The sequence below is a fragment of the Neptuniibacter sp. 1_MG-2023 genome (assembly GCF_030547185.1).
Classification (GTDB): Bacteria; Pseudomonadota; Gammaproteobacteria; order Pseudomonadales; family Balneatricaceae; genus Neptuniibacter.
This window is the reverse complement of record NZ_JAUOQR010000010.1, coordinates 1-56,164: the sequence shown is the minus strand read 5'-3', so window position 1 is coordinate 56,164 and position 56,164 is coordinate 1. Positions and strand designations below refer to the sequence as shown.

Annotated in this window: 56 protein-coding genes, 4 tRNA genes and 1 other RNA gene (1 of these 61 cut by a window edge); 39 read left to right on the top strand and 22 right to left on the bottom strand. The window is 44.1% G+C overall.

Annotated elements, in window-relative coordinates:
- The 3 genes from Q4492_RS11900 to Q4492_RS11890 all read left to right on the top strand — a co-directional run.
- Positions 1–1,221: the 3' portion of a TRAP transporter large permease gene (locus tag Q4492_RS11900; protein ID WP_303418176.1), read on the top strand. 177 nt of this gene lie to the left of the window's left edge; 1,221 of the gene's 1,398 nt are visible here — the last part of the coding sequence; its start codon lies off the left edge, out of view; its stop codon occupies positions 1,219–1,221.
- A gap of 190 nt (positions 1,222–1,411) precedes the next feature.
- On the top strand, positions 1,412–1,912 hold the full coding sequence (locus Q4492_RS11895; protein ID WP_303418174.1) for a hypothetical protein: 501 nt from the start codon (positions 1,412–1,414) through the stop codon (positions 1,910–1,912).
- Between the two features lie 8 nt (positions 1,913–1,920).
- Positions 1,921–2,856, top strand: a complete 936-nt coding sequence (locus Q4492_RS11890) for an RluA family pseudouridine synthase (protein WP_303418171.1) — start codon at positions 1,921–1,923, stop codon at positions 2,854–2,856.
- Between the two features lie 14 nt (positions 2,857–2,870).
- Here Q4492_RS11890 and ilvA read toward each other — a convergent pair whose 3' ends face one another.
- The gene (ilvA, locus tag Q4492_RS11885; RefSeq protein WP_303418169.1) at positions 2,871–4,388 is read right to left on the bottom strand and encodes a threonine ammonia-lyase, biosynthetic; all 1,518 of its coding nucleotides are present in this window, start codon (positions 4,386–4,388) and stop codon (positions 2,871–2,873) included.
- Positions 4,389–4,550: 162 nt separating this feature from the next.
- On the opposite strand from ilvA, the gene rpiA reads away from it, so the two are divergent.
- Positions 4,551–5,222, top strand: coding sequence for a ribose-5-phosphate isomerase RpiA (gene rpiA / locus Q4492_RS11880; protein ID WP_067863047.1), 672 nt, complete (start codon positions 4,551–4,553; stop codon positions 5,220–5,222).
- Positions 5,223–5,284: 62 nt separating this feature from the next.
- Here the strand turns inward: rpiA and Q4492_RS11875 are convergent, their stop codons facing one another.
- Together Q4492_RS11875 and Q4492_RS11870 are read right to left on the bottom strand one after the other, a co-directional pair.
- Positions 5,285–5,575, bottom strand: coding sequence for a hypothetical protein (locus Q4492_RS11875; protein ID WP_303418167.1), 291 nt, complete (start codon positions 5,573–5,575; stop codon positions 5,285–5,287).
- A gap of 259 nt (positions 5,576–5,834) precedes the next feature.
- Positions 5,835–5,957 (bottom strand): hypothetical protein, encoded by a 123-nt coding sequence (locus Q4492_RS11870; RefSeq protein ID WP_303418166.1) that lies wholly within the window; start codon positions 5,955–5,957, stop codon positions 5,835–5,837.
- A gap of 414 nt (positions 5,958–6,371) precedes the next feature.
- On the opposite strand from Q4492_RS11870, the gene Q4492_RS11865 reads away from it, so the two are divergent.
- Positions 6,372–9,101 (top strand): DUF748 domain-containing protein, encoded by a 2,730-nt coding sequence (locus tag Q4492_RS11865; protein ID WP_303418165.1) that lies wholly within the window; start codon positions 6,372–6,374, stop codon positions 9,099–9,101.
- An 81-nt stretch (positions 9,102–9,182) separates the two neighbouring features.
- Here the strand turns inward: Q4492_RS11865 and Q4492_RS11860 are convergent, their stop codons facing one another.
- On the bottom strand, positions 9,183–11,675 hold the full coding sequence (locus tag Q4492_RS11860; RefSeq protein ID WP_303418164.1) for an ABC transporter permease: 2,493 nt from the start codon (positions 11,673–11,675) through the stop codon (positions 9,183–9,185).
- On the bottom strand, positions 11,672–12,361 hold the full coding sequence (locus Q4492_RS11855) for an ABC transporter ATP-binding protein (protein ID WP_303418163.1): 690 nt from the start codon (positions 12,359–12,361) through the stop codon (positions 11,672–11,674). Before Q4492_RS11855 ends, Q4492_RS11860 begins: the two co-directional genes overlap by 4 nt.
- A gap of 11 nt (positions 12,362–12,372) precedes the next feature.
- Between Q4492_RS11855 and Q4492_RS11850 the strand changes: the two genes are divergently transcribed.
- Positions 12,373–12,993, top strand: a complete 621-nt coding sequence (locus tag Q4492_RS11850) for an arylesterase (RefSeq protein ID WP_231867924.1) — start codon at positions 12,373–12,375, stop codon at positions 12,991–12,993.
- A gap of 90 nt (positions 12,994–13,083) precedes the next feature.
- Here Q4492_RS11850 and Q4492_RS11845 read toward each other — a convergent pair whose 3' ends face one another.
- A complete protein-coding gene (locus Q4492_RS11845; protein WP_067863030.1) occupies positions 13,084–13,665 on the bottom strand; it encodes a superoxide dismutase in 582 nt (193 codons plus the stop codon).
- A gap of 290 nt (positions 13,666–13,955) precedes the next feature.
- On the opposite strand from Q4492_RS11845, the gene Q4492_RS11840 reads away from it, so the two are divergent.
- Complete coding sequence (locus Q4492_RS11840) at positions 13,956–14,237, top strand: hypothetical protein (RefSeq protein WP_303418158.1); 282 nt, start codon at positions 13,956–13,958, stop codon at positions 14,235–14,237.
- A gap of 137 nt (positions 14,238–14,374) precedes the next feature.
- On the opposite strand, the gene cysQ is transcribed toward Q4492_RS11840, so the two are convergent.
- Together cysQ and nudE are read right to left on the bottom strand one after the other, a co-directional pair.
- Positions 14,375–15,208, bottom strand: coding sequence for a 3'(2'),5'-bisphosphate nucleotidase CysQ (gene cysQ, locus Q4492_RS11835; protein ID WP_303418156.1), 834 nt, complete (start codon positions 15,206–15,208; stop codon positions 14,375–14,377).
- Positions 15,209–15,262: 54 nt separating this feature from the next.
- Positions 15,263–15,823 (bottom strand): ADP compounds hydrolase NudE, encoded by a 561-nt coding sequence (nudE, locus tag Q4492_RS11830; RefSeq protein WP_303418153.1) that lies wholly within the window; start codon positions 15,821–15,823, stop codon positions 15,263–15,265.
- Positions 15,824–15,855: 32 nt separating this feature from the next.
- Between nudE and yrfG the strand changes: the two genes are divergently transcribed.
- Positions 15,856–16,509: a GMP/IMP nucleotidase gene (gene yrfG, locus Q4492_RS11825; RefSeq protein WP_303418151.1), complete on the top strand. Its 654-nt coding sequence runs from the start codon at positions 15,856–15,858 to the stop codon at positions 16,507–16,509.
- Positions 16,510–16,520: 11 nt separating this feature from the next.
- The gene (gene hslR / locus Q4492_RS11820; RefSeq protein WP_303418149.1) at positions 16,521–16,928 is read left to right on the top strand and encodes a ribosome-associated heat shock protein Hsp15; all 408 of its coding nucleotides are present in this window, start codon (positions 16,521–16,523) and stop codon (positions 16,926–16,928) included.
- A gap of 66 nt (positions 16,929–16,994) precedes the next feature.
- On the opposite strand, the gene Q4492_RS11815 is transcribed toward hslR, so the two are convergent.
- Complete coding sequence (locus tag Q4492_RS11815) at positions 16,995–17,783, bottom strand: phosphatase PAP2 family protein (protein WP_303418147.1); 789 nt, start codon at positions 17,781–17,783, stop codon at positions 16,995–16,997.
- 123 nt (positions 17,784–17,906) lie between these two features.
- Here Q4492_RS11815 and hslO point away from each other — a divergent pair, with 123 nt between their 5' ends.
- Together hslO and Q4492_RS11805 are read left to right on the top strand one after the other, a co-directional pair.
- On the top strand, positions 17,907–18,779 hold the full coding sequence (gene hslO / locus Q4492_RS11810) for an Hsp33 family molecular chaperone HslO (protein ID WP_303418145.1): 873 nt from the start codon (positions 17,907–17,909) through the stop codon (positions 18,777–18,779).
- Between the two features lie 171 nt (positions 18,780–18,950).
- The gene (locus Q4492_RS11805) at positions 18,951–20,498 is read left to right on the top strand and encodes a phosphoenolpyruvate carboxykinase (protein ID WP_303418143.1); all 1,548 of its coding nucleotides are present in this window, start codon (positions 18,951–18,953) and stop codon (positions 20,496–20,498) included.
- An 80-nt stretch (positions 20,499–20,578) separates the two neighbouring features.
- On the opposite strand, the gene ppx is transcribed toward Q4492_RS11805, so the two are convergent.
- On the bottom strand, positions 20,579–22,093 hold the full coding sequence (ppx, locus tag Q4492_RS11800; protein ID WP_303418140.1) for an exopolyphosphatase: 1,515 nt from the start codon (positions 22,091–22,093) through the stop codon (positions 20,579–20,581).
- A gap of 259 nt (positions 22,094–22,352) precedes the next feature.
- On the opposite strand from ppx, the gene trxA reads away from it, so the two are divergent.
- The 4 genes from trxA to Q4492_RS11780 all read left to right on the top strand — a co-directional run bounded on the left by trxA (position 22,353) and on the right by Q4492_RS11780 (position 26,754).
- Positions 22,353–22,679: a thioredoxin TrxA gene (trxA, locus tag Q4492_RS11795; protein WP_067863000.1), complete on the top strand. Its 327-nt coding sequence runs from the start codon at positions 22,353–22,355 to the stop codon at positions 22,677–22,679.
- 228 nt (positions 22,680–22,907) lie between these two features.
- Positions 22,908–24,167 carry a transcription termination factor Rho gene (gene rho / locus Q4492_RS11790; RefSeq protein ID WP_067862996.1) on the top strand — a complete coding sequence of 420 codons (1,260 nt, stop codon included), beginning with the start codon at positions 22,908–22,910 and terminating at the stop codon, positions 24,165–24,167.
- A gap of 64 nt (positions 24,168–24,231) precedes the next feature.
- The gene (ubiD, locus tag Q4492_RS11785; protein WP_303418137.1) at positions 24,232–25,710 is read left to right on the top strand and encodes a 4-hydroxy-3-polyprenylbenzoate decarboxylase; all 1,479 of its coding nucleotides are present in this window, start codon (positions 24,232–24,234) and stop codon (positions 25,708–25,710) included.
- Positions 25,711–25,713: 3 nt separating this feature from the next.
- The gene (locus tag Q4492_RS11780) at positions 25,714–26,754 is read left to right on the top strand and encodes an FAD-binding oxidoreductase (RefSeq protein WP_303418135.1); all 1,041 of its coding nucleotides are present in this window, start codon (positions 25,714–25,716) and stop codon (positions 26,752–26,754) included.
- A gap of 81 nt (positions 26,755–26,835) precedes the next feature.
- On the opposite strand, the gene Q4492_RS11775 is transcribed toward Q4492_RS11780, so the two are convergent.
- From Q4492_RS11775 to hemC, 4 genes are read right to left on the bottom strand one after another with little or no spacing between them, the layout of a single operon-like run.
- The gene (locus tag Q4492_RS11775; protein ID WP_303418134.1) at positions 26,836–28,083 is read right to left on the bottom strand and encodes a heme biosynthesis HemY N-terminal domain-containing protein; all 1,248 of its coding nucleotides are present in this window, start codon (positions 28,081–28,083) and stop codon (positions 26,836–26,838) included.
- Positions 28,083–29,399, bottom strand: coding sequence for a uroporphyrinogen-III C-methyltransferase (locus tag Q4492_RS11770; RefSeq protein ID WP_303418133.1), 1,317 nt, complete (start codon positions 29,397–29,399; stop codon positions 28,083–28,085). The genes Q4492_RS11775 and Q4492_RS11770 overlap by 1 nt, the downstream gene beginning before the upstream one ends.
- Before the next feature lie 23 nt (positions 29,400–29,422).
- Positions 29,423–30,208 carry a uroporphyrinogen-III synthase gene (locus Q4492_RS11765; protein WP_303418132.1) on the bottom strand — a complete coding sequence of 262 codons (786 nt, stop codon included), beginning with the start codon at positions 30,206–30,208 and terminating at the stop codon, positions 29,423–29,425.
- Between the two features lie 3 nt (positions 30,209–30,211).
- Positions 30,212–31,153, bottom strand: coding sequence for a hydroxymethylbilane synthase (gene hemC, locus Q4492_RS11760; RefSeq protein ID WP_303418131.1), 942 nt, complete (start codon positions 31,151–31,153; stop codon positions 30,212–30,214).
- A gap of 167 nt (positions 31,154–31,320) precedes the next feature.
- Here hemC and argH point away from each other — a divergent pair, with 167 nt between their 5' ends.
- Positions 31,321–32,715, top strand: a complete 1,395-nt coding sequence (gene argH, locus Q4492_RS11755; protein WP_303418130.1) for an argininosuccinate lyase — start codon at positions 31,321–31,323, stop codon at positions 32,713–32,715.
- Between the two features lie 148 nt (positions 32,716–32,863).
- Here the strand turns inward: argH and Q4492_RS11750 are convergent, their stop codons facing one another.
- Entirely contained in the window at positions 32,864–33,382 is a 519-nt protein-coding gene (locus tag Q4492_RS11750) for a glycine cleavage system protein R (protein ID WP_303418129.1), read from the bottom strand.
- A 54-nt stretch (positions 33,383–33,436) separates the two neighbouring features.
- On the opposite strand from Q4492_RS11750, the gene Q4492_RS11745 reads away from it, so the two are divergent.
- Positions 33,437–34,366, top strand: coding sequence for an AEC family transporter (locus tag Q4492_RS11745; protein WP_303418128.1), 930 nt, complete (start codon positions 33,437–33,439; stop codon positions 34,364–34,366).
- Between the two features lie 316 nt (positions 34,367–34,682).
- Here the strand turns inward: Q4492_RS11745 and Q4492_RS11740 are convergent, their stop codons facing one another.
- From Q4492_RS11740 to Q4492_RS11725, 4 genes are all read right to left on the bottom strand, one after another.
- Positions 34,683–35,267, bottom strand: coding sequence for a 5-formyltetrahydrofolate cyclo-ligase (locus Q4492_RS11740; RefSeq protein WP_303418297.1), 585 nt, complete (start codon positions 35,265–35,267; stop codon positions 34,683–34,685).
- A gap of 12 nt (positions 35,268–35,279) precedes the next feature.
- A non-coding RNA gene (gene ssrS, locus Q4492_RS11735) (6S RNA) lies at positions 35,280–35,460 on the bottom strand.
- A gap of 132 nt (positions 35,461–35,592) precedes the next feature.
- A complete protein-coding gene (locus tag Q4492_RS11730) occupies positions 35,593–35,916 on the bottom strand; it encodes a cell division protein ZapA (RefSeq protein WP_303418126.1) in 324 nt (107 codons plus the stop codon).
- Positions 35,913–36,122, bottom strand: coding sequence for a TIGR02449 family protein (locus Q4492_RS11725; protein ID WP_303418124.1), 210 nt, complete (start codon positions 36,120–36,122; stop codon positions 35,913–35,915). The genes Q4492_RS11730 and Q4492_RS11725 overlap by 4 nt, the downstream gene beginning before the upstream one ends.
- A gap of 187 nt (positions 36,123–36,309) precedes the next feature.
- On the opposite strand from Q4492_RS11725, the gene Q4492_RS11720 reads away from it, so the two are divergent.
- The 9 genes from Q4492_RS11720 (at position 36,310) to Q4492_RS11680 (ending at position 45,420) form a co-directional block, all read left to right on the top strand.
- Positions 36,310–36,921, top strand: a complete 612-nt coding sequence (locus Q4492_RS11720) for a UPF0149 family protein (RefSeq protein WP_303418122.1) — start codon at positions 36,310–36,312, stop codon at positions 36,919–36,921.
- Entirely contained in the window at positions 36,922–38,238 is a 1,317-nt protein-coding gene (gene pepP, locus Q4492_RS11715; RefSeq protein ID WP_303418120.1) for a Xaa-Pro aminopeptidase, read from the top strand.
- On the top strand, positions 38,235–39,482 hold the full coding sequence (ubiH, locus tag Q4492_RS11710) for a 2-octaprenyl-6-methoxyphenyl hydroxylase (RefSeq protein ID WP_303418118.1): 1,248 nt from the start codon (positions 38,235–38,237) through the stop codon (positions 39,480–39,482). Before pepP ends, ubiH begins: the two co-directional genes overlap by 4 nt.
- A 10-nt stretch (positions 39,483–39,492) precedes the next feature.
- Positions 39,493–40,755, top strand: a complete 1,263-nt coding sequence (locus tag Q4492_RS11705; RefSeq protein WP_303418116.1) for a UbiH/UbiF/VisC/COQ6 family ubiquinone biosynthesis hydroxylase — start codon at positions 39,493–39,495, stop codon at positions 40,753–40,755.
- A gap of 240 nt (positions 40,756–40,995) precedes the next feature.
- Entirely contained in the window at positions 40,996–42,102 is a 1,107-nt protein-coding gene (gene gcvT / locus Q4492_RS11700) for a glycine cleavage system aminomethyltransferase GcvT (protein ID WP_303418114.1), read from the top strand.
- 42 nt (positions 42,103–42,144) lie between these two features.
- A complete protein-coding gene (gcvH, locus tag Q4492_RS11695) occupies positions 42,145–42,537 on the top strand; it encodes a glycine cleavage system protein GcvH (protein ID WP_067862951.1) in 393 nt (130 codons plus the stop codon).
- A gap of 113 nt (positions 42,538–42,650) precedes the next feature.
- Complete coding sequence (locus Q4492_RS11690; RefSeq protein WP_303418111.1) at positions 42,651–43,847, top strand: class I SAM-dependent rRNA methyltransferase; 1,197 nt, start codon at positions 42,651–42,653, stop codon at positions 43,845–43,847.
- Positions 43,848–43,865: 18 nt separating this feature from the next.
- Positions 43,866–44,903 (top strand): NADP(H)-dependent aldo-keto reductase, encoded by a 1,038-nt coding sequence (locus Q4492_RS11685; RefSeq protein ID WP_303418108.1) that lies wholly within the window; start codon positions 43,866–43,868, stop codon positions 44,901–44,903.
- Positions 44,904–45,012: 109 nt separating this feature from the next.
- Positions 45,013–45,420 (top strand): CBS domain-containing protein, encoded by a 408-nt coding sequence (locus Q4492_RS11680; RefSeq protein WP_303418106.1) that lies wholly within the window; start codon positions 45,013–45,015, stop codon positions 45,418–45,420.
- Between the two features lie 55 nt (positions 45,421–45,475).
- Here the strand turns inward: Q4492_RS11680 and Q4492_RS11675 are convergent, their stop codons facing one another.
- Complete coding sequence (locus Q4492_RS11675; protein WP_303418104.1) at positions 45,476–46,129, bottom strand: HAD family phosphatase; 654 nt, start codon at positions 46,127–46,129, stop codon at positions 45,476–45,478.
- Positions 46,130–46,373: 244 nt separating this feature from the next.
- On the opposite strand from Q4492_RS11675, the gene Q4492_RS11670 reads away from it, so the two are divergent.
- Both Q4492_RS11670 and ptsP read left to right on the top strand, forming a co-directional pair.
- Complete coding sequence (locus tag Q4492_RS11670) at positions 46,374–46,865, top strand: RNA pyrophosphohydrolase (protein WP_067862931.1); 492 nt, start codon at positions 46,374–46,376, stop codon at positions 46,863–46,865.
- A gap of 13 nt (positions 46,866–46,878) precedes the next feature.
- On the top strand, positions 46,879–49,152 hold the full coding sequence (ptsP, locus tag Q4492_RS11665) for a phosphoenolpyruvate--protein phosphotransferase (protein ID WP_303418100.1): 2,274 nt from the start codon (positions 46,879–46,881) through the stop codon (positions 49,150–49,152).
- A 7-nt stretch (positions 49,153–49,159) separates the two neighbouring features.
- On the opposite strand, the gene Q4492_RS11660 is transcribed toward ptsP, so the two are convergent.
- Positions 49,160–49,933, bottom strand: a complete 774-nt coding sequence (locus Q4492_RS11660; RefSeq protein WP_303418098.1) for an NRDE family protein — start codon at positions 49,931–49,933, stop codon at positions 49,160–49,162.
- 110 nt (positions 49,934–50,043) lie between these two features.
- Here Q4492_RS11660 and Q4492_RS11655 point away from each other — a divergent pair, with 110 nt between their 5' ends.
- Positions 50,044–50,844: a sulfite exporter TauE/SafE family protein gene (locus Q4492_RS11655; RefSeq protein ID WP_303418097.1), complete on the top strand. Its 801-nt coding sequence runs from the start codon at positions 50,044–50,046 to the stop codon at positions 50,842–50,844.
- A gap of 10 nt (positions 50,845–50,854) precedes the next feature.
- The gene (lgt, locus tag Q4492_RS11650) at positions 50,855–51,652 is read left to right on the top strand and encodes a prolipoprotein diacylglyceryl transferase (RefSeq protein ID WP_303418095.1); all 798 of its coding nucleotides are present in this window, start codon (positions 50,855–50,857) and stop codon (positions 51,650–51,652) included.
- Positions 51,653–51,753: 101 nt separating this feature from the next.
- Here lgt and Q4492_RS11645 read toward each other — a convergent pair whose 3' ends face one another.
- Positions 51,754–52,605 (bottom strand): thymidylate synthase, encoded by an 852-nt coding sequence (locus Q4492_RS11645; protein ID WP_303418093.1) that lies wholly within the window; start codon positions 52,603–52,605, stop codon positions 51,754–51,756.
- A gap of 103 nt (positions 52,606–52,708) precedes the next feature.
- Between Q4492_RS11645 and Q4492_RS11640 the strand changes: the two genes are divergently transcribed.
- The 9 genes from Q4492_RS11640 to Q4492_RS11600 all read left to right on the top strand — a co-directional run.
- On the top strand, positions 52,709–53,212 hold the full coding sequence (locus Q4492_RS11640; RefSeq protein ID WP_303418091.1) for a dihydrofolate reductase: 504 nt from the start codon (positions 52,709–52,711) through the stop codon (positions 53,210–53,212).
- A 20-nt stretch (positions 53,213–53,232) separates the two neighbouring features.
- Positions 53,233–54,207, top strand: coding sequence for a bifunctional biotin--[acetyl-CoA-carboxylase] ligase/biotin operon repressor BirA (gene birA / locus Q4492_RS11635; protein WP_303418089.1), 975 nt, complete (start codon positions 53,233–53,235; stop codon positions 54,205–54,207).
- Positions 54,204–54,929, top strand: a complete 726-nt coding sequence (locus Q4492_RS11630; protein WP_303418087.1) for a type III pantothenate kinase — start codon at positions 54,204–54,206, stop codon at positions 54,927–54,929. The genes birA and Q4492_RS11630 overlap by 4 nt, the downstream gene beginning before the upstream one ends.
- Positions 54,929–55,591: a hypothetical protein gene (locus tag Q4492_RS11625; protein ID WP_303418085.1), complete on the top strand. Its 663-nt coding sequence runs from the start codon at positions 54,929–54,931 to the stop codon at positions 55,589–55,591. Before Q4492_RS11630 ends, Q4492_RS11625 begins: the two co-directional genes overlap by 1 nt.
- 26 nt (positions 55,592–55,617) lie before the next feature.
- Positions 55,618–55,693, top strand: a tRNA-Thr gene (locus tag Q4492_RS11620).
- Between the two features lie 30 nt (positions 55,694–55,723).
- A tRNA-Tyr gene (locus Q4492_RS11615) sits at positions 55,724–55,807 on the top strand.
- 11 nt (positions 55,808–55,818) lie between these two features.
- Positions 55,819–55,893: transfer RNA gene (locus Q4492_RS11610), tRNA-Gly, on the top strand.
- A 10-nt stretch (positions 55,894–55,903) separates the two neighbouring features.
- Positions 55,904–55,978: transfer RNA gene (locus Q4492_RS11605), tRNA-Thr, on the top strand.
- A gap of 85 nt (positions 55,979–56,063) precedes the next feature.
- On the top strand, positions 56,064–56,164 hold a 101-nt coding region (locus Q4492_RS11600; RefSeq protein WP_303418295.1), incomplete at its 3' end, for a GTP-binding protein.

The following is a 56,164-nucleotide window of genomic DNA, read 5'->3' as shown; positions in this document are numbered from 1 at the left end:
ATACCTTTCTTTATTTTGTCCTCATCCTTCCTATCAACGGGTGGTGTTGCTAAACGATTGATTAACTTTGCAGTTGATACTGTTGGTCATATTCGAGGCGGCTTAGCGATGGCATCGGTTATGGCTTGTATGCTGTTTGCAGCCGTATCAGGTTCATCGCCTGCCACTGTGGCGGCTATAGGTACTATCTGTATCGCAGGCATGGTGCGTTCCGGCTATCCAAAAGCATTTGCTGCGGGCGTTATTGCCAATGCGGGTACTTTAGGTATTTTGATACCGCCTTCGATTGTGATGCTGGTTTATGCTGCAGCTACAGAAGTATCTGCATCGCGCATGTTTATGGCGGGCTTTCTTCCAGGTTTGATGATGGGTCTTATTTTGATGATCGCTATCTATATTGTAGCGAGAGTTAAAGGGTTGCCTTCTCAGCCTTTCCCTGGTTTTAAAGCGCTGGCTAAATCGGGTTTGATTGCTTTAGGCGGCTTAATGCTGATTATCATCGTATTAGGTTCTATATACGGTGGTGTGGCATCGCCAACTGAAGCTGCGGCTGTTGCGGCGGTTTATGGCTATTTTATTGCTGTGATGGGGTACCGAGATATAGGTCCTATGAAAGGCATTCCTTGGCTGAAGTCGGGAGAGAATATCATTGCTGCAGCGGTACGTAACTCTGTGCAGATGATTATTGCCATTCCTAAGTCCATCAGTGATCCAGAAGTGCGTAAAGTGCTGCTGGATGCGTCTAAAGTGTCAATGATGCTGCTATTTATCATTGCCAACGCAATGCTGTTTGCTCATGTACTGACGACAGAACGTATTCCTCATACTATTGCTGAGCAAATTATTGCTTGGGGCTTACCTGCTTGGGGCTTCCTCATCGTAGTCAATATCTTGTTATTGATTGCCGGTAACTTTATGGAGCCTTCAGCAATCTTGTTGATTATGGCGCCTATCTTGTTCCCGATTGCTATGAAGCTGGGTATCGATCCTATCCATTTAGGCATCATTATGGTGGTGAATATGGAGATAGGGATGCTGACCCCGCCGGTGGGGCTCAATCTCTTTGTCACAGCCGGGATAACCGGGGAAAACATGATATGGGTTATCAAGGCGTGCCTACCTTGGTTGTGTTTGCTCTTAGGTTTCTTGATGCTGATTACTTATGTTCCTCAGATATCATTATTCCTGCCAGAATATATCGACCAATTAAATGGTTATTAATTAATCTCGTCCCTGGGAGGTTTCCCTTAAAACTTCCCATTTCTAATCTGTTGATTAGTGCATTTAACCACCGCTTGCGGTGGTTTTTTTTGTTTAGTGCTACTTTGTTATTTAGCACTATTGGGCAGTTCGTGTTGCAACAGGTATAATCCGCCGTTCAAACTATTTACGGCAGAAAAGAGATACTAGGGTGTTAGGTTATTTAGCAGCGCTGTGGGGTATTACCGGCATCAGTTTATTGTTAGGCAGTGCGATTTATCGGTTAAGTTCGATAGGTTGGCAAACCTTTGCATATGAGCTGAATTGGTATCATTGGTTGGCGATGGCCGTTTGTATTGCTTTTATGGGGTTTGCTGAAGGTTATCGTGGATTCCAAAAAGCTTGGGCTCCGCGGGTGGCTGCACGTATTTTATACCTTTCTCAGAACGTCTCTCCCTTGAGAGTGTTCTTAGCACCGTTGTTTTGTATGGGCTTTTTCTCCATTGTGCGTAAAAGAATGATAGTGACCTATTGCTTGACGTTAGGGATTGTCGGGATGGTTCTTCTTGTTCATCAGCTCGAACAGCCTTGGCGAGGGATTATCGATTTAGGCGTTGTTACCGGTTTAGTTTGGGGCGTGACATCGTTATTTCTGTTTACCTTACAAGCTTTTTTTGGGCAGAGTTTTGAGCACTCGCCTGAGATGCCTTAACGGCAAATATGATTCCTGAATCTGATGAGTTTTCCTTAACCTTCAGGGTGTTTTCTGCGCAGCGTTCAGTTTTCCAGTTTTTGCGTCACCGCTTAGTTGATGCTCACGGTGCACAGTTAGCCGATCTGTTTAGTTCTCATCGTATTCTTATTGATAATCAACCGGCTTCTTTAAATCAAGCTTTAGATGCTGGGCAAAAGGTGACAGTTTTCCTGCCAGAGCATCAGGAGGAGGTTGTCGATACTCGCTGGAAACTACTATGGGAAAATACAGAGCTACTTGCTCTTTATAAGCCTCACCTTTTACCTGTAAGTCGTACCACGCGCAACCTTTACCACACACTTATCTCTTTGGTTCGGCGTGAAACAGTCTACGATCAGTGCCAATTACTACATCGCTTGGATACGGAAACAGCGGGGGTGATTCTGCTTGCTAAAGATCGGGCTGCTGATCGAAAGTGGAAGCCTAAACTTAATCAGTTGATGCTAAAAAAAATTTATCATGCGTGGGTAAGTGGTGAACCAAGCTGGGATGTTCATCGGTTTGAGTGTGAGTTATCAGAAAAAGAGGGTAGCTTAATTCGTAGTCAGGTATACGTTGTTGAACCAGATAGTGCTGATTTTTTTAAAAAGCCTAAATACAGTAAGACAATATTTACAGTGCTGCAGCGTAAAGCAGGCTATACGCTGATTGAGTGTGAATTATGTACTGGGCGTAAACATCAAATTAGAGCTCAATTAGCCTACTTAGGTCATCCCATTTTGGGTGATAAAATATATGCTCATCAAGGGCGGTATTATCTTCAGCGATTAACAGAGGGGCTTTCAGCATTGGATTATCAATGTCTAAGCAGTCCCTATCAGCGATTAGAAGCGGTTAAGGTTGTTCTGTCACTACCAGACGAAAAGGTGGAAATTACTACAGATGCCTATTCGCACCTGTAGTTAATTCTCCTGATTTAGCCAAGGAATAGTTTGTAAGCAGTGTTGTCCGTTTCTTCCCAGTAGTTGTAACCAATTTTAGATAGGAATTTACCCACTTGGTCGCGTTCAGCGTTGGGTACTTGCATGCCAACTAAGACGCGTCCGTAAGCTGCGCCATGGTTACGGTAATGGAACATGGATATATTCCATTTACCGCCTAGTTTGCTAAGGAAATTCATCAGTGCTCCAGGACGTTCCGGGAACTCAAATCGATAAATAACCTCGTCATTAAGGCTGTCAGGTGAGTGCCCACCGACCATATAACGAACGTGGAGTTTGGCGATCTCGTTATCTGTTAGATCTTCAACTTCATAAGCTTGCTCACGGAGCTCAGTGAGGAGTTCAGTACGGTCATTGCTGTTGGGTGTTAGCTGCACTCCTGCGAAAACAATCGCATTGCTATCATCGCTATAGCGGTAGTTGAATTCGGTGATATTACGTTTACCTAAGGCTGAACAGAACTTTTTAAAACTTCCTGCTTGCTCAGGGATACGGGCGGCAATAATCGCCTCACGTTTTTCGCCCAGTTCAGAACGTTCTGCAATATGACGTAAACGATCAAAGTTAACATTCGCACCAGAATCTATAGCGATCAGTGTTTTATCTGAACATTGCTCTCGGTTAACATATTTCTTCATACCCGCGACACCTAAGGCGCCTGCCGGCTCGCAGATAGAGCGGGTGTCATCATAGATATCTTTAATCGCTGCGCAAATTTCATCGGTCGATACAGTGATTACTTCATCGACATACTTTTTGGCAACCTCAAAGGTATTTTCACCAATGATGGCAACAGCAACGCCGTCAGCAAAAATGCCCACTTGGTCGAGGGTCACTCGCTTACCTGCATCTAGTGCGGCTTTTAGGCACGCGGAATCTTCTGATTCGACACCGATCACTTTAGTCTCGGGGCGAAGGTACTTAACGTAGGCAGCGATACCTGCGATTAAACCGCCCCCGCCTACAGGAACAAAGATCGCATCTATAGGGCCTGATTCTTGACGCAGAATCTCCATTGCCACGGTGCCTTGGCCCGCGATCACATCAGGGTCATCAAAAGGATGGACGTAGGTCATTCCCTTCTCTTTGACGAGTTTCTGGGCATAGCTGGCCGCATCGTCGTATGCATCTCCGTGCAGAACTACTTTGCCACCTAAGCGACGTACATTATTTACTTTTACGTCGGGTGTGGTTTTTGGCATGACGATGGTTGCTTTAACACCGAGGTATTTAGCTGACATTGCCAAGCCTTGCGCATGATTGCCCGCGGAGGCGGCAACAACACCGCATGCTTTTTGTTTCTCAGAGAGCTGGGCCATTTTGTTGTAAGCGCCACGAATCTTAAATGAGAAAACGGGTTGCTTATCTTCACGCTTAAGTAGAATTCGATTTTCCAGACGTTCAGAGAGCCCTTTGGCTTCATCCAATGGGGTTTCTATAGCTACATCGTAGACGCGGGCTTCTAAAATTTTCTTTATATAACGGTCTGGCATAGGGGTAACTTCATCTGAAAAACCAAATAGGGTAGAAATGGTAAAGGCAAAGCGGTATTGCGTCTACACGATGGAGGCGATGCAGCGTATAATTTACGCAGAAATTAACATTTATTAGCAAATACGGGTGTTTTAACTGCCCGTTAAGCACAGGTGCCAATCATGACGCAGGATGAGATGAAAAAAGCAGTTGCCGATGCTGCTGTAGAATACATCAAACCTAAACTAAGCAAAGAGAGTATTGTTGGTGTAGGTACAGGCTCTACTGCAAATTTCTTTATTGATGCACTCGCTGAAATAAAGCATATGTTTGATGGCGCTGTTGCAAGCTCAGAAGCGACAGCTGAACGCCTAAAAGGACATGGTATTGAGGTGTTTGATCTTAATTCTGTTTCTGAAATGGACGTTTATGTTGATGGTGCGGATGAATTTGACTCCGGTTTAAACCTTGTTAAAGGTGGTGGTGGCGCATTAACTCGCGAGAAGATTGTTGCTGCTGTGGCGAAAGAGTTTGTTTGTATTGTTGATGGTACGAAGAAGGTGGGAGTGCTCGGTGCTTTTCCGTTGCCGGTAGAAGTTATCCCTATGGCGCGTTCTTATGTGGCACGTGAAATCGTGAAATTAGATGGTATGCCTGAGTGGCGGGAAGGTTTTGTTACTGATAACGGTAACTTGATTTTGGATGTCCATGATATGGAAATTATGCATGCCAAAGAACTAGAGACGCAGCTAAATAACATTGTTGGCGTAGTGACCAACGGGTTGTTTGCGAATCGTGGTGCTGATGTCGTCTTGATGGGCACAGAGACGGGTGTAGAGACAATTACTCTATAACTCGCTGGCACTCTTATATAGCTCAAAGCCTCGCATCTGCGGGGCTTTTTGTTATGGATAACTTATTCTGATCGGCTTGCCTTTTTTACTCTATCGGTACAGCGCCAACCACCCATAATCGCAAGTCCTGCAAAAAGAAATAGGGTCATTGCTAGGCTGTTATTTATCAGCATCAGTTTTTCGTGATAGATGCTTGATATGCCTAAGACTAGCCCCGCACTGATAACGCAGGTAATCGCTCCTATGGCAAAAGCAACGTAAGTTGGTTGTTCTTTTTTTACGCACCATTTTGCCAATAGGCCAATGGTCAGCCAGTAACTCAGTAAAATGGCAATAGGGGTTATATTTTCCATGGGGCTCCAAAGTGCTCGGTTCAATCTATAGTTAAGGTCGATAAACCGGTTACAGATGATATTAAGATTTTATTACGGTGAGGTTAAATAGGACTTACTGTTGGCTGCTTTTAAGCAAACTATCCGTCTCTTTTAGTGTTGAGATACTAAGGGCATACAGAGAGCTGTGGAGCTTAGAAGGATATATAAGCGAAGGCGGGAATATTAGGCTGCTTTCTTAAAAGCAGCCTAATGCTTTTTTATCAGTTGCTTATAATGCTTAGAACGTCATTCGGCTAATAGCAATGCTTGCTGGCATAGTAACCCAAGCCATAGCTATTAAGTTAATAATGATCCAAGAGAAGCCAGAGGAGTCGCGGAAATCTTCGTTATGTTCTGCCATGATAGTCACCCCTAATTTAAGATATAACGATGCCAGCCTGTTCTGTGAAGTAAATCAATAGAGATTACTTCAACCCATTTTAAGCCTGAGCCCTTAAGGGCCTCTTTTGGCAGGGTGTAGAGAACGGCTAAAACCGTGTTAATGTGCATAGAACTGTCTTGGTGGTCTGTAGATTCGCCAATTGCGCGGGATTTTAACAGGATTGTTTAAAATTTAATAGGTTATTTATATTGGTGTATTAGCACTTAATAGTGGTGCTATATCATTACTTTTTGTAAGGTCTTTGCGTTAGCTGACAAGATCTGATCTGTTAGTGATTAATATATTGATTTTTTTATAGAACGTTAGGCTCCTATTCATAAAATTCTATTATGATGAATAGACTAGCGTTAGATTAATGAGTGAAAAATAATTATGTTGCGTTTCTTTCTTATCTCCATTGTTACTCTTGCTTTACTGTTTCACAGTGTGCCTTATCTTGTTAGAGATCAGGTTGTTGTTTGGTTGTTAAATAATGGCGCAGAGCAAGCGGAATTAAAGGCAATTAAAGTTAACTGGTTTACCGGTCATATCCTTATTGATGGACTTAAAGCATCAGCGCCAGATAAACCGGCGTTAGTGGTTGATCAGCTCAGCGTTGATTTAGATTACTCGCAATTAAAAGATGAAAAGATAGTATTAACGGCTGTTGAGCTAATGGGTATTAATCTAGGTCTTCGTGAGCAGGGTGAAAGTCTGTGGTTGGGCCCTATTGATCTTAATGGATTAACGCAGAGCGATAGTCCTGCAGAGCCTGAAGAGGAAACCGATGATGAACCATCTAATTGGAGCTTTGGTTTAGCTGAATTGCACTTAAGTGATATTAAGTGGTCTGCTGATATAGCAGGTCAGAAGCATCAGCTGCAATTAAACACGGGTCGTGTTGCTGACTTTTATCTATGGGATCAGAATCAGCTCGTTTCTATTGATCTAGATGGTAAGTTAAACAATGCACCAATAACTCTCTCTTCTAGTTCTTTACCTTTACCTGAAGAGAAGAGCTCAGAGCTTAAAGTTAAATTAGAAAACTTCCCATTGCACAGTGTTACAGGGGTCTTTTTACCGACACTTCGTGCCCATATAGACCTTGATTTAAATATTAAAGCGCAGAGTAATATAGGCAGCCATTTAACTAATGTTGTGCAGAATGGCTCTATACGGGTACGTAACCTCGCCTTTGAGCAAGACGATTTAAAGATCAATGAGCAAAGTTTAACGTGGAGCGGTAGCGTTAATCTGGCGTTACTGAAAAGCGAATTAAAGTCCTTAAATACTAAGGGAAAACTAGCACTTAAAGGGGTAAATTTAACTCAGGCTGGAAGTCAGTTGTCATTAGATGACCTGCAGTTAAATTCAGCGATTAACCTGCAGGGTTTAAAACAACTTAACGTCTCTGATTTAGCCCTTAACCTGAGTAAATTAAAGCTTTCGCAAGCGGATCAGGCTGTAAATATAGATGCTCTAGATCTTACTGCCAGTGCTGAAACAGCAGATATGGATGTTTGGAAAGTGTCTGTACCCAGCTTAAATTTAACGGATGTTGGTTTATCTGCGGCAGATGCTTTGATCTCGATTAAAGGTGTCGCGCTAGCATCGGCATCATTGCAGCATAAACTTGGATCTGAAGCTGAAAACTTACCTGAGTTGCAACTATCTGTACCTAAACTGGATGTAACAGATGTTGACCTATCAGTATCCGGTGACTCGCTTGTTTCAGTAAAAGGGTTAACTCTGGCGTCAGCTTCTTTACAGGGTTTAGATCAGATGACATTAGCTGAACTGAACACTGAACAGTTAAAAGTGGCTGGGGATGGAGGGGTGTTCACTCAGTGGAAGGGTATTCGTGCGAAAAAAATCCAGCTAAACCAATTACAGACCCTTAGTATTAATCAGCTCCTTTTAAATGATAGTCAAACCCGCTTACATTTAACGTCTACGCGTAGCTTGTCGGATCTAGATTGGTTGTTGGCTCATGTCCCATCAAGCAAAGGGGATTCCGAGTCTAAAAGTACAGCAGCGGGTGGCAAACCTTTTCGCGTTAAACTTAATCAAGTATTACTCTCCGGCAACAATCAGGTCAGTGTTGTTGATCAGGGTGTAAAACCCGCTTTTAAAACAAAACTTGATATTAGCAAAATTAATCTGCGGTCTTTAGATACAGGGTCGAAAGGTGAAACGAGTTTTGAGTTAGCAGCCAAAAGCAAGTTTTCTACGATTACTGCAAAAGGGGCGATGGAGCTCTTTAGTGGCAATTACGGTGGTCATTGGGATGCGGTGATTAAAGGGCTTGAGTTACCAGAAGTTAGCCCTTATTCGTTAGAATATACCGGTTATTATTTACAAAGTGGTCAACTAACATTGACCACTAAAGGCTCAATTAAAGATCGGAAGTTAGATGGAGATTCAGATATCCGTCTAAACAAGCTTGAGGTGGAAGCACGTAACAATAAACGTAGCGGAGAGTTCGATAAAAAAGTATCTATGCCTTTAGGCACCGCCATCATGATTCTTCAAGATAATGATAATAATATTGATCTACAAATACCTTTAGATGGCTCTTTGGATGATCCTAAATTTGGTTATCAGACGGTTATTAATAAGCTGGCAGGAAAAGGGCTTAAAAATGCAGCTATGGGTTATCTAACTAAAGCACTTCAACCTTTTGGCGCGTTGATTTCTATTAGCCAGATGGTGATGGATGCTCAAGATAAAGGTTCATTTATTAAGCTGCAGCCTGTCTTTTTCTCCCCTGCGCAAACGACGCTATCATCCGAATCAAAACTTTATATGGCTAAATTGGCTGAGATGATGAATGAGCGTAAAGGGATGCGTATGAATATTTGCGGTTTAGCTGTTATTGCGGATAAGCCTGCAATATGGGAGCAGTTACAGGCTGAGAATAAAGAACGGGATAAGCCTGTAGATGAGGAGATCTTGTTACTTGAGTTAGAACCCGCTTTGCAAGCTTTAGCGCAGGAGCGTAGCGATGCGGTTAAGAGCGAGCTTTCAGGTAAACAGGGGGTTGATATAGAGCGCCTGTTTAGCTGTTACCCTAAAGTTGATCTGCAAACTAAAGAGAAGCCACAAGTAACTTTAGGCTTATAAAGCTTAGAGTAAGCGCCCCACAGTTCAAATAGTTAGGTATTTGAACTGTGGGGCTGTGATAAAAACTAACAGGTTACTGACTTAGCGACTGATCAGAGTGTTGTAACTTTTGGCTAAGCTTTGTTGACGATGACTCAGTTTGCTAATCAGCATAAACAGTGCACAGCTCAATAGAGGCAAACTTATCCACAGGTAAGGATGCAGGACTGGATCAAGTTTTAAGAGTTGTTGATGAATTGGCCATAAGCTGACTTCGGTAATAACCACCGCTAAAAATCCACTAATTAAACCAATTAATCCCATCTCCATACGATCAAGTTGCCTACATTGCTGCTGGCTTGCACCGAGTGTTTGTAAAAGTGCATTTTCATAGCGGCGCTGTTCAAGCTCTTGGGTAAGCGTGACATACAGTAGTATGAGTCCTGCACTTGTCGTCAGTAGCATTAATAAACTTGATAGCATTGATAACCGAGTCAGCAGGTGTTGCAGTTGTTCCAGTATTTGCCGTACATCAATTAGCGTTAAGGTTGGAAAGGTTTCCATTAGCTGTCGGCTAACTGAAGCGTCATCTTTGCCTAAATGAAAGCTGGTTAAATAGCTGGCGGATAGATCTTCTAGCAGCCCTGGAGAGAAGATAAAATAGAAGTTGGGCTGGAATGAATCCCATTGAACTCTACGTATGCTTTGGACTTCAGCCTTACGTTCGATTCCCCCAATATTAAAACCGACAATGTCGCCTAATTTTAGTCCTAACTCCGAGGCGATTTTCTCCTCTATGGAAACAGAGGCTGGTTGAGTATCCTGTGTCTCAGCTGCTTTAGTCTGGGTGTCCCATTGCCCTTTTATTAAGGTGTTGTGGGCGGGCATCGTAGCGGTAGAGGTTAAATTGAGCTCGCGATTAAGTGAGGGGTGATCTTGCTGTTTTTTTGTTAGGGCTTCTGACAGCGGCAGATCATTAATACTGTTTAAACGGCCGCGATAGATAGGCCACAGCGGATTATCAATCTTATTTTGCTGTAACAATACTTGTAGGTCGTCCTTCTCCCACTCCTGAATGTTAATTAAAAAATGATTAGGGGTGTCTTCTGGCAGTTGATCCTGCCAACGACTGAGTAAATCGTTTAAAGCGATAAGGTTAATACTTAGCAGGGAGAATAATAGACAGATCACGGGGATCTGTACTCTATACCAGCGCTGCTGCTGTTGCACACGGCTAAGAAGCAAATTCCCCATAGGATGGTGAGGAGCCAATTTCTTGATAATCTGTTTGCTGATATAAGCACCAAAGCTACCAAGGAGCCCTCCAATTAGGAGCAAGCAAAGAATTAAGCTGATTGTTAATAGAATATTGTTGAGATACCAAGTGGTCGAAATGATCAGTAGGCCAATAGCGATCAGGTAAGGCAGCTTGCTCCCCCAGCTAAGCGAGGCCGTTTGATCTTGAATAAGTTGCAGTGGATTACTTTTTTGTAGCTTAAAGAGGGAGGGCAGACCTAAGCATAGCAAGATGCTTATCCCCAGCAAGGGGCCCGATAAATAGGTAAAAGAGGACGCTGCTGGAACTGGTTGAGGAAGAACACCTTGTAAAAGGGTCAGACCTAGATTTTCTAATAGGAGTGCAAGGGAGACTCCCGCTATAGAGCATAAGGCCCAAGCGAAGATGAACTGTGTGATATACAGCAGCAGTATTTGATGGTCGCTTACGCCTAAGGTTTTTAGTAATGCTGCACGTTTGTATTGACTCTGAGTAAAGCGCCGAAGGCTGAGAAAAATGGTCATTGCCGAGATCAGCAGTGCAAAGAGAGCCCCGAGTCGTAGGTAGGAGGATGCTTTGCTTAGAGCGCTATTCTGCTGACCCTCTTCCGAGGCTATAGAGGTGAGCTTCTCGCCGGTTTTTAGGTGTTGTTCTAAGCTTTGTTCTAGCGCGCTAATCTGCTCAGGTGTACCCGCGAAAAGTTGGCTATATCTTAATCTAGCGCCGGGGCCAAGTAAGCCTGTTTGCTCTAATTGTTGCCGGTTAATGATTAATTGCGGGTTAAAGCTAATAAAACCTCGCCCGCGGTCGGGCGCTGATTTAATAACGGCGCTGATAGTAAAAGCAGTGCTCCCTAAAGTGACTTGATCGCCTAGTTTAAGATTTAGCCGATCTAATGCACTTTGCTCAGCCCAAGCCTCTCCTAGATTGGGTATTTCGCTATCTAGGGGAGGGTCTAGAACGATTGTGCCACGGGGGTAAGTGTTTTGAAGTGCGCGTATAGTGACTAATAAAAAGTTTCCCCCGCTACTGGCCATAGTACCGAGTTGAACGACTTCACTTGACGTTATTCCCATTTCTTCGGCGACAAGCGCTGAGTTATCCGTAAGCTCGCGGCTACTACTAAGAATGAGATCTGCGCCTAATATATCGCTACCTTGGCGCAGTAATGTCCGTTCAATACGTTCGCCTAAAACAGCCATTAGGCTTGCGATAGTAATGGCTAAGACTAATGCGATAATTAGGGAGCGCCATTCGCTGAGTTTAAGACAGCTTATACTTTGTTGGGCGGCTAATTTAATAGGTGTTGTTGCACTCATAGACTTATCTCAGTTAGCTCGCCATTGTGTAATCGTAAAGCCCGTTGGCAACGTTTAGCGAGGGAGGGGTCATGGGTGATTAAAATCAGCGTCGTATTTTGTTCTGTATTTAATGAGAATAGCTGCTGGATAATTTGCTCTCCAGTTTGCTCATCTAAGTTGCCTGTAGGCTCATCTGCAAATAATAGAGTCGGTTGTGTAGCAAAGCTACGGGCAATAGCAACGCGCTGTTGTTCACCCCCGGACAGCTCAGCGGGTTTGTGATGTAGACGAGCCCCTAATTCCACTTTTTCTAACCAACGGGTAGCTTCCTGTTCTGCATTTCTACTGTTGCGTATCTGTAATGGGAGCATGACATTTTGTAATGCAGTTAAATCGGGTAGTAGATGGAAGGCTTGGAAAACAAAACTAATATGTTGGTTACGAAATTCGGCGCGCTCTTTGTCGCTTAAATGTTCTAGATTTGTATCATTGAGCAGTATCGAGCCTGCGCTGGGCTGATCTAATCCCGCTAAGATAGCCAGCAAGGATGATTTCCCTGTACCTGATGGACCAATAATAGCTACCGTTTCTCCTCGCTGAATGTCGAGATTAAGATCTTTAAATAACTCTAAATTCCCTGCTTGAGTCTTAAACTGTTTTGCGAGATGCTGAGCACTGATAACTGTGTCTTTTTTGTGATTCATTAGGTGTCCCTGTGCGAATTCTACTTTCACTACTTTTCATTCTAGGTCATTTTGCTTTGACGTTACCGGCTAGTGCAGGTTCCCTTGTTGTTTTAGGGGATAGTTTATCCTCTGCACACAACATGAAACCAGAACAAGGTTGGGTGCATCTTTTAGAGCAACGTATACAGCGTGAAGGCTATGCATTAGATGTTATTAATGCCAGTGTTAGTGGAGATACTACGCAAAATGGAATAGCGCGTCTCAAATTGCTATTGCAAAAGATTGATGCAGATATTGTTATTATTGAATTGGGCGGTAATGACGGCTTAAGGGGTACACCACCTTTTGCTATTCGTAACAATCTACTGCGGCTGATCGATATGGTTGAAGATGCTGAAGCGGATGTTGTCCTGTTGGGTATTCAACTACCAGCTAATTATGGTGCTGCATATACGGAAGCGTTTAGAGAGATCTATCCTGATATTGCAGACGAGACAGGCGCTGTGTTCGTTCCCTTTTTTATGGAGCAGGTTGCGCTTGTGCCAGAACGTATGCAGGCTGATGGCATTCACCCTAATGCTAAGGGGCAGCCTTACTTGTTAGAGACTGTTTGGCCTCACCTTGAAGCTTTATTGGAAAATATAGATTAGGGCTTTCAGTGTTTAGTTATTCATAGAGCGATGAGCTACGGCAAAAAAAGGCACCTAACTTAGGTGCCTTTTTTATAGTAAAACGAAAACTTATGCGAAGTTTGCGTTTACGAAATCCCAATTAACCAGCGCCCAGAAACCTTTTAGGTAATCAGGACGAACGTTACGGTAATCGATGTAGTAAGCATGTTCCCAAAGGTCAACAGTCAGCAAAGGTGTCTGACCTGTTGTAAGTGGGCAGCCAGCATTGCTAGTGTTAACGATTTCTAGAGAACCGTCAGCGTTTTTAACTAACCAAGTCCAGCTAGAGCCGAAGTTGTTAACGGCTTTGTCGTTAAGTGCTTCTTGGAACGCAGCGAAAGAACCCCATTTAGCGTTAATTGCATCTGCAATAGCGCCTGTTGGTTCGCCACCTGCATTTGGTGCTAGGCAGTTCCAGTAGAATGTGTGGTTCCAGATCTGTGCTGCGTTGTTGAATACGCCGCCAGCAGGCGCAGAAGTGATGATCTCTTCTAGCGTTTTGCCTTCAAATTCAGTACCTGGAACAAGGCCGTTTAGCTTAACAACGTATGTGTTGTGGTGCTTGCCGTGGTGGAAGTCCAGAGTTTCTGCAGAAATGTGTGGTTCCAGAGCATCCTTAGCATAAGGTAGCGGCGGAAGTTCAAAGCTCATAAGTGTCACCTTATTTTGTCAGTCTATATTTAGACAGATTATCAGGCAGCTGCTCATCATTTTAGTACTCTCACTATGATATGGCAGCCAGTAAAAACTAATTCGGGTGAATGATAGCACTCAATACTCTATATTTCATGGTACAAAAAGTGTGTTTAATCGTTCATTTGCTATCAAATGTCGATGCTCAGGGTTGTCCTGCGACTAAAGTTTGCTGAAACTGTTGCTTATTAGCCCTAGAATGACGGCTGTTTTATTTTATATAACGATAAAAAAGTGATTATTTAACAATGTATAAAGTTCTTATTTGGATTGCGTTTGTTGCATTGGGTATTTTGGCTGTTAAAACACAGTTTTTAACCTCTGACACTTTTGAGCCTTTTAAAGAGGGGTGCATGCAAGGGGAGGGAGCAACAGAGGAGCGTTGTGATTGTTTGGCAAAATATGTTCATAAGCATTTTAGTGATAACGAAGTGAAATTGATCATGTCTAATCAGCTTAGCGATCCAGATTTCAAACTGAAGGTTGAAGAAGTGGTCAACAGTGGCTCAATTGCTTGTGCTGCAGAATAATTTTTAAGTAAAAAGCTTTCTTTTTTGAGTGAGGTTAAGCCTAGGTCTCGCTACGAGTGAAGTCCTATGGACAGGAATATGCGGATAAATGCATATTCCTGCCTACCTCCAAGCACGATCTAGTGTATATCTAAGGTTTAGATCGACATTGTTTTATCACGTAGAGTGATCTCTTCGAGTGGAAACTGTGGGTCGCCACACACGTAAAAGAAAGGGTTCTCCAATGATTCCTGCTCATTGTAGGCAAGAGGCTGCAAGTTAGTCGCATTAACTAAACGCCCGCCAGCGGCTTCAACGATGGCTTGGGCAGCGGCGGTATCCCATTCGGACGTTGGATATAATCGGGGATAAAAGTCTGCGACACCTTCAGCAATAAGGCACATCTTCAAAGAACTTCCCATCGCGTGATTGTGTACATGTCTAAAATGCTTGTATAGCTGTTTGAGTAGTCTGTCATTATTGTCCTGACCATGCCTACGGCTGGCTGTGATCACTAGCTCTTGTCCAAGTGGTCGGCTACGAATATGAACAGAATGTTGGCCATCTATTTGCTTTTTCGCTTGTAGCTGTGTGCTGCCCCAGTAACAGGTTTTTGATACAGGAACATAGATGATGCCAAGCACAGGTTTATTGTTTTCAATGAGCGCAATATTGACAGTGAACTCATCGTTACCTTGAATGAATTCTTTAGTGCCGTCCAATGGGTCTATACACCAAAACCTATCCCATTGCTGGCGTTGTTCAAAGGAAACGGTTTTACCTTCCTCGCTCAACTGTGGAATATCGGGGGTAAGAGCAAGTAGTCCTTGCTGGATGATTTCATGCGCTGCAAGGTCTGCGGAGGTCACGGGGGATTGATCCTGCTTAGTATCAATTGCAAAGTCTTTATGTTTATAGACTTGCATGATCGCTGCGCCCGCCTGCTCACATAGAGGGAGAAGCGATTTGATGAGTTTTTGATGATTCATCATTATGGCCCTTTCTTCTAGTTATAAGACCAGCATAGACCTATCTCTGTATTTATATTAGTCGCCTTTTGTCGATTGTTTAGTCAAAAAGTCTCTAACCATATATAAAGCGGCTATTGCGCGTGCTTCGGTAAAGTCAGGATCTTCAATTAATTGCTCTAGCTTATCTAGTGGCCAGCAGACAACTTCCATCTCTTCAGGTTCGTCGCCTTCTAATCTACATGGATAGAGATCCTGTGCTACAACGGCGGTGACAGTATGACCCATGTAGTTTGGTGCAGAGGACATGACTTTCAGTGTATGTAAGCGATTACTACCGAAGCCTGCCTCCTCTTTTAGCTCTCGATCTGCAGCTGTATGTTCATCTTCACCGGGATCAATTAAGCCTTTAGGTAGGGTTAAAGTGTAATCCTCTATGCCGACCGCATACTCTCGGATCAGTAATACTTCATTGTTATTTGTGATGGGGATGATCATAACCGCACCATGGCCTCGATTGGCTAGACGCTCATAAATGCGTTCTGCTCCATTGGAAAAACGGAGCTCAATCTCTTCTATCTTAAATAATCGGCTGTTGGCCGTGTTCGTAATCTTTAAAATCTCAGGTTTAATCGGCATACTGAAGTTTCCTCCTACAAATGGCCTGAGTAATGTTTGATTGGCAAAATATCGATACCGTGTTGTTAGATATGGACGGCACGCTTCTTGACCTACACTTTGACACGTTTTTTTGGCTTGAGCATCTCCCTTTACGCTATGCGCAGATACACTCCATGGAGATAGAAGAAGCTCGTCAGTGGCTTCATGAGCGTATCATAGAGGAGCTGGGCTCGCTCAATTGGTATTGCTTAGATTTTTGGACGCGAGAACTTAATGTACCTGTTGCCGAATTAAAAAAAGAGGTGGCACAAAAGATAGCTTTCAGACCCCATGTGCAGGACTTCCTTTTGTCTTTAAAGCAGCAGGGTATCCGTACTGTCATAGTGACTAACGCTCATCAGGATAGTTTATCTCTTAAAGCTGAAACAACCAATTTAGACCAATTGGTTGATCATGTGATCTGCTCACATGATTTTGGCTTGGCTAAGGAAACATTTGGTTTTTGGGATAGACTACAAGAGGTAGAGCCGTTTAATAAAGATCGAACGTTGCTGGTGGATGATAGTTTTGCGGTACTTGAAAGTGCTCGTGAATATGGAATTCGCTATCTGCTCTCAATCTTTCAGCCGGATAGTCAGCAGCCAAAAAGAGAGATCGATGGTTTTTCTGCAATCGATCATTTCAATGAAATTACACCGAAATAGAACGGAAGAGAATGACACAGCCTGAAGATAAGGTTCGTTTAGATAAATGGCTATGGGCCGCTAGGTTTTATAAAACCAGAGCAGTTGCTAAGCAGATGATTGATGGTGGCAAAGTACACTATAACGGGCAGCGAACTAAGTGTAGTCGTCATGTTGAGGTGGGGGCCACCTTAACGATTCGCCAAGGCTTCGATGAAAAAGAGATCGTTGTTGTGGAGCTGTCTGATCGTCGAGGAGGCGCTCCTGATGCGCAAAAGCTTTATAAAGAAACCGAAGCGAGTATTAAAAAGCGGGAAGAAAATGCAGCCCAACGTAAGGCTATGGGAAGTGGTTTGAATCCGCGAAATCGCCCTAATAAGAAAGAACGTCGCCAGATCATATCTTTTAAAGATGAAGGGCGCGGTATTTTTGATAAGTAGTACTTGGAATTACTGCGTTAGCCGTGACGTTCTTTTAGAGGACGACTAACGCATTCAGCATGCGCTTTAATTGGGTTGTTTTAGAATGGGTAATTGATTCAGTAGTGGGATTTTTCCAAACAAACGAATCAAAGGGCTTAATAGCTTATGTGCGCCGAGTGTTAAGTAGTGCATAAGTGGCGTGCAAAATGCCCAGCTCAATGTAATGGCTGCCGAGAAAGCGCCCCCTACCAAATTATCGCTGGCCCAGTGAGCACCGCCCACTATACGGGGCAACATAAATAATAGGGCTAAAAGTAACGCGCCTATTGAAAGTGCATTTCTCGCATTCAATATAATATATCCCGCCCATGTTAATACCACTGCAGCGTGATCCCCAGGGAAGCTATGACCTGCAGAGTCTTTGGCTGGTATATCAGGCACAATCTGACTAAATCTAAACGCAGGTTCAAGCATTAATGAAGGGCTGTTACCGCTTAAATCTATAGCTCGTGCATATTCGTAAACGGATTCGCGTATAGGAAACATCAATACCAGTAAGAGAACAAAGCCAATAAAGCTTTGCTGTAGCCGATCGCGCTTTATCCCCATACCAGGGAAAGTAACACTAACTAAAATAATGAGGAGTGGAATAATATCGAAGATACGAACATTGGCCCAAGCCCAGAAGCGTGTCCAGCCATTATCTTCAGCTAAAGTACCGTTCAATAGAAAAAAGATGTTTTGATCAATGCTTCGCCAGAAAGCAAAACCTGTATCCGTTAGGAAAAAACCTAGCCAAAGCGCGGCCAGCAGGTGGCTTATGATTAGGGCTTTGAAATTCCACTGAGTATTAAAAACGCTAATATTTGTCATTGTTATATTTGTGTCTGTAGTCGGCTCGAATAGTAGGGAGGGTATGATAAAATAAGTTCCCTGTCTTGAATATCAATTTAGGTGTTCAAGTTTATTCCGAACAAGTGAATAGATTTTATTTATATGAGCAATCCTGATCAGATCCAACGCATTATGTTTGATGAGCTGGATATAAGAGGTGTCGTTTCAGGTTTAAAGAAAACCTGTAGTGACTGTTTTGAAAACCACAACTACCCTCCAGTTATAAAGCAGGTGCTAGGTGAGATGTTGGCTGCCGTTAGCTTGCTTAGTTCTAATCTGAAGTTTGAAGGCCGTCTAATCCTTCAAGCCCAAGGGCAGGGGAATGTGCGTCTTTTGATGGCTGAAACTAATCAGCATCGTGATGTTAGAGCGATTGCCCGCTTGGAAGGGGATGTTCCTGATAATGCGACTTTTACTGAATTGTTGCCTCAAGGTCAGGTAGTGTTAACGATTGAACCAGAAAATGGGCAACGTTATCAGGGTGTAGTGCCTTTAGATGGTGAGAACTTGGCAAAATGCCTAGAGAGTTATTTCGTCAGTTCTGAGCAGTTACCTACTTATGTGCAGTTGGCTTCCGATGGCGAGACAGCGGCAGGCTTAATGTTGCAAGTTCTACCGGCGGAAGGTTCAGGTCAAGATGATTGGGAGCGTATCAGTTTTTTAGCTTCTACTTTGAAAAGTATCGAATTACTTGAGTTGGATAACGAAACCTTGCTATACCGTTTGTTTCATGAAGAAACATGTCGGCTTTATGAACCAGACAGTGTGCAGTTTAAGTGTACTTGTTCAAGAGAGCGGAGTTTAAGTTCTTTGAAGCTGGTGGGTAAGGCTGATTTGTTATCATTGATCGAGGAAGAGGGGTGTATTGATGTGAGTTGTCAGTTTTGTAATCACCATTACATCTTTGATCAAACTGATGTTGAGGCGCTATTTTCTGAAGCAGGGACGACAGATAATTCACAAAATGTACATTAATTATGTCGTCCTTAGCTCAAATTTGCGTTAAGTCAACTTAGAATCGCTTTCTGTAATGGCGTTTCGTGCGATTTTTGTGCATAATACGCGTCCTTATAAATACGATATATACATATACCTTACGCCTTATTTAGGAAACGTTATTGGCGCCTATGCCAAGGGAACCCAGTAATGACCAAAGATTCATTGAACATTGCACACCAAAATTTAAGCCCAGCTGAGCTAGTAGAAAAAGCCATTTTAAATGGTGAAGGGATATTAGCTGATTCAGGCGCCTTAGTAGTAACAACAGGTAAACGTACAGGCCGTTCTCCGATGGATCGTTACATCGTTGATGAGCCAAGTACTTCAGATTCAATCGATTGGGGCAATATTAATCGTCCTTTCGATGCTGATAAGTTTGATGCCCTATGGACTCGTGTAGAAGAGTTTGTAGCGGATAAAGAACACTTTGTATCTAACGTACATGTCGGTTCTGATCCAAGTCACTATCTTGCTGTTAAAATGACAACTCAGACTGCGTGGCAGAATCTGTTTGGTCAAAACCTGTTCATTCGCCCTGCGGAATACAATCCAAAAGCGAAAGAAGAGTGGCAAGTACTAAACGTGGCTGGGTTCGAATGTGAGCCAGAGCGCGATGGTACGAACAGTGACGGTTGTGTCATTCTTAACTTCGCTAAGCGTAAAGTATTGCTTGTGGGCATGCGTTATGCGGGCGAGATGAAGAAAGCGATGTTCTCTGTTCAGAACTTCCTACTACCAGAAAAAGATGTGCTTCCTATGCACTGTTCTGCAAACGTAGGTGAAGATAACAGCACTACATTGTTCTTCGGCCTTTCAGGTACAGGTAAAACCACCCTTTCTGCCGATCCAGATCGTTACCTTATTGGTGATGATGAGCATGGTTGGGGTAAAGGCGTTGTATTTAACCTTGAAGGTGGTTGCTACGCGAAGACTATCAACCTAAGCCAGAAAAATGAGCCAATCATTTGGGATGCGATTCGTTTTGGTGCCATCGTTGAGAACGTAACATTGAATGAGAAGCGTACTGCTGATTATGATGATACGTCACTGACTGAAAATGGTCGCTGCGCATACCCACTAGAGCATGTTGAGAAACGTACCGAGCTGAATATGGGTGATGAGCCTGATTCTATCGTATTCCTTACATGTGATTTAACCGGTGTATTGCCACCTGTTTCTGTATTAACTAAAGAAGCGGCTGCGTACCACTTCCTTTCTGGTTATACAGCACTTGTAGGTTCTACTGAGATGGGTTCTGGTGGTGGTATTAAATCTACCTTCTCTACTTGTTTTGGTGCTCCTTTCTTTCCGCGTCCAGCGCATGTTTACGCTGAATTGCTAATGAAGCGTATCGAAGAGTTCGGTTCTAAAGTTTATCTTGTTAATACAGGTTGGACTGGCGGTTCTTACGGTACTGGTGAGCGTTTCAGTATTCCAACTACGCGCGGTATTATTAGTGCTATACAGAATGGTGCCCTGACGGATGCTGAGACTGTTAAGTTAGATGGTTTGAACCTTAACGTTCCTGTTTCTGTTCCAGGTGTAGATTCTTCTTTGTTGAATCCACGTGAAACTTGGTCTGATAAATCAACCTATGATGCAGCAGCAAAAGACCTGATAGGTCAGTTTGTTGAGAACTTTAAAAAGTTCGATGGTGTATCTGAAGATATTATTGCCGCGGGTCCTAAGCTTTAATTAGTTTTCGTCGGTAAAAGAAAAGCCCCTGTAGAAATGCAGGGGCTTTTTTGTATCTGCGTTGCTTATTTGGAGCCTGTTTACTGTACGCGGAGCTTTATATCGGCACTGTTCAGATATTCAGTCTCTTGCTCTAAATCAGCAAGCGTTAGGGGGTGGTGTTCTAGCCAGCCTTCAGGGAATTCGATAATCAGCTTTTTGTTATCGATAGAAAAAGAGATAGCAGGAAGCCTGTCTTTTGAGCGACTCCGATGGAGTACGACTGCAATGCGTAGTAGTACGCAAAGGCGGGTGTAGGGCTCCTGTAAGCGTTTTGGTAAGGCTTTAAAGTCATCTTTTGGGAATTTTCGACGGTGACCTCGAACTAAGGTTGCTAGTTGAAGCTGTTCCTGTGTCGTAAAGCCAGGTAGGTCTGCGTGGGTTAGTAAGTAGGCACTATGCTTGTGGAACTGGCTATGAGCAATGGTTAGGCCAATTTCATGGGTTTTTGCAGCCCAGCTAAGCATGTCGTAGTGTTTACGCGATAGCTGCCACTCCTCTTTTACTTGAGCCCAAGCGATCAGCGCAGTTTGTTCGACTCTATCTGCTTGCTCTTGATCTACGTGGTAGCGCTGCATAATGGCATTGATGGTTCGGTCTCGAACGTCCTCATGACGTAATCGCCCGGCCATATCATAAAGCACCCCTTCGCGGAGTGCGCCTTCTGAGAAGTGCATCTCTTCAATATCAAGCGCTTCAAATGCGGCACAAAGGATCGCAACTCCGGCTGGAAAGACTTTTCTTCGCTCAGGCTTTAGATCTTCAATATCTATATCATTGCTGTTGTCAAAACTTAAGATTTTATCTTTAAGTGTGTGTAGCGCATCTTTGGTAATGCGGTCATCACTCCATCCGTTGCTGATACAAGCGTTACGAACCGCTTTTATTGTACCGGATGAACCTACTGTGCTATTCCAGCCATGGTCTTTATAGGAAAACTTGATTGACTGTAGCTCTTGAAGTGCTGCGGTTTGGGCGCGTTTGAAGTTTTTTGCACTAATGATGTCATCAGGAAAATAGCGTTGAGTGAAGCTAACACAACCCATATGCAGGCTTTCCATCATGTTAGGCTCAAAACGTTCCCCAATGATAAATTCGGTGCTGCCACCGCCTATATCAACGACTAAACGAGCGCCTTTGTCATCTGCTAATGTATGGGCCACGCCTAAGTATATGAGGCGCGCTTCCTCTCGTCCTGCAATAATCTCAAGTGGGGTGCCAAGGATGCTCTCAGCTTCTTCTATAAATTCTCGGCTATTTTTGGCTTCGCGTAGTGCGTTTGTACCGACTACCCGTACGGCATCTCTTGGTAGGTCTTTGATGCGTTGAGCAAACCGACTTAAACATTCAAGGCCTCTTTGCTTTGCCTCATCGGTTAGGTAGCGTTTGTCATTAATGCCAGCCGCGAGTTGAACTTTATCAGACATTACGTCAACCGTTCGTAATTCGCCTTGGCTGAGTTGTGCTACAACGATGTGGAAACTATTGGAGCCAAGGTCTATGGCGGCGAGAAATTGCTCTTCAATGTTCTCGCTAGCAGTATTCTGCTCGGTCATTACAAAAAAGCCTCATAGATGATAGTAGAGAGGAATTGGAGAGTAGAGTACCAAAAGAAGGCTTTGGCTGCAGTCGCTTTTCGTTAACATAATGTGACGGTGTAGTAGATGCTTGTTTTGAAACAGTTTATTGGCGTCAAACATGTTTTTGAGTGAGAAAATGGTCGCTAATTGGCTACAACCCCGTTACACAATGGCCTGTTGGGTGTTATTATCGGCGGTCTGATTAAAGTGTTGGGCGCAGCGGAGAATAGTTCCCATGAGTGAAAACATTGTAAATGTTACAGATGCTTCCTTCGACGAAGATGTTCTCAAGGCTGAATGTGCAGTCTTAGTGGATTATTGGGCTGAGTGGTGCGGTCCTTGTAAAATGATTGCTCCAGTTCTTGAAGAGATTGCAAAAGAGTATGGTGATCAGCTTAAAATTTGTAAGCTGAATATTGATGAAAACAGCGAAACACCGCCAAAGTTTGGTATTCGTGGTATTCCAACTCTGATGTTGTTTAAAGGTGGTAATGTCGAAGCAACTAAAGTTGGTGCTTTGTCAAAATCACAATTAGCGGCTTTCATCGAAGCTAATTTGTAAGCAAGTAAGCTTAGTAAAGTGTGATGTTTTATAAAACATTACACTTTCTTAACGTTTACTATAGACAGGCGGTTTTCTTCCTTCTATAGTGTCTAAAGTTTGGCCAGCCCGCTAGAATTTTATCCTTCTTTAATTTGTTTTAGCGTTGTGCCTAAAGGCCATTTTCGTATTTCTTCCTAAATTCCATCCAAATAAAAAAATCAGCTTAGTGCTTATTTCCTTCAAACTATGAATCTTACCGAATTAAAAACTAAAAGCGTTCCCGAGCTACTTGATATTGCCAAAGGCATGGGAATGGATAACTTGGCACGGTCCCGTAAGCAGGATGTTATTTTTGCTATCCTGAAACGCCATGCTAAAGGTGGCGAAGATATTTATGGCAACGGTGTCCTTGAAATTTTACAGGATGGCTTTGGCTTTCTACGTTCAGCTGACTCCTCATATCTAGCCGGTCCTGATGATATTTATGTATCACCAAGCCAGATCCGTCGTTTTAATCTGCGCACGGGTGATACGATTGAAGGCAAGATTCGCCCGCCGAAGGATGGTGAGCGTTATTTTGCTCTGTTGAAAGTTAATGAGATTAACTACGACAAACCAGACAACGCCAAGAACAAAATTCTATTCGAAAACCTGACGCCGCTATTTGCGCAGGATCGTCTGAGAATGGAGATCGGGAATGGTAGTACAGAAGATCTGACTGCCCGTGTTATCGATCTTGTTTGCCCTATGGGTAAAGGTCAGCGTGCATTGGTGGTATCTCCACCTAAAGCGGGTAAGACCTTAATGTTACAGAATATTGCTAACAGCATTACGCGTAACAACCCTGAAACCCATCTAATCGTTTTGCTAATTGATGAGCGTCCAGAGGAAGTAACTGAGATGCAGCGCACCGTTCGTGGTGAAGTTGTTGCATCAACGTTTGACGAGCCTCCATCACGTCACGTTCAAGTAGCTGAGATGGTTATTGAGAAGGCAAAACGCCTGACTGAGCATAAAAAAGATGTAGTGATCCTGCTGGATTCGATCACACGTTTAGCGCGTGCTTACAACACAGTTATTCCTTCATCGGGTAAAGTGTTAACAGGTGGTGTTGATGCTCATGCACTTGAACGTCCTAAACGTTTCTTCGGTGCTGCACGTAATATCGAAGAGGGTGGAAGTTTGACAATTATCGCTACGGCGTTGGTTGATACAGGTTCCAAAATGGACGAAGTTATTTTCGAAGAGTTTAAAGGTACAGGTAACTCTGAGGTTCACCTCGATCGTAAGATTGCTGAGAAACGAGTGTTCCCTGCCATTAATATCCGTCGTTCGGGTACTCGTCGTGAAGACTTGCTGACTTCTGAAGAAGAGCTGCAGCGTATGTGGATTCTACGCAAGCTGCTTGACCCAATGGAAGATACGGCAGCAACAGAGTTTGTGATTGATAAGTTGAAAGACTTTAAAACAAATGATGAATTCTTCCTGTCGATGAAACGGAAATAAACCAGTTTACGTATAAAAGGGTGAGCTTATGCTTGCCCTTTTTTGTTTTTACTAGGTTCTATATATGGCAACTCCAAAATACAAAGATCTACGCGACTTTATCCACATGCTGGAAGAGCGTGGCGAACTTAAGCGGATTAAACAGGAGATTGATCCTAATCTTGAAATGACAGAGATTAGTGACCGGACTCTAAAAGCGGGTGGTCCTGCGCTCTTGTTTGAAAACCCTAAGGGCTATGATTACCCCGTGTTGACTAACCTTTTCGGCACGCCGGAACGGGTTGCTATGGGCATGGGTGAAGACAGTGTTGTAGCTTTGCGAGAGGTTGGAAAGCTTTTAGCGCAATTGAAAGAGCCTGAGCCTCCAAAAGGAATGAAGGACGCGTGGGATAAATTGCCTATATTTAAACAGGTTTTGAATATGGGCCCTAAAGTCGTGAAAACAGCGGCTTGTCAGAAACATGTTATCGAAGGCGATGATGTGGATCTGAATAAATTACCTATTCAAACCTGCTGGCCTGGCGATGCCGCACCTTTAGTTACATGGCCACTAGTTATTACCCGTGGGCCTAATAAAGAGCGTCAAAACTTAGGTATTTACCGTCAGCAGCTGATTGCGAAAAATAAGTTGATCATGCGTTGGTTGGCTCATCGCGGCGGGGCGTTAGATTTTCGTGAATGGAAACAGGAGCACCCTGGTGAACCGTTTCCTATCGCGGTGGCTTTAGGCGCTGACCCAGCTACTATTCTTGGTGCAGTAACGCCGGTGCCTGATACCTTATCAGAATACGGTTTTGCCGGTTTATTGCGCGGTGGTAAAACTGAAGTGGTTAAGTGCTTAGGCAATGACTTGCAGGTGCCCGCAAGTGCAGAGTTTATTTTAGAAGGTTATATTCAGCCAGATGAAATGGCTGATGAAGGCCCGTTTGGTGACCATACTGGGTATTATAATGAGGTAGATAGTTTCCCTGTTTTTACTGTTGAGCGTATTACTCATCGTAGTAATCCTATCTATCACAGTACCTATACAGGACGGCCGCCAGATGAACCCGCTATCTTGGGGGTGGCATTGAACGAAGTTTTTGTGCCTATTTTGCAAAAACAGTTTCCTGAGATTGTCGATTTCTATCTGCCACCAGAAGGCTGTTCGTATCGTATGGCAGTTGTGACGATCAAGAAGCAATACCCAGGGCACGCAAAGCGTATTATGTTAGGAGTTTGGTCTTTCTTACGCCAATTTATGTATACAAAATTTGTCATTGTTTGTGATGATGATGTGAATGCACGAGATTGGAATGATGTGATCTGGGCGATTACTACACGTATGGATCCCCAACGCGATACAGTGATGATTGATAATACACCTATAGATTATCTTGATTTTGCATCGCCCGTTTCGGGGTTAGGCTCAAAGATGGGTATGGATGCCACCAATAAATGGGAAGGTGAAACCACTCGTGAGTGGGGCGTGCCGATTGAAATGGATTCTGAAGTACAGAAAAAAGTCGATGACCTGTGGGATGACCTAGGTATTCTGGATTGATTGATGGCTCATAAGATAGAGATCGAAAATATTGGCCGTATACTTATGGGTCAATCCGGCGAAACTTTATTGGAGAGTCTCTGGCGGCATGGCTATCAACTTCGAGTGGGTTGTAGAAATGGCGTTTGTGAAATATGTGAAGTTAGGCTGATAGATGGCGAGATTATTCAGCATTACCCTGAAAAGCATCTGAAATTAAATAAAACAATAAATCAGATGTCAGAGGAAGTGCTTGCTTGTACATGTCGGCCTTTAAGCGACGTTAGGGTGAAAATAGAGGGGCTGCAATGCCCTGGAGAGCTACTAGTGAAAAAACTGCAATGTGATATTACAGCGATTGAAAAACTGAATGCAGATGTTTATCGGGTGCGCCTTCAGTTACCTGCTACAGCATCTATGTCTGCTGAGTTTTATGCAGGTCAATATTTAGATTTAATCCTACCTAATGGGAAGCAAGCATCGTTCTCAATAGGTTCTGCACCTGATCAGGGCCGTAACTTAGAGCTTCATATTCGCCACGTACCTAGTGGTGAGATGTCTAATGATATTATTCAGCATCTACAAAGTGCTAGTACGGTGGAAGTTGAAATCCCTAAGGGTGATTGTTATTTACAGGCGCATAAGATCAGTCCTGATACGCGATTAATTTTTGCGGCAGCAAGTACCGGTTTTGCACAAGTGAAGAGTGTGGTTGAACACCTTTTAGCTAATCAGTTTAGTAACCCTATCTATATTTATTGGGGGGCTCGAGTAGAGGATGATATCTATTTAGGTAACCTTCCTTTGCAGTGGGCAGCAGAGCATACCAATGTGCATTTTGAGCGGGTTGTGAGTGAATCTGAAAATAGTCCAAATTGGACCGGGCGGGTTGGCCTGTTGCCTGAAGCTATTTTGGATGACTTTAATGATTTTGATAATGTAGAGATCTTTGCCAGTGGTTCGCCGGCGATGGTTTATGCCTTACTTGAAGCTTGTGAAGCGAAAGGTTTTAAGGAAGAGCATATGCACTCGGATGTTTTTGCTTACGCGCCAAGAAGTAAGTAAGAGTTCGGGATACGGATACTTGTTATCAACTATAAAAAAGGGATGCAAAGCATCCCTTTTTTATATGCGCTATTTTAATCGCTAAGCTTTTTCCTGTTCTGGCATAGGCAGTTCAGGTAGTCCCGATGCAACTAGATTAAGGTTCTGTTGTAATAGGGCTTGGGCACGTTCTCCATCACCTAAATGACGCAGTAGACGGGCTAATTCAGCTAAGGTTTCCGAGCTGGGGCCAAGTTCGAGACTGTGCTCAAAATACTTAACCGCTTGCCCCCAATGTTGATTCCGCATGGACAGTCGCCCTAAGGTTAGTTGTAAGCCTGGACTATCATCATGAGATTTTAGCCAACCACGTGCGGTATCTAATTGTTTCTTCGCGTTTTCACCGCTGAGGCGTCCATAGAGGTTCACTAATTGTTCATTCCAGTTACGCTTAATAAGATCTCTAAGGTTCTGTTCAGCACGCCCCTCTGCGCCAAGGGAGACAAGTAGTTCTGTGTAGCGTTGGACTAAGTCTCCATCTCGTGAAAGCTCACTGGGAAGATCGCTCCATGCTTTCCCTAATGCTTTGAGTCGATCGTCATTGCTCGTTTCAACGGGGAGCTTGCTGACGCTTTCATCTAGTAACTGGCTATAGCACTCACGGCTAAGCTGAGTGAGCTCTTCATCTTTTAGCGCTTGATGCTTGCGTAATACTGGAATGAGCTTAGATAGTGCCTGCCAGTCATTCAGACGTAGGTAGATATCTTTTAGGAGCTTCATTACATAAGTATTCTTCGGCGCTAAAGTACGCAGGCGTAGAAGAGTGGCTAAGCAAGGTTCTAGCTGGCCGCGTGATAGTTGTATCTCTGCTTGAGATATAGCAACAGTCACTTCTGCTTCGGGCGTTGAGTTACGTGCTTTTTGTAACAACTCGTCTGTTGCTTGTTCATTATTTTGTTCATGGGCTGCACGTGCAGCAGCTAAATAGTTGACTAAAGGTAGATCTGAGCGCTCTGCTGCTTGCGCTAGCTGTTTCTGTGCTTGAGCCCAGTTCCCTTCCGATAAAGAGGTCAGTCCTTTCAGCGTTTTACGGCGGCTAATTAGGTGGTTGCGATGATCTTTCCACGCTTTTAGTTTAGCTGTAGGTAATTTTGTATGGGTCAATACATTGATTATCCAATGCAAGAGGATAAAGGTAATGAGCAGGGCTACCAGTAGCACCCATAAGCTGGTTTCTATGGTGGTCTGATTATAGGCGATCAAGACATAACCGGAGTCCTGAATCATCAGTTCTCCGACAAAGGCGCCGGCCCCTAAAATAACTAATAGAATAAGGAACAAAATCTTCATTAGGATGCTCCCTGTTCCTTCAGTTTAGCCATCTGGGCTAAGTAGCCTTTAAGTGTGCGTAGCGAGCCTGAGATGTCAGGCATCTCTGCGGTAACTTTGACGCTTTGTAGTTCAGTAATGTTCTTTAGAAGGCTTTGGGTTGTACTGTCTTTCTCTTCAAAATAGGTAGAGATCCAGTCCTGTGCTTTTGCTAAACTCGCGTCATAAGAGGCTTGTTTGCGTTGCAGTAACGCGAGTTGTGCCTGTTCCAGCATTAGATGCAGGTTTTGTTGCAGATAGTAGGATTGCTCAGGTGAGAGTAGTGGCTCAATTGGCTCGTCTCTATGTTGAATCACAACCAACTTATCAAGTTTATCGACAGCTTTACCCCATGATGCTTCTAGGCCAGCAGTCCAAGATTCAGAGACTGAATCGGGTGTTACTTCTTCCAGCAAGTCGGGTAGCTTGCGCTGCTCGGAAATAGGAATTAGGCGTAGGTTGGGCACTTGCTGGTTAAGGGCATCTAATTTTAAAAATACCCCTTCAGTATCCAGTGCGGGTACGGCTTCTAGGGCAGCGATATCAGAGGCGAGGGCTTTGCGAACTTCATAGATCGAAACGTCATCCGTCTCTTTGAGTATTTTATCCGCAGATTTTAATAGCTTGATGGCACCATCAGTCGTTTGTTCCATCAATACGCGCTGGTTCGCTAAGCGTAAAAGGTATTCCACTTCGGCAAGTAACCAATCTTTACGGGAGGTGCTTTGTGTTGCAGTAACTTGCTGGATGCTTTTCGTTAAGCGGGCTTGAAGCTCATCAATATTATTCTTGTCTGCTTGGCTCTGTGCTTGTAACTGGCCAAGTTTTTGATTCATGCTGGCAAGAGATTGATCGATTGAACCTTGTGCAGCACTGAGTGAAGCGCTTACTTGGGCTTCAATGGCAGCGTTATTTTGTTCAACGTTGTTCGTTTGTTGAAGGGATAACCAGTAAAGATAGCCTGCGGCCCCGAGAGCAATAATCGATAGAGGAAGGGCTAATTTACCCGGCCATGTCGCTCGCTGTTTCTCTTTTTTTGTGAGCTTTTCGGCGGCGGCTTCATTGGCGGCAGCTGTTTTGTTTATTTCAGCACTTTTGACGGCTTCATCGATCGCCTCTTTGACCTCAGCGTCTTCAGCAGAAGGAGTCGTTTTGACCTGGTCCTTTGATTCCACTGCTACAACCTCTTCGGTTGTATCCTTTGTTGTCTCTTTAGCGGCCTCGTCTAACACTTCAGGTGTGTTAGTTTCTGGCGCTTCAGTGCTCTCTTCCTGTGGCGTTTTCTTCTTGTCGCTCATCTGTCGATTTCCGCAAAAGTCAGTTACTGCAACAAGGTGGTGATCATTGATTGATCATCAGGGCCTGCTGCTGTGGTTATTCTTGTGAATCCTGCTGATTCAGCGTCGTGCTTAATACGTTCACTTGGCACTATAAGATGGCATTTTAATAGTGAATCAGTGCTGAATTGTTGTTGGCTTCCTTTACCTATGCTCATCAAGTTGTGTAAACCTTCTCCACTACTGATAAGAATGGCATCAAGCTCATTGTTATATAAGGCTTCAGCAACCTCGCCATCATTGTATGTTGGTTGTTCACGGCGGTAGAGTTCAGCATAGCTAACCTCGGCGCCTCGTGCACGTAGTTCTTCGGCCAATTTTTCACGACCGCCTTCTCCGCGCATGATAAGCACCTTGTCTCCGCGAATGTTGTCGAGTGCTGGAGAGGCAAGCAGTGTCTCTGAATCGTAGCCTAATGGGCTGTGATAGGCATCTATACCATAGTTGCTTAGGGCGTTAGCGCTTTGCTTGCCTATAGCTAACCATTTTATGCCTATCGGGAGCTGTGGCCAATACTGATCAATCCAATCATAGCCGTTATGTACTGCATTTGGACTAACAAATATTAAATGCTGAAAGTTATCTAAATCTAATATTTTCTGTTTTAGAGCAGAGTAGTTAGTGTCAGATTCTGTGATCGGGCTAATTTTGAGCAGAGGGAAAGCGATAGGCTCCGCGCCATGGCTGCGGAGCGCTTGAATTAAATGTTGGGCCTGATGTAGTGGTCGAGTAACGAGTACTCTCAAGCCAGTTAGATGCTCTTTTTGCATAGTTTAAGCATTAGAAGCGTTATAAACAGCGTCTAAAATCTCTTTAGCGCCTGCAGTTAATAAGCGCTCGGCGACTGCGATACCCATAGCTTCCGCGTCTTCCGGTTTGCCTGTTTCTTCTTCTCTGAGAATAAGTGTGCCATCAGGTTTTGCCACTAAACCACGTAAATAAAGCTCGCTGTTATCATCATTAAGAGTGGCATAGCAGGCGATGGGTACTTGGCAGCCACCTTCTAAGCGTCGGTTCATAGCGCGCTCAGCGGTTACTCTCCATGTGGTTTCTTGGTCGTGTAGAGCTTGAAGTAGCTGTATTAACTCGGCATCATCCGTGCGGCACTCAATGCCAACGGCGCCCTGTCCTCCGGCTGGCAGGCTCACATCTACAGAGATTTCCGTGCGGATACGTTCTGGCATTTTTAGACGTAGAAGTCCTGCGGTTGCCAGAATGATTGCATCATACTCTCCGTCATCTAACTTACGTAAGCGAGTATTCACATTGCCGCGTAGCCAGTTGATCTTAAGGTCTGGACGTCTTTCCCTGATCTGTGCTTCGCGTCTAAGGGAAGATGTGCCAACGATAGCCCCTTCAGGAAGTTCATCAATACTGTTGTAGTTATTAGATACAAAGGCATCGGTAGGGCGTTCGCGTGGGCAGATAACGGCCAAACCTAAACCCTGAGGAAATTCCATCGGTACATCTTTCATGGAGTGAACAGCAATATCCGCTTCGCCCGATAGCATAGCTTCTTCTAGCTCTTTAACAAAAAGGCCTTTGCCGCCTACCTTTGCTAATGGAGCATCGAGTATTTTGTCGCCTTTAGAAACTATGCCTAAAATTTCAACATTGATGTCAGCATGGTGGCGTTCAAGTTCAGCTTTAACATACTCTGCCTGCCAAAGGGCAAGAGGGCTTTTTCGGGTCGCGATGCGGATTGTTCTGCTCATAAAAGTTGTCTCTAGTACGACATTTGGAATATTTATGGCCAATTGTATCAGATTGCCGTGCTTGATATAGCCGCGTGAAGTCAAAGGGCGTGATATAATGTTGCGCAAATTTACAGAGTTGGCCTGAATTAGGTTGCAGCATAAACTGAGTTAGTAGAGGTTTTCCCATGAGTGATAAAACCAACCAGCAGTGGGGTGGTCGTTTTAATGAGCCAACTGATGCGTTTGTAGCACGTTTTACAGCATCGGTAGAGTTTGATCAGCGCATGTATCTGCAGGATATTCGCGGTTCTATTGCTCATGCAAAAATGCTGACCCAAGCGGGCGTGTTAACAGAGCAAGAGCGTGATGACATTATTCGTGGTTTAGGTGAAATTCGCGTTGAGATTGAGCGGGGTGAGTTTGAGTGGTCTATTGCGCTGGAAGATGTGCATATGAACATAGAAGCTGCTCTAACTGCTAAAATCGGTATTACAGGTAAAAAGCTACATACGGGCCGTTCGCGTAATGATCAGGTGGCTACAGATATTCGTCTTTATCTACGCGATGAGATCGATCTTATCTTGCCGGAGATTACGCGTTTACAGCAAGGCTTGTTGACCTTGGCCGAAGGCGAGGCTGACACCATTATGCCTGGTTTTACGCACTTGCAGACGGCTCAGCCGGTCACATTTGGTCATCACCTGCTAGCATGGTTTGAAATGTTAAGCCGCGATTATAGCCGTTTTGTTGATTGCCGTGAGCGTGTCAATATTATGCCTTTAGGTGCTGCTGCTTTAGCGGGCACTACTTACCCTATTCAGCGTGATTTAACCTGTGAGCTGCTTGGCTTTAGTGCACCGGCTGAAAACTCTTTAGATGCTGTATCCGATCGGGACTTTGCGATTGAATTCTGTGCCGCTTCTAGTGTGCTGTTAATGCATATGACACGTATGTCTGAAGAGTTAGTGTTATGGACATCGGCGCAGTTTAACTTCATTAACTTGCCGGATCGTTTCTGCACGGGCTCTTCTATTATGCCGCAGAAGAAAAATCCTGATGTACCTGAGTTAGTACGTGGTAAGAGTGGTCGAGTTTATGGTCATTTAATGAGTTTGTTAACTTTAATGAAGTCTCAGCCGTTGGCGTACAATAAAGATAATCAAGAAGATAAAGAGCCTCTGTTTGACACTATAGATACAGTGAAAGGTTGTTTGCGTGCGTTTGCCGATATGGTGCCGGCATTAGAATCGAAGAAAGAGAGTATGAGGGAAGCCGCGCTCCGTGGTTTTTCTACAGCCACTGATTTAGCTGACTATCTTGTTCGTAAAGGTATGCCGTTCCGTGATGCCCATGAGGTCGTGGGTAAATCCGTTGCTTATGGTATTGAGCAGAACAAAGATCTAGGTGAAATGAGCTTAGAAGAGTTAGTACAGTTCTCTGATACGATTGAGCAGGATGTATTTGAAGTGCTGAGTCTAGAAGGTTCTGTTGCAGCCCGTGACCATATTGGTGGCACTGCTCCTGATCAAGTTCGTGCGGCGGTTAAGCGTGGCCAGGCTAAGCTGGACCAGCGTAGCTAAATGCTTTTAATAGTTAAGAGCTTTTAGTCGATGGATCAGTCAAAAAAACGCACCTTTTAAAGTGCGTTTTTTTTGAGATTTCGTCTGATTGTTTACATACTCTGCCCTTAGTGAAAAAGGGTGAGTGTTCCTAGCCAGACGGTTTCGCCTATTTGTTAAAGACAATATCGACCATTAAGTCGTTGGCAATGTTTTCAATAGATGTTTGAAGCTCATCAAGATCTAAGTCAGTGCTTGCTAATAGTTCGGCTTCTGCTTTAAAGAGCAGTTCAGCAGACATTGAGCCAGATACGAGTTCGGTAGTGAGGCGTTCAACGTTGACATGATGTTTTGCTAGCACGCTGGATATATCACGTACGATACCGGGTTTATCGTGACCGACAAGTTCTAAGGTGAACTGCTGCGTGGGAACGGTATTTTCTTGTGCGTCGGAGCGCTCTGCCGTAACTTTAAGCCCTTGAGACTCTAATGCTGATAAGTCATTGATTAACTGCTCAATGTTTTGCTTTGGAACTTCTGTAATTAGAATGCCTGCAAACTTTCCCGCTAAGCGCGACATGCCTGATTCAAGCCAGTTGCCGCTATTATTTGCGATGGTTTGTGCTAGCATCTCTACCAACCCAGGTTTATCAGGGCCGATGACTGTTAATACAAGAGATGTCATCATAATTCTGCTCCACTCTATTACATCATTATTTATTTTAAAAAGTACTATACCACTATGCTTGAAATAATCAGTGCCTTATGGCCCGTATTTGCGTTGATTCTATTGGGGTATGCTGCCAAAAAGGCGCAATTTCCAGGGGAGGATTTTTGGCGACAGGCCGAAAAAGCGACCTACTTTATTCTTTTCCCTACCTTGTTGGTTACGCGGTTATCAACAACGGATATGTCGGTGGTGGACTTGGGCGCCGTTGGTCTAACTATATTGTTAATGGTGTTGATCGCGAGTGCGTTAGCATTTTTAGTCAGGCTCTTTACTCAGTTTGATGCGGCGGGTTTCACTTCCCTTTATCAAGGCTCTGTCCGGTTCAATGTTTATGTAGGTTTAGCCGCCTCTGCAACGCTTTATGGGAGCTTAGGTCTTGCTGTAGGTGCTGTAGTGATGGCGATCATGATCCCGTTACTGAACCTTTGTTGTGTGTTGGTTTTCTCCGTTTTTACACATAAAAGTGGAAACATAAGCTCTATTTTTCTTGCCATTATTAAGAACCCTCTGATTATAAGTAGCTTGTTAGGGTTACTGCTTAACCAGACAGGGTTAGGTTTTCCTCTTATTTTAGAGCCTGTAGCTGAATTATTGAGCCGGATGGCCTTGCCTTTAGGTTTGCTATCCGTTGGTGCTGGATTGAGTTTTAGAGTGCTGGTCAAAAGCGGTAAAGAGATCGCTTGGGCATCTATTATCAAGTTAGGCTTCATGCCGTTAATTGCGTTTGCGCTGTGTTTTGTTTTGGCTTTAGATCTGGAGAGCGCGGAGGTTATTTGGTTGTACGCTGCGTTACCAACGGCAACTTCGTCTTATATATTGGCACGCCAGTTAGGCGGTGATGCACCGATGATGGCCGCTATTATTACTGGGCAGACGTTAATTTCGATGATTTCCATACCATTTATGTTAATTTTCTTGTCTTTTTTGCAAAAATCATTATAAATCAGTAAGTAATTGGCACTTTCTATCTTTTTGGATTAAAGTTAAGACGTAACTTGCCGAAACGCTAATTTAAGTGATATTTCGCGAATAGTTGCAAAATATTTGAAATGTGAAAGACTACGCGCCAGTCATAAGATAAACGGGCGTTTATTTTATGCACGCTAAACCTTTATAGGCAGAGTAATGAAAAAAGGTCCAGATCTCGTATTGATATTAGTTGTTGTGTTTGTGCTAGGGTCCGTTATGACCGGTGTATCACATGCTGATTTCGAGCTCGCGTCATTATTTCAACAAGTATTTAATAGCTAATAACCCATTATGGGTAGTTGTTAGTATCTGTGATAATTGAGGACAAAGGGATATCCCAGTTTTCCGTGGGTAGCTCTTTCACTTTCTGAATTTCATGAGCCAGCCCTATTAGTTTGGGTCCTGTTAGTCCTTTTCTGGATGCCTTAAAGCTAAAAGTACGGTCATAATAGCCGCCGCCCATCCCCATCCGATTGCCTTTTTCGTCGAACGCTACCAGCGGTAGTAGAACCAAATCTAAAGCCCAGGCAGCCCGTCTATGATGAGGGATAAGTTTAGGTTCTTTAATGCCATAAATATTTTTGATCATCTCTGTCTTTGGTGTGTAAGGCACAAACCATAAGCGGTTATGTAAGACCGGATGTAATACTGGCAGATATACGCGTTTACCTAGTTTCCAGCATAAACGAATGAGAGGTTCAGGATTGATTTCGCCATCATTAGGTAAATACATGGCAATATTTTTGGCGCGACGGAAATCAGTTCTATGGCGAATATTTGTTAGCAATAGCTGTGAAGCTTGTTGCTGTTGGCGGAGGGTGAGTGATCGCCTTAAGGTGCGAATGTGCTGGCGAAGTTGTTTGCGGTTATTCATCACTAAATAAAGAAGATCCCCAAGGTGCCGACGTCGGTTATGGCCCTGAACCCGAAGGTTCAAGGAGGGGGTTACTGAGTAACGTTAGGCTTCCCGATAAATCGGACATGCACACCAGAAACTACGAGTAACCTCCAAAAGTGTGGTTATCGGCTCGAGGGACGTAACTAACAACCGAACACCCCAGGGCATATGTTCATTATACGCCTTCTAGTTTGACTGTCAGGTCTTGTAATAAAATTAATTTATGTTAGCTGCTATGTAACTGTATGTATTTTAAGCAAAATGACGAAATATGAAAAAAATTCAAGCGTGCCCTTATGGTTTAGGGTGTTTCATCTGTGTTTAAGGCGTTACTGCTGTTCTGTAATGCAGCATCAATTTTGTTACCTAAATGGCGAATCCGTTGTTCAACGTTACTATTGACCTCTTGACGAGATTGTAGCAACTCATGGGCAAGGTTTAAGGCTGCCATAACAGCTATTCGCTCTAGTCCTAGTACTTTCCCAGATTTTCGGATGTCCCGCATTTTCTCATTGAGTAAGTCAGCAGAAGCGAGAAGTTCGGCTTCTGCGTCAGCTGGGCAGTTAAAGCTGAACTCTTTGTCTAATAAGCTAATGGATACGGTTTGAGAATCTGCATGACTCATCTATTTTGCTCCAAGGCTTTAAGGCGAACAATCATTGCTTTGATTTTGCTCTGGGTTTGTTCGTTAATTTGAGTTAGCTGCGCGCGCTCTTCCTTCAGCGTTTGCTCGCGCTCACGTAGTTGAGCGTTTTCCCGCTCGAGTGTTGTACAGCGCTCAAGTATCTGATCAACTTTCTTTTCTAGCGCGTCAAAATAATGCTCGGCCATGCAGAATCGAGACTCCTAAACCTTTTTAAACCTGCTTTTTTCGTCGGTAAATGTTAATTCTTTAGAAGCGCAGCTTTATTCTTCTCTGCAGGACTATAATCAGCCGTTGCCTATGGGTCAATGACGCTGCACCTGATTCACGGAAATGCTAGGATTAGCATCATGTTAATATTGATGGACTTTATTCATGTCTTTAGAAAATGTACCGGTAGATCTGCCTGATTTTGAGCTTGTGGCTAATATGTTTGTTGAGGAGGGTGTACGTGTTGTTTCACCCTCAGAATTACATGGTTTGATCTCTGGGCACTTAGCTGCTGGGGCTCGTTTACAACCGACCATGTTGCTGCAGACTGCGTGTGAGTTGTTGGATCTTGACTCACTGTCTCAGGAGAGTAGTAAAGTAACCTTAGTTAATTTGTATTCGGCGACATGTGAGGCATTAGAAAGTTTGGATCTAGATTTCGAAATGTTGCTTCCTGACGACGAAAATGAAATATCTCAACGTGCTGATGCTTTAGGTCGTTGGTGTCAGAGTTTTCTAGGTGGATTTGGTTTGTACGGTAAGCACACTGATGCTTCATTATCCACTGAGGCTAAAGAAACGTTGAATGATTTAGGGCAGATTGCTCAAATCTCGATTGATGTTGAAGAGTTGGACGAGAATGAGTCTGATCTGATGGAAGTGCAGGAGTATGTCCGAATGGCTGTGCTTATGCTTTTCACTGAATGTAATCAAGCGGTTGAAAATAAAGAAAAAGCGTTCGCGCAAGTTCAGCCGGAAAATAGCAGGTTGCACTAAATGAAAATTAGTTTGGAACAGTTTGCTCAGCGACGAGAGCAGCTGATGGATAAGATGCTACCAGGTAGCATCGCCATTATTCCTGCAGCGCAGATGAAGCAGCGAAATAGTGATGTTGAATATCCTTTTCGGCAGGATAGTCATTTTTATTACCTAACCGGTTTTAATGAGCCTGATGCAGTTTTGCTGTTAATTCCAGGGCGTACCGCCGGTGAATCGGTCATGTTTTGTCGTGGGCGCGACAAGTTGATGGAAATTTGGAATGGTTATCGTGCTGGCCCTGAAGGGGTTGTGGCGGATTATAATATTGCTGAAGCACATACCGTTGACGAGATCGACACGCTGTTGCCTGCGCTTCTTGATGGCATCTCACGTATCTATTACTCCATTGGTCGAGATGAGGATTTAGATCAGCAGGTTAGGCACTGGTTAAACCTTATTCGTCAAAATGTACGTAAAGGCGCTGTAGCGCCTTCTGAATTAGTGATGATTGACCAGCTGTTAAATGAAATGCGGTTGATAAAAACTGATGCAGAGCAAGCTGTAATGCGTGAAGCGGGAGAGATCTCGGCTCAAGGGCATATTAAGGCGATGCAGATCTGTAAGCCTGGGATGATGGAGTATCAGCTAGAGGCTGAAATTTTACATAGCTTCGCTATGCAAGGCTGTCGTCAGCCTGCTTACTCAACTATTGTGGGTGGCGGTATTAACGCGTGTGTGTTGCATTACATAGAGAATGATCAAGTTCTTAATGATGGCGACCTTGTTCTTATTGATGCAGGCTGCGAACTAGATTGTTATGCCGGTGATATTACGCGTACTTTTCCTGTAAATGGCTGTTTTAGCGCAGAGCAAAAGGCGCTTTATCAGTTGGTTTTAGATACACAAAAAGCGTGTATAGATCTTGCGAAGCCGGGCACTCTTTGGGATGAAGTACATGAGAAATCGGTTCAGGTTTTAACGCAGGGATTGATTGATCTAGGGCTATTAAAAGGCTCTTTAGAAGACGAGATAGACGGGGGCGGCTACCGAGATTTTTACATGCATCGTGTAGGGCATTGGTTAGGTATGGATGTCCATGATGTGGGGGATTACAAAGTCGATGACCGGTGGCGACCTCTGCAGCCGGGTATGGTGATGACCGTTGAGCCGGGTATCTATGTAGCGGCTGATAATGAGAAGGTTGAACCCCGTTGGCGCGGTATTGGGATACGTATTGAGGATGATGTGCTGATTACCGAACAAGGTTGCGAAATTTTAACGGCGTCAGTACCTAAAGAAATTGATGAAATTGAAGCGATGATGGCCTCTGCATGAAGCAGCATTACGACATAGTGATAATCGGCGGCGGGATGGTGGGTGCTAGCTTAGCTTGCTCTCTACTGTCTGTTTCAGAGGAACTGGATCTCAATATAGCTGTTGTTGAGAGTACACCTTTGCCTGCAAAAGGTTCTCTCACTTATCAGCCTAGTTATGATGCAAGGTCTACAGCTTTGGCTTATGGCAGCCGTTCAATTTATGAGGCAATGGGTGTCTGGGATCGCTTAAAAAAGCATGTGTCGCCGATAAGTGATATCCATGTTTCAGATAAAGGCCATTTTGGTATTACTCGGTTGAATGCCCAGCAAGAGGGTGTGCCTGCATTAGGTTATGTTGTTGAAAACCAGTGGCTAGGCCATGTGCTGCTTGAGCATTTACAGCAAGCGGATCAGCCTAACATTGATTTCATTTGCCCCGCTGAAGTGACTAATGTTCGCAGTGGCGCAGAAATAATGGGGGTCACTGTACTTTATCAAGAGCAGAGTATAGAGCTGAGTTGTGAATTGGTTGTAATGGCCGATGGTGGACGTTCTTCGTTACGCGAGTCTATGGGGGTTAGTTATACTCAAAAGGCTTATGATCAGCATGCGATCGTCACCAATATTAGCGCCGATCAGCCCCACGGAGGTGTTGCTTATGAGCGTTTCACTGATAGTGGGCCGATGGCATTGTTGCCCTTGAATAATGATGATGGGGATAACCGCAGCGCATTAGTGTGGACTGTACCGGATGATATGATTGAAGAGTTGCTTGGGTTAGATGACCAGAGCTTCATTGAGCGGTTACATGAGCGATTTGGTTACCGAGCTGGTAATTTTATTAAAGTCGGTCAGCGATCTTCCTATCCTTTGAAGTTGACCTTAGCGGATGAACAGGTAAGGCGAGGCCTCGTAGTATTAGGTAATGCTGCCCATGCACTGCATCCTATAGCAGGGCAAGGTTATAATCTCGCATTACGGGGTGTTGCTGCTTTGGCGGATAAATTAATTCAAGCTCGAAAAGACAAACAGAACTTGGGTGATTTAGCGCTTTTGCAAACGTTTTATGAGCAACAACGATTAGATCAGACACGTACGGTAGTTTTTAGTGACCAAACGATGAAGCTGTTCTCTAATCATAACCCGTTGTTAGCGACCGGTAGGAGTGTAGCGCTCCAGCTGTTAGATATATGCCCCGCAGCAAAAACCTTATTTGCCCGCAGTGCGATGGGGCTTGATATACCGGCTCCAAAGCTGAAATAGGAATATGTCGATGTCAGAACAGATTCAAGTGGATGTAGTGATTGTTGGAGCGGGCATGGTCGGTTTGACCTTAGCGGCGGGACTTGCATCGAATGATCTGAATATTCTTATCCTTGAGCAACGCATAGATAGCTTGTTAGATATCGATGCAGTACTGCATGCGCAGACACAAGGTTTCGACCCAAGAGTGAGTGCCTTGACTTGCGCATCTCAGCAGATTTTGACCTCTGTAGGTGCCTGGCAATATATGCAAGATTGTCGCATCAGCCCCTATGAATTTATGGATGTATGGGATGGAGAAGGCACTGGGCATATACATTTTTCCGCTCAAGACCTACATGAGCCTGTACTCGGACACATAGTCGAGAACCGTGTAACACTTGCTGCGCTCCATAAGGTTATAAAGCAAGCTAATAATATTGAGCTTGAACTGGGTGTAAGTGTTGTTGAACTTTCCAATAGTGAAGATGGTTGTCGAAGTATTAGTTTGGATGATGGGCGCGTTATTAAGGCTTCGCTAGTGGTTGCTGCTGATGGAGCGCTATCCAAAACACGTCAAATGGCTGGGATTCCTATGTGGGAATGGGATTATGGCCATGATGCAATTGTGACTACAGTCAAAACAGAAAGGCAGCATGGCGAAACGGCTTGGCAACGTTTTACTGAGGATGGGCCTTTGGCCTTCTTGCCTTTAAGTAGTGATGATCGTGAACATTACTGCTCTATTGTTTGGTCAACATCGCCTCTTCATGCAAAAACACTGATGGCATTAGATGATAAAGATTTTTGTGTTGAGCTTGAGCGGGCCTTTGAGCAGCGTTTAGGTCAGATTCTATCTGTGGATAAACGTTTTTCTTTTCCGTTAAAGCAGCGCCATGCTAAGCGCTATGTGGAACAAAATTTTGCGGCTATTGGTGACGCTGCACATACTATACATCCGTTAGCTGGGCAGGGAGTGAATTTAGGTTTAATGGATGCTGCTCAGCTGGTGGATACGTTGCTTGAGGCGAAAAATCGAGGCGAGAGTATTGGCAGTGAAAACGTTTTAAAGCGTTTTCAGCGTGCGAGACGTACAGAAAATCTTCAAATGTCCGCTGCAATGGAGGGCTTTAAGCGTTTGTTTGATAACGAGCAGCCTTTATTGCGATTGGCACGAAATATGGGGATGAATCTTCTAGATCAGTTAGCTCCTATAAAAAACCATATTGTTCAGGATGCTATGGGATTATCTGGGAATCTACCTACACTGGCAAAACGGCCAATTAAAGAGTAAATGTATAGACTGTGAGATGGTTGTGAGGAGGTCTCTACTATAGTTGCAGAGATGTTTTTAGCCCAAAGATTGAACTAAAGTGAAAATCCCTATAAATTGTCATCCCTTTTTTGCTTTTTAAGCTCTTTTGATATTTATCTATGCTTGAAAATGCAATGAACATTAAAGAGCGGTATTGGTCATCGCCAGGCTATAGAGCGATTTGATTGATGTGCCAAGCCCTTAATAAGAGTTAATAGAATGGGTAGTAAAACAGCACTATACGAAAAGCATCAGGAAATGGGTGCTAAACTTGTTGATTTTGGTGGTTGGGATATGCCCATCCATTATGGTTCTCAGGTTGATGAGCATCATCAGGTGAGAACTGCATCAGGTATGTTTGACGTTTCCCATATGACGGTTGTAGACGTTACCGGAACTGATGCTAAAGAATATTTGCGTTACCTACTTGCTAACGATGTTGTGAAGCTACAGGAAAAAGGCAAAGCGCTATATAGCGGTATGTTAAATGATAATGGTGGTGTTATTGATGACCTTATTGTTTACCTTATGACTGAGCCAGGTGTTTCAGGTGAATGGTTCCGCATTGTTGTTAACTGTGCAACTCGAGAGAAAGATCTGCGTTGGATGGCTGATCATACAGCGGGATTCGATGATGTTGCGTTAACTGAGCAACCAGATCTTGCTATGATTGCCATTCAAGGCCCTAAAGCGATAGAGCTTAGTAAACAGACCGTAGGGGAATCGCGCGCTAAATTGATTGACCAATTGAGTGTATTTCAGGGACTCGAATCTGAAGGCTGGTTTATTGCGAGAACAGGCTACACTGGTGAAGATGGATTGGAAATCATGTTGCCAGAAGATGAAGCAGCCAAATTTTGGCAGGCGTTGTCGGATAATGGTGTAAAGCCTTGTGGTTTAGGCGCACGTGATACGCTGCGTCTAGAAGCAGGCATGAATCTATATGGCTCAGATATGGATGAGACGATCTCTCCATTAGCGGCTAATATGGGTTGGACGATCGCGTGGGAACCTGAAGATCGCAAATTTATCGGTCGAGAAGCCCTCGAAGCACAAAAAGCGAGCGGCGTAACTGATAAACTTGTTGGCTTAGTTATGGAGTCTAGAGGTGTATTGAGAGCCCATCAAAAAGTTATTGTTGATGGTGTAGGGGAAGGTGAGATCACAAGTGGTTCTTTCTCTCCAACCTTAGGTTTTTCTGTTGCTATGGCGCGAGTGCCAGCCGCAACAGGAGAGCAGGCGGATGTGGAAATTCGTGGAAAACGAGTACCTGTTCGTGTGTTAAGACCATCATTTGTTCGAAACGGCAAGAAAGTTTTCGATTAAGAAATTAGATAAGAACTAAGACCTCAAGGGTAGGAAATAAACATGAGTAACATCCCATCTGAACTGAAATACGTTGCTAGTCATGAATGGATCCGCGTCGAAGGTGACGGTATCGTTACTATTGGTGTAACTGACCACGCTCAGGATTTGCTGGGTGATGTGGTTTTTGTTGAACTACCTGAGGTAGGCGCTGAGCTTGCGGGTGGTGACGAAGCGGGTGTTGTTGAGTCCGTTAAAGCTGCTTCTGATGTATATGCACCATTAAGCGGTGAAATTGTTGCTATCAATGAAGAGTTAGAAGACTCGCCAGAGCTTGTTAATTCCGATCCTTATGGTGATGGCTGGTTCTTTAAGATCAAGCTAAGCGATACTGAAGAATTAAATGATCTATTAGATGCGGAAGGTTATACAGGTCTTTGTGAATCAGAAGCCTAAGCGTATAGCCCTATAAGCCTACGGAACCTTAGGTTCTGTACAAGTTAAATTATTGTCCCGGCTCTATGCCGGGATAATTGTTTATAAAAACTGTCCATAAATGCTGGAAAAACATGTCACTGCAAACACTAAAACTTAATAGTGGCGCTGAGCGTCGTCTTCGGGGTGGTCATCTTTGGATCTACAGTAACGAGGTAGATAATCGTGCTACACCTTTAAAAAGCTTTGCTCCAGGCGAACAGGTGATTGTTGAAACGGATAAAGGTAAGCCCTTAGGTGTGGCTTATGTGAATCCAAATACGTTGATTTGTGGCCGTATTGTTAGCCGTGATTTGAAATATAAGCTGGACCGATCTTTGATCATCCATCGTTTAAAAGTTGCGCTTTCCTTGCGTGAAAGTTGTTTTAGCGATGACTGTTATCGTCTGGTTTTTGGCGACAGTGATGGCTTACCGGGTTTAGTTATTGATCGTTTCTATGACATTTTTGTTGTGCAGATATCCACAGCGGGGATGGAAGCGGTATTGGATGAGATCATCGAGTCGCTCAATAAGGTGTTTACGCCTAAAGCTATTTTGCTGCGAAATGATGGCAAAATGCGCGATATGGAAGGTCTTGAAACCTACACGGAGGTTGTACAAGGGGATATTCCTGAGTTGTGCCCTCTGATGGAGAACTCGGTCTCTCTTTTAGCGCCACTACAGAAAGGGCAAAAAACAGGCTGGTTTTATGATCATCGTAACAACCGTGCGCAGATGCAGCGTCATGTTGAGGGCAAACGTGTGCTTGACCTGTTCAGTTACGTTGGCGGCTGGGGAGCGCAAGCGCTTGCAGCGGGTGCGTCCCAAGCGATTTGTGTTGATGCTTCTCATTTTGCGTTGGAAGTTGCGGCAGAAAATGCACGTATAAATAATGCAGCGGATCGTTTTGAAGGTTTCCATGGTGATGCATTTGATATTTGTAAGTCGCTGATCGCCGATAAAGAAAAATTTGATATGGTTGTTCTTGATCCTCCTGCGTTTATCCAGAAGAAAAAGGATATACGTAATGGTGAGCGTGCTTATGCGCGAATGAATAATTTTGCGATGCGTTTGCTGAAAAAAGATGGAATCTTAGTGTCTGCATCTTGCTCTATGCACCTTGAACGTCAGCGCTTAGTTGAGATTATTCGTAGTAACAGTCGTGAACTGGATCGTAATGCACAGATTTTTGATCAGGGCCATCAAGGCGCTGATCATCCTGTGCATCCTGCAATTCCTGAAACTGATTACCTGAAATCTTTCTTTGTTCGGGTTTTACCATCTTCATAAATCAAAGGGGTATAGGCTTTGCGTTATAACCGATTAGGAAATACGGATCTCAAGGTGAGTGCTATCTGTCTAGGTACTATGACATTTGGCAGTGATCAAAGCGAAGCTGAAGCGTTTGAGCAGATGGATTATGCCTTTGATAAAGGTGTTAACTTTCTTGATGGCGCGGAAATGTATCCCATTCCAACCTCACCTCAATATCAGGGACGTAATGAGGAGATTATCGGGAACTGGCTGAAAGCTCGTCAAAACCGTGAACAAATGGTTGTTGCTACTAAAGTGACCGGCCCGGGTGATATGGTGAGTTATCTCCGTCCTGATATGGCGCTAGATAGCCGTAATATCCGCGAAGCAGTCACGAATAGCCTTAAACGTTTACAAACGGATTATATCGATCTTTACCAGATTCACTGGCCTGATCGAGCCGCTAATTTTTTTGGTCAGTTGAATTATAAGCATCAGCCAGAAAAAGATGGTACGCCGTTGCTCGAAACATTGGATGTGATGAGCGAATTGGTGAAAGAGGGTTTGATTCGTCATGTTGGTTTATCTAATGAAACTGCGTGGGGAACTATGAAGTTTTTGCAGTTAGCTGAACAGCATGGCCTGCCTAAGTGTGTGTCGGTACAGAACCCTTTTAATCTACTTAATCGCAGTGTTGAAGTAGGTCTGACTGAGGTGCTACATCGAGAGGAGGTGTCCCTATTACCATATTCGCCATTAGGTTTTGGTGTGTTGAGTGGTAAATATCTTGGAAACGCCCGTCCTGAAGAGGCAAGGTTGACCCGTTATCCTGTGTTTGCCCGTTATTTGAATGAGCAAGGGCAGTTAGCAACGCAGGCCTACGTTGATTTAGCGCGCCAATATGATCTTGATCCTGCCACTATGGCTCTAGCTTGGGTAAACAGTCGCGATTTTGTATCGAGCAATATTATAGGGGCGAGCAATATAGCGCAGCTAAAAAATAATATTGATTCTATCGACGTTGATCTAAGCAGTGAATTACTTGCTGCCATTGAGGAAATTAATGTTCGTTTCCCTAACCCTTGTCCGTAGTTGTTAGGTTATCTTAGAGCAACGTCCTGTTGCTCTAATCTATTTTTTATTGCCATTTGTAAGTTTTTTGCCAGACTTTGTTTAGTGATAAGACAAATAAGGTGATCTTATGTTGCAAGTAAAAGACGCTATGTATCCCGTTAGTCGCCCACTTAGAACTGATATGTCGTTGGTTTATGCTGTAGAGACGATACTTGAATCGGGCTATCTGGGGTTGCCGGTGGTGGATGTTGATTCAATAGTCGTGGGTTTTTTGTCTGAATTTGACTGTCTGCCCCATCTGTTAAGGGATAGCTACCACTGCGATAGTCATGTGACGGTTGAGACGTTAATGCAGAAAAATCCGCTAGTGGTGTCGCCGACTATGAGTATTGTTGATCTTGCCCAGCAGATGGCTCTAGATAAACCTAAGGTTTATGCGGTTGTGGAACAAGGTAAATTGCTAGGTGTAATAACGCGAAGTATGCTGATGAAGACGTTAAACGAGGCTCTGAAGCAGTGTAATGCGGTAGCGTGATGTTTATCTAGGCTTAGCATACTCCGCTAAGAAGCAGAGTATGCTTTAAATAGATCTAACGTAGATCTAATACCGGCCAGAGGTGTTCGTTGGCGTGGGCTTCTAGAGTTTCATCTGGATTAACAGCAATCGGATTAGTGACTAGTTGGAGTAAAGGTAGATCGTTATGGGAATCGCTATAAAAATAGCTATCTTCTAACGTATAGGGATTTGCTGATAGCCAGTCATTAAGTCGAGTGACTTTTCCCTCTTGGAAGCATGGGATGCCTGTTACTTTGCCCGTGTAATTGCCATCAATCATCTCAGGATCTGTCGCGATAATGGCATCAACGCCTAATCTGTTCGCAATGGGGCCAGTAACAAAATGATTAGTTGCTGTAATAATTAATAGATAATCACCGCGTTCCCTGTGGTTTTTCAGTAGTTCTAGGGCTTTTGGTAAGATAATGGGCTCTATTTTTTCTGCCATAAATTGCTGATGTAGTGTATTTAGCTTTTCTTTATTGAGTGTTGCTAGAGGACGGAGTGCAAAATCTAGGAACTCATAAATATCTAAACCGCCATTTTTATACTGGTCATAGAAATAGTCATTAGCGCGGCGGTATTCATCACTGTCGACGATTCCTTTTTCACATAAAAACTCTCCCCAAGCGTGATCACTATCACCACCCAATAAGGTGTTGTCTAAATCAAAAATAGCTAAGCTCAATGGGGTATCTCCTATCTGTATTAGATGAACACGATGTCAGTTCGAGAGCATAGGGAGGAACGCAAATGAATGCAATTGCCATTGTATAAGCTTGTGAGGGTTATCTGCTTTTTATAATTTTTTCGCCTAAAACAGGCTGTTCTTGTGCTTAATAGTCGTATTCAGGGGTAATATTTTGTCTGAGGATTTGCTGAGTATGAAAGAAGTGTGGAACAATAGCTGAAAAGAATTTAGGGATTGTACAGTGATTGATTCAGATGGGTTCAGGCCGAATGTCGGTATCATTCTGGCAAACTCGCTGGGTCAGGTCCTTTGGGCAAGACGAATAGGCCAAGATGCTTGGCAATTCCCGCAGGGTGGTATCAACGAAGATGAAACACCTGAAGATGCAATGTATAGAGAGTTGCGGGAAGAGATAGGACTTAAAGTATCAGATGTCGAAATTGTCGCGGTGACGCGCGGTTGGCTCAGATATAGGTTGCCCAAACGAATGATCCGGCGCAATTCACATCCAGTGTGTGTCGGCCAGAAGCAAAAATGGTTTTTGTTGAGGATGTTAAGTACAGATAGTGCTGTTGCTATCGATCACACTGATTCGCCAGAGTTTGATGGTTGGAAATGGGTGAGCTACTGGTATCCGCTTGGCCAAGTTGTGTCTTTTAAGCGAGAGGTTTACCGAAAGGCAATGCGAGAGTTATCTCCAAAGCTATCGCGTATTAATGATAAAAAGACCTGAGTGGAGAAATTGAGTGCTGAATGTATTAAGAAAAATTGTGCAAGAGGTAAGTGTAGCTCCTGATTTAGAGACTGTGCTTAACCTCATTGTGCAGAGAATTCAGCGCTCAATGCATACGCAGGTTTGTTCTGTTTATCTGTTTGACCCGAGTGATCAGTGCTATGTGCTGATGGCGTCAGAGGGGTTAAACGAAGAGGCGATTGGCAGTGTGCGTCTGTCAATCGATGAAGGTTTGGTTGGTACGGTGGTAAAGCGTGCAGAGCCAATCAACCTTGAGAATGCTGCTGATCACCCTGCATATAAGTATGTTGAGGCGACAGGAGAGGAGCGATTAAGCTCCTTCTTAGGCGTCCCCATTATTCGTCATCGTGATGTATTGGGTGTGCTTGTTGTGCAGCAAAGAGAGATACGCCGCTTTGATGAAAGTGAAGAGGCCTTTCTTGTTACACTTTCTGCCCAGCTAGCCGGCGCGATTGCCCACGCTGAAGCAACGGGCTCTTTAGGTGCCATCGGTGCACAGTTAACCGATGTGATTGACCTTAAGTTTGAGGGTGTTGCCGGTGTCGCGGGTGTGGCTATCGGTTCCGCTACTGTTATCTCGCCGCCAGCCGATCTAGGTTCAGTACCGGATAAAACAGCGAAGAATATTGCTAAAGAGATCGCTAACTTCCAAGAGGCGCTTAAGCTCGTGCGCCGTGATATCAAAGTGGTCGGTCGAAGCTTGGCGCAGCGTTTAAGATCGGAAGAGCAAGCGTTGTTTGATGTCTATTTGCGCATGTTGGATGATAATGCGCTCGCCGGTGAAGTGGTCTCGCGTATTGAGCAAGGTAATTGGGCCCAAGGTGCACTACGAGAAGTTGTAAGTGAGCATGTGCATCAGTTTTCTATGATGGGTGATCCCTATTTAAGAGAGCGTGCGACAGATATAAAAGATCTTGGACGCAGAGTTTTAGCCTATTTACAGGAAGCTTCCCCTGCACTATTGGAATTTACTGATGAGACTATCCTCGTTGCAGATGAACTTACCCCTGCGATGCTGGGTGAAGTGCCTAGTGAGAAGTTAGTAGGGCTTGTTTCGGTTCACGGCTCTAGTAATTCCCATGTTGCTATTCTAGCTCGCTCAATGGGTATTCCAACCATTATGGGGGCCGTTGATCTGCCGCTTACACGCATTGATGGGCGTCAATTGATTCTTGACGGTTATTCTGGCCGTATCTATGTTCAACCGAGTGAAAAGTTACTGACGGCATACAGTGATATTGCGCGCTGTGAACAGGAGCAAGCGACTGAGCTAGAAGCCTTAAAAGATCTTCCTGCAGAAACCAGCGATGGATATGTTATGCCGTTGTGGGTGAATACGGGACTGGTGGCTGATGTCGCTCGCTCTCTAGATCGTGGCGCGGAAGGTATTGGTTTGTATCGTACTGAAGTGCCTTTTATGATTCGTGAGTTTTTTCCTAGCGAACAAGAGCAGGCTGATACCTATCGTAAGCAGATCGAAGCTTTTTCTCCTCGCCCTGTGACTATGCGAACACTGGATATAGGTGGAGATAAGGCGCTTCCCTATTTTCCTATCAGTGAAGAGAATCCATTTCTTGGTTGGCGCGGTATCCGAGTTACTTTAGATCATCCTGAGATTTTTCTAGTTCAAGTGCGAGCTATGCTAAAAGCAGGTGAAGGTTATGACAATCTAAGAATCATGCTGCCAATGGTTACTAGTGTGGGTGAGGTAGAAGAGGCAAGTCGTCAAATTGATCGTGCGGTTCAGGAACTTCAGGATGAAGGTTATGCGATCAAGCGTCCGCTTGTTGGTGTAATGGTAGAGGTGCCTGCCGCAGTGTACCAAGTACGTAGGTTTGCACGGCGTGTTGATTTTATCTCTGTGGGCTCAAATGATTTAACCCAGTACCTGCTGGCGGTTGATCGAAATAATCCACGCGTAGCAGGATTGTATGTCAGTTATCATCCTGCGGTACTTAAAGCGTTACAGCATATTGCTCGCGAAGCCCATAAAGAAGGGGTCCATGTATCTATTTGTGGTGAAATGGCTTCAGAGCCCGGCGGTGCTCTGCTATTGATGGCGATGGAATACGATGTGCTCTCTATGAATGCAACGAACTTGCCTAAGGTGAAGTCCGCTATTCGTTCTGTTAGTAAAGCGGATGCGGATAAGTTGCTAAAAGAAGTTATGGCTATGGATGATGCCGATCGCATACAAACGTTTATGAATGAGCGCTTAGAGCAACTTGGTATAGCGCTACCTGCTCAGCCAGTATTAGCTATATAGTCGTCGATTATCCAATTGGGGGGACTTGAATTAGCTGTTCTTGGCGGCTAATTTTTCCATCTGCTCCGTAGCTTTGTTCTAGTATTTGGGTGGTGCCATCTTTCTCCTGTAGTAATACTGTCGTTGCTCTTGTTCCGTAGTTGCTGGTTTTTATAAAGATTGATGAGAGTATCTTTTCCCATTCGGGGCTTACGCCTGTATCTGGTAGCTGTTCGATCGCTGCTTGTGTCTGATCACTCATAATCCCAATGAGCGACTCAATATCTAAGTTCTTATTTTTTATTGCGTGTGAAAGTTGTGTTTTTACATGCCGGACTTTAGGCCAAGGAGTATCGAGCAATGCATTGCTTAGTGCATATAGGCCTGGTTCGAGCTTTTGGGTCTCGGTCCTTTTGTTTGAAGCGTAGTAAAAACCGGATTGGTCACCGAGTAGTAGATTAAAATCACTAAATTCCATTTGTTCGGATGCTAATTGTTGTAGATAGTGTTGGGCTGATATGTTCGTGCAGAGAAAATTACGTGTTAGCTCGCCCCGTGAACGTAAACTCTTATTCGTTGTCTTATGGCCATCTCGATAGTTTGTTACGGCGGAGAAACGCCCTGTTGTTGTGATGCCTAGCCATGTTCCTGATTTTTCGCAGTCTCGGCCAGCAAGCACTTTTGGCTCATCTTGCCAAAAACTTAATAAATCACTCGGGCGCTGGTAAAACTCATCTCTGTTTGCGATTAGAATAAGCGAATATTTAGGATGGGAGTTATAGGCAAAAGCGATTAGACACATAGTAAATATCCGTTAAATGGGTAAGATAGCGATCCTATTTAAAATCTAACTGTACACTGTCGATTCTAAGTGTTCAGGAATAAAAATTCATACCAGTAAAGGTTTGCGTGATGTTAGTGACCATTTTGACCTATCTTGTTCTTGGTGCAGCTGCGGGTGTTGTTGCTGGCCTATTTGGGATTGGGGGCGGTCTTTTGATCGTGCCTGTGCTTATTTTTTGTTTTGAATTGCAAGGTATGTCATCGGAGGTGTTAACTCATGCTGCGGTTGCGACCTCGTTAGCTACTATTGTTGCAACATCGGTTAGCTCTACATTGGCCCATCACCGTAAAGGTGCTGTGCGTTGGGATATTTTTAAGCCGTTAGCGTTAGGTATATTGGTTGGGGCGGTGCTCGGTGTAAAAACGGCAGGACAGATGAAGGGTGAATGGCTCCAGATTGCTATCGGTTGTTTTGCTATTGCAGTGGCCTTTCAGATGTCTTTGAACTTAAAACCATCGGCTGGTGAGAAAGACGTTTCGAAGGGGGTGTTTGTTATCTCTGGCGGTCTAATTGGCTGGTTGTCGAGTATTTTTGGTATTGGTGGTGGCACATTGACTGTGCCTTATCTAACGTGGGGACGAGTACAGATGCAGCAAGCGGTTGCTACCTCTGCTGCTTGTGGTTTGCCCATCGCGGTGATGGGTGCATTGACTAATATTTGGGAAGGTTGGGGGCACGCTGATATGCCTGAATGGAGTGCTGGGTATATCTACCTTCCTGCTTTTTTGGGAATTGTGCTTACAAGTACCTTATTTGCCAAGGTGGGAGCTAAGCTTGCGCACAGCCTGCCTGGACCTGTATTAAAGCGAATTTTTGCAGTGTTTTTGCTTTGCGTAGGTTTGCGTTTTTTACTGACTAATTTGCTATAAGGAGATACAGATGTGGGTGCATGATATAGATCCTATTGCCGTTGCTTTAGGCCCTTTGAAAATTCATTGGTACGGTTTGATGTACTTAGTGGGTTTTGCTGCGGCTTGGTGGCTGGGCGTTAGGCGTGCGCGCAGAGCGGGTTCAGGTTGGAGCGAAGAACAGATCTCAGACATTATTTTCTGGGGAGCAATGGGTGTTGTGCTTGGCGGTCGGGCTGGCTATGTCATCTTTTATAATTTTGATAAGTTTATATCTGACCCTCTATGGTTGTTTGCTGTATGGGAAGGGGGCATGTCGTTTCATGGGGGCTTGCTCGGGGTTATTGTGGTGATGTATCTGTTTGGTCGCCAGCATAAAAAAACCTTATTTCAAATGACCGACTTTATTGCGCCTTTAATACCCGTAGGTTTAGGGGCTGGCCGTATAGGTAACTTTATCGGTGGCGAGCTATGGGGACGAGTGACGGATCAGCCTTGGGGGGTTGTTTTCCCTCGGGCAGGAAATTTGCCGCGACATCCTTCCCAGTTATATGAATTTGTGCTTGAGGGTGTGGTGCTGTTTGTGTTGTTGTGGTGGTTCTCGTCTAAGCCTAGACCTCGAATGGCTGTATCAGGACTATTTCTCCTGTTGTATGGGATTTTTCGTTCGATGGTGGAGTTCGTGCGTGAGCCTGATGAGCACATAATGTTTTTGGCATTTGACTGGCTGACAATGGGGCAATTGCTATCCTTGCCTATGATTATCTTGGGTGCGTTTCTTCTTCTTTGGTCAAAAAGATCGGAGGGTGTAGAACCTGTTGCTCGATGAATTATTGTTAAGGGAGAAAGGTATAGATTGTCGTTAATATGACTTTCTATATCCCTGCATACAGTCTTTTAGACTGAATGCAGGGATATGGGATAGTAGAATTACACTGAAAATGGATATTGTATGGCGGGGTGATGCTCATAGCCTTCGATTTCAAAGTCATCGAGTGTGACCCATGTTTCTAGATCTTCTAGTGATTTGATATCAGGGTTGATGATCAGTTTTGGTGAGGCTAATGGCTCGCGTTTGAGCTGTACATTTTTCATTAATTCCAACTGGTCTTCATAAATATGTGCATTCACAATTTTATGAAAAGCCTGTCCGGGCTTGTTGCCGGTAATTTGTGCCATGATGGCCAAGAAGAAATAAACCTGAACCATATTGAAATTTAACCCCAGCGGTACATCACAGCTTCTTTGCGTGCTGTTCAAGTATAAAGTATCGCCGAGTAGGGAAAAATGATGGCTGTACATACAGGGACGTAAACATCCCATGTGGAACGCGCCAGGGTGATAGAAAGTGAAAATTTCGCCGCGATCATCAATGCCGTTGGAAAGGTCATCTACAATTTTGCGAAGTAGATCAATTTTTCCGCCATCGACTTTAGGAAAGTTACGTCCGATCTTGCCATAGATTAATCCACAATCATCAGTTCCTTTGCGATATGGATTGGCAAGCCAGTCTGAATTATCGTTTGCGTTAGCATCCCAAGTTTTGGTGCCGATTTTGCGAAAATCAGCCGCGTTATCGTAGCCTCGGATATAACCGATAATCTCTGCTATGGCAGCTTTGTAAAAGCTTTTACGGGTTGTAACAAGAGGGAATTCCCCATCTTTTACGTTATAGGTAAGATCAGCGTCGATAATGGTTAGGCACTTCTTGCCTGTTCGCTTGTTGTCAACCCAGATACCTTGATCGACTATTCTTTGGCAAAGATCTAGATATTGCTTCATGGCTTTGTTATTAACCTGAATTCGATTTGAGACTAGTTTATGATAACGATAAAAAAGAATGCCATGTTAGCAGTTTTTTAAAATTACGGTAGAAGGAGTGGGCGTGAAGTTAGCCATCATTGTTGCTCAAGATAAAAATCGGGCAATCGGTATTAATAATAAGTTGCCTTGGCATCTACCAGAGGATCTTCGCTATTTTAAGCAGGTGACCATGGGTAAACCAATTATTATGGGGAGAAAAACATTCGAGTCTATCGGGCGGCCATTGCCGGGTAGGGTGAATATTGTTATATCGCGTCAGGAAAATTATGCCCCAGAAGGGGTGAGAGTTGTTAATAGTTTGGATGATGCAGCTGAATTAGCTGAAAGTATCTGTCTAATTGATGGCGCCGATGAAGCAATGATTATCGGTGGTGCGCAGATATATGCTCAGGCGATTGATAGAGCTGATCGTTTATACTTAACGGAAGTCGATGCAGAGATTAATGGTGATGCATGGTTTCCAGAGTTTGATCGTTCTGCTTGGAATGAGCTCGGACGGGAAGACTTTTTGGCTGAAGGGCCAAATCCCTATAATTATAGTTTTATCGTGTTAGATCGAATTTAATCAAAAAAAGGCTAAGTAGTATGACGGTCCGTTCGTTGTTGTCTATTTTGGCTGATGGCAAGTTTCATTCAGGGCGAGAGCTGGGAGATGAGGTTGGTGTTAGTCGTAGTGCGATCTGGAAGCATGTACGTCGTTTTGAAGACGGTGGTTTAGAGATTTTCAGTGTTAAAGGGCGTGGATATCGAGTCCCAGGTGGTCTTGAACTACTCGATATAGAGCGTATTCAGCAGGGGTTATTGCCTGAGGTTAAATTGTTGATCAGGGATCCTGATTTGCGGCTGAGTATCGAATCCACTAATGAATTAGCGATGGAGGCCAGTCAGCGTGGTGATTGTCATGGTCGCTTGTTCTTGGCTGAGCAGCAATTAGCTGGCCGCGGACGTAGAGGTCGTGAGTGGGTAAGTCCGTTTGCTCGTAACCTGTATTTCTCTTTGGTTTGGCGTTTTGAGCAAGGTGTTGCTGCACTTGAAGGTTTAAGTCTTTTAGTGGGTCTTGCTATTGTGCGAGCCTTGGAAAAGATGGAGATCCAAGGTGTCGAGCTTAAATGGCCGAATGATCTTTTACATCAAGATAAAAAACTTGCTGGAATCTTGCTCGAAGTTCATGGTGAGGCTTCCGGTCAGTGCCAGGTTGTTATTGGTGTCGGTATTAATGTTGAGATGCCGAAAGCAGTAAGTGAGGCTATAGATCAACCATGGACCGATCTGAAGACTATAACTGGTGGAGTGGTAAGCCGTAATCAATTACTAGCGGTTATCCTTAATGAGTTAGTGGTTTGTTTGGAGCGTTTTGATAAGGAGGGCTTTGTGGGGTTGGTTGATGAGTGGCAATCTCGTCACGCTATGCAAAACGAGGCGGTTATTCTGCAAATAGGTGATGAGTTTGTGGAAGGGGTATGTCGGGGTGTTGATGGCTCTGGTGCTTTGTTGCTTCAGTCTGCTGCCGGTATCAAGGCTTATCATGGTGGTGAAATTAGTGTTAGACGTCCAGTATGATTTTAGAGATTGATGCAGGTAATACCTTTGTTAAGTGGCGCTTGCTCAATCACTTAGATGTAGTGAAGCGTGGGCGCTTTTTAACAGAACAGTTAAATCGAAGTATACCCGTTGAATGGCAGGCGCCAGTTACTGAGATTAGAGTTGCCTCCGTGGCTGGTAAGGATGTCAATCAGCAGATAGGATCCGTTCTCTCTGGTTATCACGCCATAGAAATACAGTTTGCGCAAACTACATATGTCTGTGCCGGTGTGAAAAATAGCTATGCACAACCAGAACGCATGGGAGTTGATCGTTGGTTGGCAATGCTGGCTGCCTACAATAACGTCAAACGCGCTTGCTGTGTTGTGGACTGTGGTAGCGCTATCACGATCGATTTCATTGATGCCGCCGGTGAGCACCAAGGTGGGTATATTTTACCGGGACTTAGGTTGATGAAACAGGGTTTGTTGTCTAATACAGCTGAAATCCAAGTTGATCGATCTATGTCTTCTTTTGATCTTGAACCGGGTAGAGATACGTCTGCGGCGGTTGATCATGGTATTAATTACCTGTTTCTTTCTTTGGTTGAAAAGGTCGCCAGAGATATTAATACACCTATGGAGTCATATCAGTTATTTGTCACGGGTGGGGATGGGCAGTTGTTTGCTTCCCTTGTTGAGGGGGCTGAATATTTCTCTGATCTTGTGCTTGATGGTCTTGCTTGGAGTCTAAGTCCGTAATGCTGCGTTGGATTTGTCTGTTTGCCTTATTGGCAAATGCGCTTCTTTTGTTGTGGTATTCGGTACAGGCTCCGCGTACGGTCCCGCGTCTCGAAAGCCACTCTAGCGATATTGATACATTACGTCTTGTCGGTGAGATTAATCCTCAATCATTGGTTTGGCTGAGTGGGGATTCTGACGTTTCATCATGTGTAGAGTTTGATGGTTTTAAAAGTCGGGTTAAGGCTGGTGCTGTAAAGCGATTTGTTTATGAGCAGGGGTTTGCTTCTGAAATAGACGAAGTTCGAGTTCAAGTTGAACGTAATCATAAAGTGATCGTGGTGCTGCCGGCTGAATTAAATAAGCGCATGGAGGTTATAGATTACTTAGAAAGTTCAGAAGGCTTAGAATCGGAAGAGATGTTTGATTTTGAGTATGTGATCGCAGGTTTTAAAGGTAGGGCTGAGGCTGAAGAGAAGCTGATGCAGCTGAAAGCCGCTAAAATAAAGGCGCGCATTGAGTTTGAGCAGGTAAGCGAGTTACGTTTTAGGGTGCGTGTTTTTGAGTATATTGATCGAAAATTATCCAATGAAATCAAAGAAGTAGTGGTAGAAAGCTATTCTGTAGAAAAAAATGAAAAAAAAGTGTGTCAAAGGGTTGCAAGCATAAGGTCTACTGAGTAATATACGCGCCACTTCGTTGTTGAGAAGCCGGTATAGCTCAGTTGGTAGAGCAACTGACTTGTAATCAGTAGGTCCGGGGTTCGACTCCTCGTGCCGGCACCATCTCAGGCCAGACGAAGTATTGAAATTGTTGGTGGGGTTCCCGAGTGGCCAAAGGGATCAGACTGTAAATCTGACGCGAAAGCTTCGGTGGTTCGAATCCACCCCCCACCACCATTCATTGCAAGGCGGGTATGGTATAGTGGCTATTACCTCAGCCTTCCAAGCTGAAGAGGCGGGTTCGATTCCCGCTACCCGCTCCAATGACCTATTGCTCAAGTAGCTCAGGGGTAGAGCACACCCTTGGTAAGGGTGAGGTCGGCGGTTCAATTCCGCTCTTGAGCTCCAGAATTTATTTTAGGGTAGATATAGAAATATATCTGCCCTTTGTTATATTTGGCGCTTTGTAAATTAATTGTACTGGTAGAGACCGATGGCTAAAGAACAATTTGAACGCTCAAAACCGCATGTTAACGTTGGTACAATCGGCCACGTTGACCACGGTAAAACTACACTTACTGCTGCTCTGACTCG

What these genes read in the sequence shown, in the direction of transcription:
- Q4492_RS11890 (WP_303418171.1), top strand. Translation starts at nt 1,921, where the DNA reads ATGATTCCTGAATCTGATGAGTTTTCCTTAACCTTCAGGGTGTTTTCT.
- ilvA (WP_303418169.1), bottom strand. Translation starts at nt 4,388, where the DNA reads ATGCCAGACCGTTATATAAAGAAAATTTTAGAAGCCCGCGTCTACGAT.
- rpiA (WP_067863047.1), top strand. Translation starts at nt 4,551, where the DNA reads ATGACGCAGGATGAGATGAAAAAAGCAGTTGCCGATGCTGCTGTAGAA.
- Q4492_RS11875 (WP_303418167.1), bottom strand. Translation starts at nt 5,575, where the DNA reads ATGGAAAATATAACCCCTATTGCCATTTTACTGAGTTACTGGCTGACC.
- Q4492_RS11870 (WP_303418166.1), bottom strand. Translation starts at nt 5,957, where the DNA reads ATGGCAGAACATAACGAAGATTTCCGCGACTCCTCTGGCTTCTCTTGG.
- Q4492_RS11865 (WP_303418165.1), top strand. Translation starts at nt 6,372, where the DNA reads ATGTTGCGTTTCTTTCTTATCTCCATTGTTACTCTTGCTTTACTGTTT.
- Q4492_RS11860 (WP_303418164.1), bottom strand. Translation starts at nt 11,675, where the DNA reads ATGAGTGCAACAACACCTATTAAATTAGCCGCCCAACAAAGTATAAGC.
- Q4492_RS11855 (WP_303418163.1), bottom strand. Translation starts at nt 12,361, where the DNA reads ATGAATCACAAAAAAGACACAGTTATCAGTGCTCAGCATCTCGCAAAA.
- Q4492_RS11845 (WP_067863030.1), bottom strand. Translation starts at nt 13,665, where the DNA reads ATGAGCTTTGAACTTCCGCCGCTACCTTATGCTAAGGATGCTCTGGAA.
- Q4492_RS11840 (WP_303418158.1), top strand. Translation starts at nt 13,956, where the DNA reads ATGTATAAAGTTCTTATTTGGATTGCGTTTGTTGCATTGGGTATTTTG.
- cysQ (WP_303418156.1), bottom strand. Translation starts at nt 15,208, where the DNA reads ATGATGAATCATCAAAAACTCATCAAATCGCTTCTCCCTCTATGTGAG.
- nudE (WP_303418153.1), bottom strand. Translation starts at nt 15,823, where the DNA reads ATGCCGATTAAACCTGAGATTTTAAAGATTACGAACACGGCCAACAGC.
- yrfG (WP_303418151.1), top strand. Translation starts at nt 15,856, where the DNA reads ATGTTTGATTGGCAAAATATCGATACCGTGTTGTTAGATATGGACGGC.
- hslR (WP_303418149.1), top strand. Translation starts at nt 16,521, where the DNA reads ATGACACAGCCTGAAGATAAGGTTCGTTTAGATAAATGGCTATGGGCC.
- Q4492_RS11815 (WP_303418147.1), bottom strand. Translation starts at nt 17,783, where the DNA reads ATGACAAATATTAGCGTTTTTAATACTCAGTGGAATTTCAAAGCCCTA.
- hslO (WP_303418145.1), top strand. Translation starts at nt 17,907, where the DNA reads ATGAGCAATCCTGATCAGATCCAACGCATTATGTTTGATGAGCTGGAT.
- Q4492_RS11805 (WP_303418143.1), top strand. Translation starts at nt 18,951, where the DNA reads ATGACCAAAGATTCATTGAACATTGCACACCAAAATTTAAGCCCAGCT.
- ppx (WP_303418140.1), bottom strand. Translation starts at nt 22,093, where the DNA reads ATGACCGAGCAGAATACTGCTAGCGAGAACATTGAAGAGCAATTTCTC.
- trxA (WP_067863000.1), top strand. Translation starts at nt 22,353, where the DNA reads ATGAGTGAAAACATTGTAAATGTTACAGATGCTTCCTTCGACGAAGAT.
- rho (WP_067862996.1), top strand. Translation starts at nt 22,908, where the DNA reads ATGAATCTTACCGAATTAAAAACTAAAAGCGTTCCCGAGCTACTTGAT.
- ubiD (WP_303418137.1), top strand. Translation starts at nt 24,232, where the DNA reads ATGGCAACTCCAAAATACAAAGATCTACGCGACTTTATCCACATGCTG.
- Q4492_RS11780 (WP_303418135.1), top strand. Translation starts at nt 25,714, where the DNA reads ATGGCTCATAAGATAGAGATCGAAAATATTGGCCGTATACTTATGGGT.
- Q4492_RS11775 (WP_303418134.1), bottom strand. Translation starts at nt 28,083, where the DNA reads ATGAAGATTTTGTTCCTTATTCTATTAGTTATTTTAGGGGCCGGCGCC.
- Q4492_RS11770 (WP_303418133.1), bottom strand. Translation starts at nt 29,399, where the DNA reads ATGAGCGACAAGAAGAAAACGCCACAGGAAGAGAGCACTGAAGCGCCA.
- Q4492_RS11765 (WP_303418132.1), bottom strand. Translation starts at nt 30,208, where the DNA reads ATGCAAAAAGAGCATCTAACTGGCTTGAGAGTACTCGTTACTCGACCA.
- hemC (WP_303418131.1), bottom strand. Translation starts at nt 31,153, where the DNA reads ATGAGCAGAACAATCCGCATCGCGACCCGAAAAAGCCCTCTTGCCCTT.
- argH (WP_303418130.1), top strand. Translation starts at nt 31,321, where the DNA reads ATGAGTGATAAAACCAACCAGCAGTGGGGTGGTCGTTTTAATGAGCCA.
- Q4492_RS11750 (WP_303418129.1), bottom strand. Translation starts at nt 33,382, where the DNA reads ATGATGACATCTCTTGTATTAACAGTCATCGGCCCTGATAAACCTGGG.
- Q4492_RS11745 (WP_303418128.1), top strand. Translation starts at nt 33,437, where the DNA reads ATGCTTGAAATAATCAGTGCCTTATGGCCCGTATTTGCGTTGATTCTA.
- Q4492_RS11740 (WP_303418297.1), bottom strand. Translation starts at nt 35,267, where the DNA reads ATGAATAACCGCAAACAACTTCGCCAGCACATTCGCACCTTAAGGCGA.
- Q4492_RS11730 (WP_303418126.1), bottom strand. Translation starts at nt 35,916, where the DNA reads ATGAGTCATGCAGATTCTCAAACCGTATCCATTAGCTTATTAGACAAA.
- Q4492_RS11725 (WP_303418124.1), bottom strand. Translation starts at nt 36,122, where the DNA reads ATGGCCGAGCATTATTTTGACGCGCTAGAAAAGAAAGTTGATCAGATA.
- Q4492_RS11720 (WP_303418122.1), top strand. Translation starts at nt 36,310, where the DNA reads ATGTCTTTAGAAAATGTACCGGTAGATCTGCCTGATTTTGAGCTTGTG.
- pepP (WP_303418120.1), top strand. Translation starts at nt 36,922, where the DNA reads ATGAAAATTAGTTTGGAACAGTTTGCTCAGCGACGAGAGCAGCTGATG.
- ubiH (WP_303418118.1), top strand. Translation starts at nt 38,235, where the DNA reads ATGAAGCAGCATTACGACATAGTGATAATCGGCGGCGGGATGGTGGGT.
- Q4492_RS11705 (WP_303418116.1), top strand. Translation starts at nt 39,493, where the DNA reads ATGTCAGAACAGATTCAAGTGGATGTAGTGATTGTTGGAGCGGGCATG.
- gcvT (WP_303418114.1), top strand. Translation starts at nt 40,996, where the DNA reads ATGGGTAGTAAAACAGCACTATACGAAAAGCATCAGGAAATGGGTGCT.
- gcvH (WP_067862951.1), top strand. Translation starts at nt 42,145, where the DNA reads ATGAGTAACATCCCATCTGAACTGAAATACGTTGCTAGTCATGAATGG.
- Q4492_RS11690 (WP_303418111.1), top strand. Translation starts at nt 42,651, where the DNA reads ATGTCACTGCAAACACTAAAACTTAATAGTGGCGCTGAGCGTCGTCTT.
- Q4492_RS11680 (WP_303418106.1), top strand. Translation starts at nt 45,013, where the DNA reads ATGTTGCAAGTAAAAGACGCTATGTATCCCGTTAGTCGCCCACTTAGA.
- Q4492_RS11660 (WP_303418098.1), bottom strand. Translation starts at nt 49,933, where the DNA reads ATGTGTCTAATCGCTTTTGCCTATAACTCCCATCCTAAATATTCGCTT.
- Q4492_RS11655 (WP_303418097.1), top strand. Translation starts at nt 50,044, where the DNA reads ATGTTAGTGACCATTTTGACCTATCTTGTTCTTGGTGCAGCTGCGGGT.
- lgt (WP_303418095.1), top strand. Translation starts at nt 50,855, where the DNA reads ATGTGGGTGCATGATATAGATCCTATTGCCGTTGCTTTAGGCCCTTTG.
- Q4492_RS11645 (WP_303418093.1), bottom strand. Translation starts at nt 52,605, where the DNA reads ATGAAGCAATATCTAGATCTTTGCCAAAGAATAGTCGATCAAGGTATC.
- birA (WP_303418089.1), top strand. Translation starts at nt 53,233, where the DNA reads ATGACGGTCCGTTCGTTGTTGTCTATTTTGGCTGATGGCAAGTTTCAT.
- Q4492_RS11630 (WP_303418087.1), top strand. Translation starts at nt 54,204, where the DNA reads ATGATTTTAGAGATTGATGCAGGTAATACCTTTGTTAAGTGGCGCTTG.
- Q4492_RS11625 (WP_303418085.1), top strand. Translation starts at nt 54,929, where the DNA reads ATGCTGCGTTGGATTTGTCTGTTTGCCTTATTGGCAAATGCGCTTCTT.